Genomic DNA, 55,697 nt, shown 5'->3' on the forward strand with positions numbered 1-55,697 from the left:
GGACGTGACCTGGCAGCCGGTGGTACCTGGATGGGGATCACCCGCCAGGGGCGATTTGCGGCGATCACCAATTACCGCGAGGCGGGGCGGCACGATCCGCATGCCCCGTCGCGGGGCAAGCTCGTGACCGATTTCCTTGCCGCGGATTGCTCTCCCGCCGCCTACTTGCGGCAGCTGTCCAAGCGCGCCGAGCCCTACAATGGGTTCAACCTGCTGGTTGGCGATCTTTTCGCCCGTACGCCCTCCCTGTGGTACCTGTCGCACCGCCGCGGTTACCCCGCCACGCCGCCCGAAGCCTTGACTGCGGGCGTGTATGGGCTTTCGAACGCGATGCTGGACACGCCTTGGCCCAAAGTCGTGCGCACGACGGCGGCGCTGGCTACGCTCAAGGCGGCCGACGCGCGCACGCCTGCCTACCTGCAAATGTTGAGCGATACGACCATCGCGGATGATGCCGAGTTGCCGAGCACCGGCATCAGCATCGAGCGTGAACGGGCGCTGTCGGCAGCCTTCATCGTGACCCCTGATTACGGCACGCGTGCGCAAACCGTGCTGCAGGTGACCCGGGATGGGCGGGTCGAAGCGTCCGAACGCAGTTTCGAGAACGCCGAGCAGGCGCGCCGCCTGGCCCCGGCGGCATGGCGTCAGGTAACGTTCGCCGTCCCGAATACCGAACGAAGGTAATCCGTCGTATCGCGATGGGCGCGGCGCGCCGCGCGCAATGCGCCCCCCATGTTGTAGAAGCCGTGGACGACACCCGCGTAGGTTTTCACTTCGACCGGCACGCGGGCAGCGGCCAATTTACGCGCGTAGGCCAGGCCGTCGTCGACCAGCGGATCACACTCTGCCAATTGGATGAAAGCAGGCGCCGCGCCTGAGAAGTCGGGTGCGGCGAGCGGTGCGAAGCGCCAATCCAGGCGATCGGCGTCATCCCGCAAATACAGGCCGAAGAACCACTGGAGGGTCTTGGCATCGAGCAGATAGCCTTCGGCGTAGGCGCGATGCGAATCGGTGTCTTGCCAGGAGCTGGTGCCAGGGTAAAGCAACACTTGGGCGGCCAGGGGCAAGCCGTCGTCGCGCGCCCGCAGCGCTGCCTGTGCCGTCAGGGTGCCGCCCGCGCTGTCGCCCATGCCCACGACGCGAACCGCATCGACGCCCAGCTCCGCATGCCGGTCGAACGCCCATCGCCAGGCAGCGTAGACATCTTCGGCGGCGGTGGGAAATCGGTGTTCGGGCGCGAGCCGATACGCGAGGGACAGCACTTTGCAGTGCGCGCCATTGGCCAGCATCCGGCAGATGGCGTCGTAGGTTTCCACGCTACCCACCGTGAATCCACCGCCGTGGGAAAAGATGACGAGCGGCGCGGGTTCGCGGGTGTCGTTGCCGGTGTAAAGGCGCGCGCGTATGCTCCCTTCGCCGACGGGTACCGCGAGCTCCCTGGCTTCCGCAACCGGGGCCGGTGCGATGTCGAGGACTTTGCTGGCCTTGTCGTGGAAGGCACGCGCTTCCTCGGGCGAATACTGCCAGTATGGTGGCCGGTTGGCGCGCTTGATGCGCGCCACGAGATCGGCCACCTGGGGGTCGAGCGGACGCGGATGGGGCGCCTCAGCCATCGCCCCCTTGGTCCCCTCGTTTCTTGATGTACTTGAATGTGCCGCTGGCGCGCGCCACGAGCCCGCCCCCGGCATCGCGCACTTCGGCGTCGCAGAACGCCATGGTGCTCGAGCGGTGGTAGCAGTTGCCGTAGGCCACGAGGTTGCCCTCGCCAGGGCGCACGAAACTGGTGGTCATGTCCACCGTGGCGCCGCCGCGCATCTCTGGGTGCAGCGAACGTGCGGCGGTTGCCATGGCGGCGTCCAGCATGGTCATCAAGACCCCACCGTGGCAGACCTGCCAACTGTTGCAGTGATGGGCTTGGACATCCAATCTGACTTCCGAACGCCCGCCTTCGGCCTTGACGAGCTTGGCGCCCAGCCAGGCCAGAAACGGGATGGGTACGTCCGTGACGGTTCGCGGGCTATCCGTGGGCATGCGGCAACCCCGTCGGAGTCGATTCGATATGGCGGATCATGGCAGGTCTGGTCCTCCAGCGAAAATCAGCGGCTCGCCGTGCGATGACCCAGGATGGACGCCAGGATCAGGGCGCCGATCACGGTGATGTGTTCGAACACGAACATCATTTCCAGGAAGGCCTGTTCGCCTTCCATGTTCCAGAAAGCGTGGGCGATGGGAATGGTCATCACCGTGAACACGGCCAATGCACCCGCGCCGAGCCAAGCCGCGCGGTTGAAGATGATCAGCAGTGAGCCGCCGAGCTGGACGATGATGGTCAGGGCGTTGAAGAGCCATGCCGGTTCGAGCCCGAAATGGCTCATTTCGGCTACGCCGTCCTGGAAATTGATGAGCTTTGTCAGGCCACTAAGCCAGAACATGAATGTCAAGGCAATGCGTCCGAGCAGCAACAACGCGCGCGATTCGAGCAGGGAGCGTATGGGTGCAGGTGTCATGGCTTCTCCGTTCACGTTGGGTGGGAAGTGCGGGCACGTGAGCGTGCTTTCCGGGATCCGGCGCGGCAGCTCGGGCGGCCGCCGCCATCTTACTGGAAACGATGCGAAACCAAACGCCCGGAACTCAGAAAATGCTCTTCCCTACCCACCACGCGGCAGCCGCCACGAGGGCCGAGGCTGGGATGGTGAGTATCCATGCCCAGACGATGTTTCCCGCCAGTCCCCAGCGCACCGCATTGAACTTGCGGCTGGAGCCGACGCCGACGATGGCGCCGGTGATGGTGTGAGTGGTGGAGACCGGGATGCCGAGCAGCGCGGCCAGGAACAGCGTCAAGGCGCCGCCGGTTTCCGCGCAGAACCCGCCGACTGGCTTGAGCTTGGTGATGCGCTGTCCCATGGTCTTGACGATGCGCCAGCCGCCGAACATCGTTCCCAGGGCGATCGCCGCATAGCAGCTGATGATGACCCAGACGGGGACATGGTCATGCGCACCCGGCACGTTGGCGGCGATCAGCAGCAACCAGATGATGCCGATGGTTTTCTGCGCGTCGTTGCCGCCGTGCCCGAGGCTGTACATCCCCGCCGACAGCAGCTGCAGCCTGCGGAACCAGCCGTCGACCTTGAGCGGGCGCGCGCGGCGCAGTAGCCACGACACCAATAGCATCAGAAAACCGCCGAGCACGAAGCCCAGCAGCGGCGACACGACGATGAAGGCGACGATGTAGAGGATCTCGCGGAACATCAGCACGGAAGGCCCGGCGCTCGCCAGGCCGGCTCCGACGATGCCGCCGATGAGCGCATGCGAGGACGACGACGGGATGCCGAAATACCAAGTGATGATGTTCCATGCGATGGCTCCGACCAATGCGCCGAACACGACGTAATGGTCCACCACCGTCGGGTCGATGATTCCCTTCCCGACGGTGGCAGCCACCTTGAGATGGAAGACGAAAAGGGCGACGAAATTAAAAAACGCGGCGAAGACGACCGCGTGGTGGGGTTTGAGCACTCCCGTGGAAACCACGGTGGCGATGGAATTGGCCGCATCGTGGAACCCATTCATGAAATCGAAAATGAGTGCCAGGAGGACCAGGACGGAGAGTGTGACTAGGCTGATTTGAAGCGTGTCCATGAAGTATCCCGACTAGGCGTTTTCCAGGACGATGCCTTCGATCAAATTGGCAACGTCTTCGCACTTGTCGGTGATTTCTTCCAGCAATTCGTAGATGGCTTTCATCTTGATCAATTGGCGCGTATCGGCTTCATCGCGGAACAGCCTGCCCATGCCGCGGCGCATGACCCGGTCGGCGTCTGACTCGAGCCGGTCGATCTCTTCGCAGATCTTCATGATGCTGGCCGTGTCATTCAGGTCGCGTAGCAGGCTCACCACCATGTACAGGCGGTCGCAGCACTGCACGCTTATGTCGGCCAAGGCCTTGGCGTCGGGCGTGACTGAACGGATGTCGTACAGGTTGATGCACTGGGCGGCGTCCTCCATCAGGTCGAGGATGTCGTCCATGGTCGTGATGAGCTGGTGGATTTGATCCCGGTCCAGCGGGGTGATGAAGGTCTTGTGCAGCAGGTCGATCGTATCGTGGGTAACCTTGTCGGCCTTTTTCTCCAGCGTCTCGATGCTCTTGACGCGCTCCTCGGCTTGGTCCAGGTCGGCCATCAGTGCGGCCAATTCCCGGCTGCCTTGGCGGGACAAGTCGGCATGCGCCGTGAAGAGATCGAAAAAGCGGCCCTCTTTGGGCATCAAGCGTCCAAACATCACGTCCTCACGATACGTCACATGACAGCTACATGACGTGTTCAAAACCGCGCGCAGTTTAGCACTATATGCGTGCTGCCCTGCCCGCTGGGGAGCCCCTTTTTGGGGCGGCGGAGGCGGGCCGTGGGCGTCGGCCTCGCCCGTTCATGCACGAGACGACGGGCTCTGCGCGGGCCGGTCGCAGTGTGTGCGGGATCAGTATTCAGAATCGACGTAGGCGTTGCCGGAGAAATTCTGGAACTTGGTGTACATGCCCTGCCAGGTCAGCCGGACGGTGCCGATCGGCCCGTTGCGCTGCTTGCCGATGATGACTTCGGCCGTGCCTTTGTCCGGCGTATCCGGATTGTAGACCTCATCGCGGTAGAGGAAGATGATGACGTCTGCGTCTTGCTCGATGGCGCCTGATTCCCGCAGGTCGCTCATTACCGGGCGTTTATTCGGACGTTGCTCCAGGCTACGGTTGAGCTGCGAGAGCGCGATGAGGGGGCAGTTCAATTCCTTGGCGAGGCCTTTCATCGAGCGGCTGATCTCGGACAGTTCCGATGCCCGGTTCTCGCTGCTCGAGCCGCTGTTGCCCGACATCAGCTGCAGGTAATCGATGATGATCAGCCCGAGCTGGCCGCATTGGCGGGCCAGGCGGCGCGCGCGCGAACGCAGCTCCATGGGGCTCAGCGCCGGGGTCTCGTCGATGTAGAGCTGCGTGTCTTGCATTTTCTGGATGGCATGCGTGAGCTTGGGCCAGTCTTCATCGAGCAGCCGGCCCGTGCGTAGGCGCTGCTGGTCCAGTCGCCCCACCGACCCGAGTATCCGCATGGCCAGCTGCGCCGCGCCCATTTCCATGGAGAAGACGGCAACGGGCAGGCCCTCCTCCACGGCCACGTGCTCGCCGATGTTCATCGAGAAAGCGGTCTTACCCATCGAGGGCCGGCCGGCCACGACGATCATGTCGCCCGGCTGCAGGCCCGACGTCATTTTGTCGAGGTCGGTGAAGCCCGTCGGCACGCCGGTGATTTCCGAAGTCGAGTCGCGATGGTAGAGCTCGTCGATGCGCTCGACCACCTGCGTGAGGAGCGGCTGCAGCGACTGGAAGCCGGCGGTCCCGCGCGCGCCCTCCTCGGCGATCTTGAAGATCTTGGACTCGGCCTCGTCCAGCAGTTGGCGCGTGTCCCGGCCCTGGGGGTTGAAGGCCGCGTCCGCGATCTCGTCCGAGATCGTGACGAGCCGGCGTAGTACCGCCCTGTCCCTCACGATCTCCGCGTAGCGCCTGATGTTGGCCGCCGATGGCGTGTTCTGGGCCAGCGAGTTGAGATAGGCGAGCCCGCCTGCATCTTCCGCCTTGCCCGCCGTCTGCAGCGCTTCGTGGGTGGTCACGACATCCGCCGGACGGCCCAGCCCGATGAGCTTGGCGATCTGTTGCCAGATGAGGCGATGATCGTAACGGTAGAAGTCATCCTCCTTGAGGATGTCGGCGATGCGATCCCAGGCTGCATTGTCCAGCAGCAAACCTCCCAGCACGGACTGCTCCGCTTCGACCGAGTGGGGGGGGATGCGCAGGGACTCTAGCTGAGGATCGGCTGGCGAATTCATAGAGCGACAAAAACCTGGAATGGATGCGCGGCCGGCGGTATGCCGGACCACGACAGTTTATAGCGTGGCGGGCGATGGCGGGCGCAGTTGTCGAGGAGGCCCCGCCGCGTGCGTGGTGCACGGTGCCGGCCTTGGGAAAAAAAACCCTCCATTTCGCGGAGAAAATGGAGGGTTTTCATTGCCGGGCCTGCCGCCAGGCAGGCCGGATGGGTGGTGCGGCCGGTTGCCCCCGCGCAGCGGGGTACCAAGGCTCGCTTAGGCAGTTTCGCCGACCACCACGACCGTGATGTTGGCCACCACGTCGGTATGCAGGCCGATTTCGATCGGGAACTCGCCGATGGTCTTGAGCGGGCCGTTGGGCAGGCGGACCATGCCCTTTTCCACCGACTCGAAACCGGCGCTCTTGAGCGCGCTGGCGATGTCGAAGTTGGTGACCGAACCGAACAGGCGGCCGTCGACGCCGGCCTTCTGCGTGATGGATACCGTGTAGCCTTCCAGGCGCTGGGCCATGGCTTGCGCGGCGGCCAGCTTCTCGGCCTGGATTTTCTCGAGCTCGGCGCGGCGCGCTTCGAACTCTTGCAGGGCGGCCTGCGTGGCGCGCTTGGCCTTCTTCTGCGGGATCAGGTAGTTACGCGCGTAACCGTTCTTCACGCGAACGACGTCGCCCAGGTTGCCGAGGTTGACGACTTTTTCGAGCAAGATGATTTGCATGATTAGACTCTCCCGGCAATCAATTGTGGTTGTCGGTGTAGGGCAAGAGCGCCAGGAAGCGGGCGCGCTTGATCGCCGTATCGAGTTGGCGCTGGTAATGCGCCTTGGTGCCGGTCAGGCGAGCGGGGATGATCTTGCCGTTTTCCTGGATGAAGTCGCGCAGGACTTCGATGTCCTTGTAGTCGATCTGTTCGACGCCGGCTGCCGTGAAGCGGCAGAACTTGCGCCGCTTGAACAGCGGGTTCTGTTGACCGAACTTCTTCTTTTCCTTGCGTTTGCCGAATGCGGCCATGATGTACCTCTTGGGTATTCAATCCGTTTCACACCTGAGCGCTGCCCTGCCCGCTTCGTCCATCACCCGCCTGGGCGACGGTGGCCTGCTGGATATGCAGCCTCAGTCTGCTTGAACCTTTCCGGGTCGGTGCCAAAAAACCCTCGATCCGCAGCGATCGGCCCAGCGCTTCGCGCTCGAGCCTGCTGGCGAGATCGCCGATCGCCACCGCGTTGACGAGCATTTCCACCCGGCGGGGCCTACCGCCTTCGAGCAGCTCGGATTCATGGGCAAGCGTCAGTTCCAGCACCGGTATGCCGGCGGGGGTGTACCTGAGCGGCTTGCACTCGACCACCTGGGCGGTCAGAAGAACCTGGTTCAACGCCGTGTCGTCCGGGGCATCGTCAAGCTGCCGCGGGAGCGGCCTGGGATGCGGGCGGTCGGCAACGACCTGTCATGCCAGCCGGGCCGGGGCTCAGCCCTCGGCTTGCGTGGCCTCGGTGGACACCTTGCGGGCCTCCTCGCGCTCGACGATCTTCATCATCGGCGACGGGGCGGTCTCGGCCTTCTTCATCTTGACGACGAGATGGCGCAGCACGGCGTCGTTATAGCGGAAGGCGTGCTCGAGTTCGTCCAGCGTGGCTTGGCTGCACTCGATGTTCATGCACACGTAGTGAGCCTTGACGAGCTTCTGGATCGGATATGCCAATTGGCGGCGACCCCAGTCTTCCAGGCGGTGTACTGCGCCGCCCTGGCTGGTGATCAGCGTCTTGTAACGCTCGACCATGGCCGGAACCTGCTCGCTCTGGTCCGGATGAACGATGAAAACTATTTCGTAGTGACGCATTTACGCTCCTTATGGATGGTCCTGGAGGCGACTCGAAAGGCCGCCCCGAAAGGCGCAAGTCCGCTCAAGCGTCTAGAGTCGGACAAGGGTTCTCAAATCCGGCAGGAGGTCTGCGCATAACACAATGCGCAATGCCTGCCAAAAATTAAGCCAGCTATTATCGCTTGCAAACGCGGAAAAATCAAGGTGCGCCTCGTGGCCGGCCATGATCGCCCCCCGGCCGGGGTACGGCAGCCCGGGAGGGCGAACCGCGGGACGGGCTCCCCACCCCGCCGCGCTCAATGACGGCCGGCGTGGATCGGCCTTGGCATGCTTGGCGCGACCCCGGCAGGGCCGTTGCGGCCTGCCTGCGCTAGTAGGTGTCGAAGGCTGCCTGCACGGCCTCCGGGCCCGAGGCGCCCGCCCCCAGCGCCAGCATCAGCAGGACCCGCGCCTTCCAGGGCGACAGGGTGCCGGCCCCGGGCAGGCTGCAGGCTGCGGTGACGCGTCCGCTCCCCGTGCGGCTGGTTCGCACGACGGCCAGGCCCGCGCCAGCAAGGCGCTCGAGCGCCGCCATGGCTTCGGCGCTCGCCGAGCCGTTGCCGGGGCCCGCCCAGACAAGGCCGCGCGCGCCCGTTGCGGGTACGGCATCGATCAGGGCAGTCGAGGCACCCGCATAGCCAGCCAGGATTTCCACCGGGACGAGCGGCGTTGCAGGGGTGAATGGCGTCGCGCGGGTGTGCGGCCGCTCGGGACGCGCGAGCCAGGTGACCCGCCCGTCTTGGACCAGCCCGAGCGGACCGGCGTTGGGCGCGGCGAAGGCGTCGGGCCGGTTGGCATTGACCTTGCCCACCTCTCGCGCGCCGAAGACCTGGTGGTTCAGTACCACCAGCACGCCGCGCCCCGCCGCGCCGGAGGTGGCGGCCACGGTGGCGGCGTCGAGCAGGTTCAGCGGCCCATCCGCCGACAGCGCCGTCGACGGGCGCATCGCGCCCACCAAGACGACAGGCTTGTCGCTCTTGAGCACCAGATGGAGATAGTAGGCCGTCTCCTCGAGGGTGTCGGTGCCGTGCGTGACGACGGCGCCATCGACTTGCGGATCGTCCAGCGCCTGCTGCAGCCGGCTGGCGAGCGACTGCCAGAAGGCGGGCGTGGCGTCCTTGCTGTCGATGGATGCGAACTGTTCGGCGCTGATGCGGGCGACCTGGTCGAGCCCGGGTGTTTGCGCGCATAGCGCCGCCACGTCGAGCACGCCCGCCGTATAGGCTTCGACGGATTGGGGCTCGACGCCGGCTCCGGCGATGGTGCCACCGGTGGCGAGAAGGCAGAGGTGCGGAAGAGGCATGGGAATCAATGTGCTTGCCGGAGCCCGATGATACCCGCCCCCGCGCATGGTGGCGCGGCCGCGACACCTGGCGATTATGCTTGCGCCGCCCATCGGTACTGTATAAAAATACAGTTACTGGATAAAACCACAGAAGCGTCTGTCGCACCTCCCACCCCGGGCGGCCGCGCAAAACCGGAGCCAGACATGCCCAAGCTGACCGCACGCCAGCAGGAGATCCTCGATCTCATCCGCCGGACCATCGTCGAAACCGGCTTTCCCCCCACGCGCGCCGAAATCGCGCAGGCGCTCGGTTTTCGTTCCCCGAACGCGGCGGAAGAACACCTGAAGGCGCTCGCGCGCAAGGGGGTGTTGGAGTTGTCGGCCGGTACCTCGCGCGGCATACGGCTCAAAGACGCCACTGCCGCCGATTCCCCTTCCCTGCAGCTCACGCATCCGGCGCTGGCGCAGCTCGTGCTACCGCTCGTGGGCCGGGTCGCGGCTGGCAGCCCCATCCTTGCCGCCGAGCACATCGAGAAGGAGGTGGGCGTGGACCAAGCGCTGTTTTCGCAACGTCCCGACTATCTGCTGAAGGTGCGCGGGGAAAGCATGCGGGATGCCGGCATCCTCGACGGCGACCTGCTGGCCGTCAAGAAGGCGGCCCAGGCCCGCGACGGGCAGATCGTCGTGGCACGCCTCGGCGACGAAGTCACCGTCAAGCAACTGCGTTATACCGAAAGCGGCCTGAGCCTCTTGCCCGCCAATCCCGATTTCAAGCCCATCGAGATCAGCCGCAACCGCGACGACTTCGCCCTCGAGGGCATCGCGGTTGGCCTGATCCGGGCCGGACTCCTGCACTGAAAGCATCCGACGGACGATCTCCATGAAACACCATACGCAAGTCCCCAGTCTTTCCAGCGGATATCCCGGGCTCGATGCGGCGCTGCCGCAAGCTGGGTGGCCTGTCGGCGCACTGACGGAAATCCTGGTTTCGCGCGTCGGGCATGGCGAATTGAACCTGCTCGGTCCGCTGCTCGCCCGTCTCACCCGCGCAGGCCGCACGGTGGCGCTGCTGGTGCCGCCGTACTTGTCATATGCGCCGGCGCTGATCCAGCACGGGGTGGCGCTCGAGTGCGTCAAGCTGGTCCGCTCGGCCCGTCCGCTGGACGACGGCCTGGACCAGATCGAGACGGCGGTGCGATCCGGCGAATTTGCCGCGTTGGTCGCGATCCTTCCTCCCGACGAGGCCGCGGTGCGGTCCGAAGGCACGGTAAGGCGCCTGCTGCTGGCGGCAAGGCTCTCGGGGTGCCCCGCCTTCCTGTTCCATACTTGCAGCACGCCTGCCACGACGTCGGTTTCCCAGTTGCGCCTGTTGGCAGACATGAGTCAGGCAGGTGAGCTCCGCCTGCAACGCATCGCCCCGGACGACGAAGCCGGCCGCGGCGCGGTCACATTGGAAATCGGCCAACGCGAGCCCCGGGCAGGATTCCGCCGCGTGGCCGGCCTTGCCCTGGCGGGCACCCGTTTCTGCTCGGCCGCACAATTGAACGAACCGGACGAAACGGCCGCCGTGGCGAATGCCCGGCCGGTCCAGGCGCCCCCAGAACAAGGCGCCCCCCGGGCCAAGCCGGCTTCGCCGGGCCGCAGCCGGTGGCCGTTCAAACAGCGCGGCAGCTCGGGCGGTGCGGGGAGCTCTCCAGCGGGCCTGGCGTTCTGGCTCGCCCGCAGCTGGAACGCCTGACGATGGCCAGCCGCTGTGGCGCTACACCGCGCGTTGCCGCACGGTTTCGTACAAGCACACGGCGGACGCCACGCTCACGTTCAGGCTTTCCACCGAGCCCATCATGGGAATGCGGACCAGTTGGTCGCAGGTTTCGCGGGTCAAACGCCGCATGCCCTCGCCTTCCGCACCCATGACCCACGCGATGGGTTGGCGGGCGTCAACCTGGTGGATGGTTTCGGTGGCCTCGTCATCGGTTCCCACCACCCATATGCCCCGTTCCTTGAGGCTGCGCAGGGTCCGCGCGAGGTTGGTCACCGTGAGATAGGGAACGGTGTCGGCAGCGCCGCAGGCGACGCGCTGTACCGTGGCATTCAAGCCCACGGCTCGGTCGCGCGGTGCGATCACGGCATGCACGCCGGCTCCGTCTGCAGTTCGCAAGCAGGCGCCGAGATTGTGCGGGTCCGTCACCCCGTCCAGCACGAGTAAAAAGGCTGGCCCGGACGCCTCGTCGAGCACTTCGTCTATGTCCATGGCCAGTTGCAGGCTCGTGGCCAATGCCACGACGCCCTGATGGCGCTGGCCCTTGGCGAGTCCGTCCAGGCGTGATTGCGGGACGGGATGCACTTTGCGCCCCGCGGCCTGTGCCTGCTCGATCAGCGTCAACATGCGGCGATCGCGGCGCGCCTCTTCGACGTAGATATCCTTGATCGATTCCGGCGCATGGCGCAACCGCGCCGCGACTGCGTGAAATCCGACCAAAACCTGGCTCGCTGCCATTTTTCACCCCATTGATGCATGCCGCGCACGGCAAAAAACGATACGGCGCTGCTCCTGGCAGCGCCGCAATGCCGTTATTAGACCAGAGATTCAGTGACGCTTGCGCCCGCGCTTGGCAGCTGCCCGCTTGCCGCTTCGGGTGCTGGCCGGTTTCTCCGCCGTGGCGGACTTCTTGGCCGGGATGCCCTTCTTGTCTTTCGGAGGCTTGGCCGTTTCGGTCATGAGCGGGGTCTTGGCCGCGCTTTTTTCCGGTTTGCGGGGCGCTGGCGCGCTTTCGCGTTTGATCGCCTTGCGCAGGCCTTCATAGCTTACGCCTTTGACGAGCTTGAAATCGATCCGCCTGGCCTCGAGGTCCACCCGGGCGACTTGCACCTGTACCTTGTCGGTGAGGCGATAGCGCATGCCCGTGCGCTCTCCGCGCAGTTCGTGCAAGCCATCGTTGAACTGGAAGTATTCTGCGCCCAATTCCGAGACGTGCACCAGGCCTTCGACGTGCAATTCATCGAGCGTGACGAAGATGCCGAACGCCGCGACGCCCGTCACGGTGCCGCTGAAAATGTCGCCCACCCGCTCACGCATGTACCAGCACTTGAGCCATGCCTCGACGTCGCGCGATGCATCGTCGGCCCGGCGTTCGTTGGCCGAGCAGAACAGGCCGAGCTTCTCCCAGAGGGCGTGTTCCTGCTCTTTGGCCGAACCGGGCACCACCGGCGTGTCTTCCGGCGGGTTGGGTACGAAACGCTTGCCCTGCAGCAAAGCCTTGATGACACGGTGCGTCAGCAGATCGGGATAGCGTCGGATGGGCGACGTGAAGTGTGCGTAGGCGGGGTATGCGAGCCCGAAGTGGCCCACGTTGTCCGGGCTGTACATGGCCTGTTGCATCGAGCGCAGCGCCATGGTTTGCAGCAGCGGCGCGTCGGGCCGGTGCTTGGTGCTTTCCAGCAGCGCCGAGTAGTCGGCCGCCGTGGGCTTGTCGCCCCCGCCGAGCGACAAGCCCAGCGTCTTCAGAAAGTCGCGTAGCGCCTGCAGTTTCTCCGGCGTGGGACCTTCGTGTATGCGGTACAGGCCCGGGTGCTTGCTGCGTTGCATGAAGTCGGCGGCACAGGTATTGGCCGCGAGCATGCATTCCTCGATCATCTTGTGCGCGTCGTTGCGCACGTAGGGCACGATGCTCTGGATGCGTCCGAGCTCGTTGCAAATGATCTTGGTCTCTATGGTGTCGAAATCGATGGCGCCCCGCTTCTGCCGCGCTTGCGCAAGAAGCTTGAACAGCTCGTACAAGTCCTGGATCTGGGGCAGGACGTGCGCGTACTTGCGCGCGGCCGGGCCATCGGGCTGCTGGAGTGCTGCCCACACTTCGTTATAGGTGGTGCGCGCATGGGAATGGATGACGGCGTTGTAGAACTGGTACGCCTGCACCGTGCCCGCCTTGGCTCCGGTGGCAGGGATCACCATGTCGCACACCAGCACCAGGCGGTCGACGTTGGGATTCAGCGAGCACAGCCCGTTGGACAGCTTTTCCGGCAGCATGGGGATGACCTTGCGCGGAAAGTAGACGCTGGTGCTGCGTTCCAGCGCATCGGCGTCCAGGGCGTCGCCAGGCCTGACGTAGTGGGCGACGTCGGCGATGGCGACGATCAGGCGCCAGCCCGCGCGCTTGCGGGCTCCTGTGCCCAGCTCCACCCGTTCGCAATACACGGCGTCATCGAAGTCCCGGGCATCCTCGCCGTCGATGGTGATCAGCGGTACGTCGCGCAGGTCGAAGCGTTCGACGAGGTCGCTGTCGCGAACCTCGGACGGAAGGCGTTCGGCCTGCGCCAACGCCTTGGGGGAAAACTCGTGCGGGACGTCGAACTTGCGGACCGCAATTTCGATTTCCATGCCCGGGTCGTCGATTTCGCCCAGGATCTCCACCACGCGGCCCAGCGGCTGCGTGTGGCGGGTCGGCTGTTCGATGATTTCCACGGTGACGACCTGGCCGTGCTGGGCTTCGGCGGTTTCGCCGGGCGGCACCAAGATGTCGTGCTTGATGCGCTGGTCTTCGGGTACGACGAGGAATAATCCGCGTTCGTTCAGGAAGCGTCCGACCAGCTTGTTGGTGCGGCGCTCCAGCACCTCGACGATGGTGGCTTCCGGCTTGCCCCGGTAATCGGTGCCCGTCAGCCGGACGAGCACGCGGTCGCCGTGGAGCACCTTGAGCATTTCCTTCGGCGGCAAGAAGATGTCGGGCTGGCCGTCGTCACGAATGAGGAAGCCGAAGCCGTCGCGGTGCCCCTGCACGCGACCGGCGATGAAATCGAGTTTGGTCGACAACAGAAGCGCGCCCTTGCGGTTCTGCATCAGCTGGCCATCGCGTTCCATGGCCGCGATGCGCCGTTCGAACCCCACGCTGCCCGGGGCGACGCCCAGACGCCTTGCGAGTTCGGCGGGGGCGATGGGCGCGTTGGCCTCTCGCAGCACCCTCAGGATTTGCTCTCGGCTAGGTACGTCGGGGTCGAAATCCGGGGGCGTGGAAGGATGGTTGTTATGGGATCGAGTTGTCAAAGTCTAAGGATCTCTTTATAATGCGCAGCTCTGTTGCTACTGCCTGCATGCAACGGTGACGCAAGCATAACTTGAGTTTACCGCAGCAAATGCACGGTGGTTGCGGCAAATGCCCAGATGGCGGAATTGGTAGACGCACTAGTTTCAGGTACTAGCGCTTAGCGGCGTGGAGGTTCGAGTCCTCTTCTGGGCACCAATCGAAATGGCAGCGTTGGCGGCCATGGTTGGGCAACCCGTTTGAACGGGTGTTGAGGTTTACGCAGTGCCCAGGTGGCGGAATTGGTAGACGCACTAGTTTCAGGTACTAGCGCTTAACGGCGTGGAGGTTCGAGTCCTCTCCTGGGCACCACGGTTAGATACCACGTAATTCAGTTAGATTGGATGCAAGCCCCGTAACGTCAGTTCCGGGGTTTTTTGTTTTGGGGGGGCGCTCCCTGCTTGCCCGATGTCTCGCCACCCACCCTGCCTTGCCGCGCGAGGCGTTCCTGCCCGGCGGCGGGCGGATCCCCCGCCTGGACTTCCTGCGGCAAATCGTCGATGCCGGCGCCTGGGGCGCGGCCCGGCCCGGCTTGCCGGACCGGGGTTTAGTCGCTCTTACCCTTGCGGATCCAGGCTTCGAGCTGGTATGGGCGCAGGCTGTCGTACTCTTCGAAGGGTTGGTGAATCCACGGGTTGGTCGGCAGTTTTTGTACGTAGTAATCGGGCACCACTTTCGAGTGGCCCTTGAACCACAATACGGCCGTGCGCATTTCGGTGATCGAGGAGAATTGGGCGAGCAGGTGCTGGTGCACCTTGTCGAAGGTGACCCCGGTGTCGACCATGTCATCCACCAGCAGCACCTTGCCTTCCAGGGTTCCCCGGGTAATGGTGATGAACTGGGCGATGTCCAGCCGCCCTTGTTGCGTGCCCGCCGCCTCACGGTAGCTGCTGGTCGCGAGGATGCCCAGCGGGACGTCGAAAATGCGGGACAGCACATCGCCCACGCGCATCCCGCCCCGCGCCAGGCACACGATCTGGTCGAACTTCCAGCCGGATTGATGGACTTGCAGGGCCAGTTGCTCGATGAGTTGGTGATAGCGTTCCCAGCTGACCCAGAGGTCTTTGTCGGTGTCTTGCTGCATGGCGTAGGCGTATTGCAAAAAAGCCCCGGGGGACCGGGGCGCTTGATTGGCTCCTGGATCAGGCCTTGAATGGATGACGCAGCACGATGGTTTCGGTGCGGTCAGGGCCGGTCGAGACCAGATCGATGGGCACGCCGCAGACTTCGGACATGCGCTCGAGGTAGCGGCGCGCATTGACCGGAAGTTTATCGTATTCGGTTACGCCCACGGTGGATTCACGCCAGCCGGGCATCTCTTCCAGCACGGGTTCACTGTTGGCCACCGCCGCGGCTCCATAGGGCAGCACGTCGCGGAATTCGCCGTTGACGCGATAGCCCACGCCCAGCTTGATGGTTTCCAGGCCGTCCAACACGTCCAGTTTCGTGATGCACAGGCCGGAAATGCCGTTCAGGCGGATCGAGCGCTTGAGCGCCGCGCCGTCGAACCAGCCACAGCGGCGCGGACGGCCGGTGACCGAGCCGAATTCTTTGCCGACCGAAGCCAGGTGGGCACCGATCTCGTCGTCCAGTTCCGTCGGGAACGGCCCGGATCCGACGCGGGTGGCGTAGGCCTTGGTGATGCCCAGGACGTATTCGAGCTTTTGCGGACCGACCCCGGCGCCGGCAGAGGCGGCGCCCGCTACGCAGTTGCTGCTGGTGACGTAGGGATACGTGCCGTGGTCGACGTCGAGCAGCGCTCCCTGCGCGCCTTCGAACAACAGCTTGTGCCCGGCCGCGGAGGCTTCATAGAGCGCGGAGGCGACGTCTGCGACCATGGGCTTGAGTACCGGCGCCAGTGCCATGGCCTGGTCGCGCACCTGGGCCGGGTCCACGGCCTGCGCGCCCAGGTAGTTGGTCAGCACGAAGTTGTGGTAGTCCAGCGCCTCTTCCAGCTTGGCGTCGAAAGTGGCCGGGTCGTAGAGATCCTGCACCCGGATGGCGCGGCGCGCGACTTTGTCTTCGTACGCCGGGCCGATGCCGCGCCCGGTGGTGCCGATCTTGCCCGCGCCCTTGCGCGCTTCGCGCGCCTGGTCCACCGCCACGTGGTACGGCAGGATCAGCGGGCAGGCTTCCGAGACGCGCAGCCGCGCGCGGACTTCGACGCCGGCGGCCTCGAGCTCCTCGATTTCGCGCAGCAGCGCCTCGGGCGACAGCACCACGCCGTTGCCGATGTAGCAGATCATCCCGGGATGCATGATGCCGGAGGGGATCAGGCGAAGAATGGTCTTCTTGCCGGCGATCCAGAGCGTGTGGCCGGCATTGTGGCCCCCTTGGAAACGCACGACGCCCTGGGCCGACTCGGCCAGCCAGTCCACGATCTTGCCCTTGCCTTCATCACCCCACTGGGTGCCGATAACCACGACGTTGTTAGCCATGTTGCTTCTGCTTCTCTACTAAGTCCGCCCGCGACGGGCGTCAGATTGCGGTGGATGAGGATGCCGGATTGGACGCCGGGGTTCCGGCCAGCGATTCGACCTGCCAGGTGCCGTTGCGCTGTACCAGCTCGCGGTCGAACACGAATTCCTGCTGGTCGTGCTCGTGTCCGGGCAGGATTTGGACGACGATGTGGCCGGCTGCCCGCAGCGCGCGCACGGCTTCCATCAGCGCGGGGTCCAAGCCCCACGGCGCACGTACGGCTGGACTCGGCTTGGCGGGGGCGAGCAGTCCGGCGAGCTCGCGCAGGTCCAGGCTGAAGCCCGTGGCCGGCCGGGCGCGGCCGAACACCCGGCCGATGTCGTCGTAGCGGCCGCCGCGTACGACGGCATTCGGCCAGCCGCCGCAATAGACGGCGAACACCACCCCGGTGTGGTAGTGGAAGCTGCGCACGTCTGCCAGGTCGACGCCGATCTCCACGCCGGGGAGCGCGCCGGCAAGGCCGGCCAGCATGTCGAGCGCCTGCTCGACGCGCGGCAGCGCGGGCAATATCTTGCGCGCCTCGTCGAGCACGTCCAAGTCTCCGTACAAGGTGGGCAGCACTTGCAGCGCCTGGGCCGTTTCCGGCGCGAGCTCGGGCGCCAGCAAGGCGAGCCCGGGCACGTCTTTGTCGCGCAGCAGGCCGAAGATTTCGTCCGCACGCGCCGACGCAGCCGGATCGGTTTCCAGCAGCGCGCGAACCACTCCGAGGTGGCTCAGGTCGATGCGGTAGTCGGCTACGCCGGCCCGCCGCACGCTTTCGAGCGCGAGCTGCACGACTTCGATGTCGGCCTCGGGGCCGGCATGTCCATAGAGTTCGGCGCCGATCTGCAGCGGTTCGCGCGTCGCCCACAGGCCGCGCGGCAAAGTGTGCAGCACGCTGCCGCAATAGCATAGGCGCGCGGTGCCTGCACGGTTGAGCAGGTGCGCATCGATGCGCGTGACCTGCGGCGTCATGTCGGCACGGATGCCCAGGGAGCGGCCCGACATCTGGTCGACCAGCTTGAAGGTGTGCAGGTCCAGGTCTCCCCCGCTCGCCGACAGCAGCGAGTCGAGGTATTCCACCAGCGGCGGCATTACGAGCTCGTAGCCGTAGGTGCGGTACAGGTCCAGCAACAAGCGGCGCAGCTCTTCGATGCGCCGGGCCTCGGCCGGCAGGATGTCTGCCAGGCTTTCGGGCAACAACCATTTGCCCATGCAGGGATCTCGCAATGATTCAGACAAACGATGGACGAAAAAAAAAGCGGCTGCGGGTATGCACACGGTGCAAGCCCTTCAACCGCTTCTTCCAAGCTTGGGCAACCCAGTTCGCACCTCTTTGGTGCGTGCAAAAATTCGGGCGTACCTCTTGGCTTACACGCTATTGTCTACTCGAACGCCCGCAAAATCAAGTCGCCGTCGCATCCCGCCCACGGACAACGCCCCCGTGCCCCTATTGTTCAGCTTCTTCTATCACGTCATACAAATGTTTTGCTTATGCGGGCCGGCATGGTGCATTTAAATATCGCGGCAACCGCGAGAGTTGCGGCCCGGGGCGCCATGTACGGCTGAACCGGGCCGATCATTACCCCTCAGAGGACCAGCCGGAGATACCCTTGGCCGCTTTGCCCGATTTTGACACCTTCCGCCTCAAGTACTTCCTGCAATCCCTGGGCGAGGATGCCCTGCTCCGGCTAAGCGACACCCCGCTCTCGGAAGTAGCGTCCTTGCTCGAGCAAAGTCCCCGCGCCGTGCTGATCGAACGGCCGGGGGGCGGCGACGTTCCGCTCTGCGGCAATGTAGCGGGCAGCCGCACGCGCCTGGCCCAGGCTTTCGGGACGACGGAAACCGAGCTGCTGCCGGAAGTCTTGCGCCGCCTGCGCAACAAGCCCGAATTCGTGGAGGTACCGGCTTCCGAGGCGCCGGTGCGGGAAGTGGTGCTCGAAGGCGATGACTGCGACCTGACCAAGCTGCCCGTGCACCTGCAGCATGGCCTGGACGGCGCGCCCTACATTTCGGCATCCATCGACTTCGTCAAGGATCCCGAGACGGGCTGGACCAACGTCGGCGTGCGACGGCTCATGCTGCGCGGCCGGCGCGTGACGGGCATCGATCTGGTCGCTCCGTCGGACCTGCGGGCCATCTACATGAAACAGTCCGCCAAGGGCGAGCGCGTGCCCGTGGCCTTTGCGGTGGGCTCGCATCCCATCGATCACGTCGCCGCCACCATGCGCATCCCGGGCGACGAGCTCGGACTGCTTTCCAGCCTCCGGGGCGCTCCGCTGCCGGTGGTCAAATGCCTGACCAGCGACCTGATGGTGCCGGCCGATGCGGAGTTCATCATCGAAGGCTATCTGGATGCCGCCGGTCACGTCGAACCCGAGGGGCCGTACGGGGAGTTCCTCGGCTACTACGGCGTGGTCAAGAAGAACCCGCTGTTCCATGTCACGGCCATCACCCACCGGCGGGACGCGATCTTCCAGACCGCGACGATCAGCGGTCCCAACATGGCCTGGACCGATACTGCCCAATTGAACGCCTTGCGCACGGAAGTCATGGTCTGGCGCGCGCTGGAGACGGCGGTGCGCGAGGTCAAGGCGGTCTACGCAGCACCGGCCAACGGCGGCATGTTCAATGTCCGCGTCGCCTTGCAGCAACGCGTCCCAGGCGAAGCCCGCAACGCGATCGCGGCCGTGTTTGGGTCGCTCTCCAACGTCAAGCACGTCTTCGTGGTCGATCCGGACATCGATATTTTCTCGGATGCCCAGATGGACTGGGCGCTCGGCACCCGGTTCCAGGCCGACCGCGACCTGGTGGTGCAAAGCGGCATGCGCGCCATGCCGCTCGACCCATCTCTCCAAGGCAGCCGGCAGGGCGCCAAGGCTGGGTTCGACCTGACGCTGCCCCTGCTCGCCCCGGGCGAATCGCGCCCGCTGGAATACCGCGTGCCCGCGGCGCCGCGTTTCCAGGGCAGGCGCTTCGCGTCGCTGGAGGCAGCCCTGGAGGATGGCCCGAAGTACTTCGAGGAGCTCATGGCGGCGACCGGCAGCAGCGACGGGCGGGAAATCGTCCGCTGGCTCGAAGATACGGCGGCGGCCCGTCCCATCGTGCGGGACGACGAAGGCCGCTACCGCTTCCGTTGATCGTTTCACCCTCACATTTCCCAAAACGATAGGCCGCGGCACGTTCCGCCGGTCCACAGAGGAGACATGGCAATGACCAAGCTATCCACGAAGCAAGCCCACCAGGTGAACGGACGCCGCCGGGCGGCCCTGGCTGCCCTCGCCGCGGGGTTCGTCGCCTGCCAGCCGGCCGTCGCCCAGAACGCCGCGGCGGATTTTCCCAGCAAGCCGATCAAGATCATCTCGCCGCACGCTCCCGGTGGCTTGGGGGATACCTTTGCCCGTTATCTCGCCCAGCAGCTTGCCAGCGCCTTCGGCCAGCCGGTGGTCGTCGAAAACCGGCCGGGCGCGAGCCAAACCATCGCTGCCGACGCGGTCGCCAAGGCGCAGCCGGACGGCTATACCCTGCTCATCGCCACCCAAAGCGCCATGGTGTTCAACGCGGTGTTGCGCAAGAAACTGCCATACGATCCGCTGAAGGATTTCACGCCGATTTCGATGTTGTTCGACACGCCCACCTACTTGGTGGTGACCAAATCCTTGCCCATGCGCACCGTCTCCGACCTCATTGCCGCGGCCAAGGCCAATCCGGGCAAATACACGTATGCGTCACTGGGAGCGGGAAGCTCGCACCACCTGCTGGCGGAGATGTTCAAGAGAAAGGCCGGCATTGACATTCTGCACGTGCCCTACAAAGGCAGCTCCAACGCCAGTACCGACCTGATCGCGGGCCAGGTGGACATGATGTTCGAGGGCGGAGCCTCTTCCCTGCCCCATGTGCGCGCGGGCAAGCTCACCGCGCTTGCGTCGACCGGGGAGAAACGCACCGAGATCATGCCCGACCTGCCCACGGTGAACGAAACCCTGCCCGGCTTCCACGCCAACGTCTGGTTCGGGCTCTCGGGGCCGGCAGGCATGCCTGAAGCCGTCGTGACCAAACTGAACCGGGAAGTGGTCCGCATTCTCAAGCAGCGCGAGACCCACGACAAGTTCTTCGAGCTGGGCGTGGAGCTGCTGCCCACCACCCCACAGGAAATGGCCGATCGCATTCGCACCGAAATTCCCGAATGGCGCGCCGTCGTCGAAGCCGCCGGCATCCAAGCCGAATAAACGGGCGATTCTCGCGTTCCTCGCATCATGAAAAAAGCAGCCTGCGGGCTGCTTTTTTTTTGGAAGGGGGGGCCCTGCTGCGCCTTGGCCTTATTTGCCCTCGGCCGACTTCATGAAGCGGAAGAACTCCGAGCTGGGATCGATCACCAGCATGTCTCCCTTCGAGCCGAACGAGGAACGGTAGGCCTCGAGGCTCTTGTAGAAGCGGTAGAACTCGCGGTCCTGGCCGAAGGCTTGCGCATAGATGGCCGAAGCCTTGGCATCGCCCTCGCCTTTGATCTGCTGCGCCTTGCGATAGGCTTCCGCCAGGATGACTTCGCGCTGGCGGTCGGCGTCGGCCCGGATCTTTTCGCTTTCCGCGGCACCGATGGAGCGCTGCTCGTTGGCGACGCGCTTACGTTCGGCCTCCATGCGCCGATAGACGGACTCCGAAATCTCTGGGACGAAATCCACGCGCTTGAGGCGCACGTCTACGATCTCCACGCCGAGCAGCTTGGCGGCGGCCTCTGTGTTGGCCCGGATCTCCTGCATGATCTTGTCACGTTCCTTGGACGTGACGTCGTTGACGGTGCGGCGGTTGATCGAGGCGTTCAAGGCGTCGCGAATGAGGGCTTGCAGGCGCTCCTGCGCGGCGCGCTCGTTGCCGCCGAACGTGACGAAATACGTGCGCGGGTTCGAAATGCGCCATTTCACGAAAGAGTCGATCAGCAGGTTCTTCTTTTCCGAAGTCTGCACGCGCTCGGCCTCGGCGGTGTCGATCGTCAAGATCCGCTTGTCGAACTGCTGGACGTTCTGGAACGGAGGCGGCAGCTTGAAGTACAGCCCGGGTTCGTCGATGACTTCCTTGATCTCGCCCAAAGCGAAGACGACGGCGTAGTTGCGTTCGTTCACGACGAAGACGCATGACGACATCACGGCCAAACCGACGATCAGTCCGATTACCGCCGGAATCAAACGGTCCATGGTGGTATTCCTTCCTTATAACGGCGCGCAGGCATCAACGGGCGTTGCGGTCGCGCGAACGCAGGGCGTCACGACCGGCATCCGGCAGCACGCCGCCGGTCAACGGCTGGGGCGCGCTGCTCGAGTTGCCCGTCGTCGAGGCGGCCGAACGGGCGGCCGCGGCGGCCTCTTGAGACACCTGCTGCATCAGCTTGTCCAGCGGCAGATAAAGCAGGTTGTTGCCGCTGCGCGTATCCACGAGCACCTTGGTGGTGTTGGCGAAGATTTCCTGCATGGTCTCGAGGTAGAGGCGGTCGCGCATGACCTGCGGCGCCTTCCTGTACTCGGCGAGGATTTGCGAGAAGCGTGCGGCGTCACCTTCGGCGTTCTCGATGACGCGCTGGCGATAGCCCTCGGCTTCCTGCAACAGGCGGGACGCCGCGCCGGCGGCCCGGGGCACCACGTCGTTGGCATAGGCCTGGCCTTCATTGATCTGGCGCTCCCGGTCCTGGCCGGCCTTGACCGCGTCGTCGAACGCGGCCTGCACCTGCTCGGGCGGCTGTGCGTTCTGGATCGCCACCGTGCTGATCAGCACGCCGGTGCCGTACAAATCCATGATCTGCTGCATCAGCGCGGCCACTTCCGACGCAACCTGGGTCCGGCCTTCATACAGCACGAAGTCCATTTTCTTCTTGCCCACGATCTCGCGCATGGCCGTCTCGGCCGCCTGCTTGACTGCTATGTCGGGCTCGCGGTTGTTGAACAGGTAGTCCCTCGCGCCGGTTTCCTTCAGGCGATACTGGACGACGAACTGTATGTCGACGATGTTCTCGTCGTCCGTCAGCATCAGGGCCTCGGGCAGCACTTTGCTGCGCGAAGTGTTGCGAAAGCCTACCTCGATCGTGCGCAGCTGGGAGAGATTGACGATCTCGTGGCTTTGGATGGGATACGGCAGGCGCCATTGGAAACCCGCGCGCGTGGTTTCCTTGTACTTGCCGAACTGCGTGATGACCGCGACCTGCCCTTCTTGCACGATGAAAAAGCCGGAGGCCAGCCACAGGGCGACGACGATGCCGACCACGACGAGCAGGCCCACACCGGTGCCGCGTGGCGAGGGAGAAAAACGCCCGCGGCCGTCGTTGCCGCCCGGCGGGCCTGACGGCCTGCGGCCGAACAAGCCACTGAGCTTGCGGTTGAAGTCCCGCCACAACTCGTCCAGGTCGGGCGGACCGCCGTTATTGTTGTTCCGTCCTTCGTTGGGCGGACGCCGAGGAGGCTCGTTGCCGGAGCCGCCGCCTCCCCGCCCCCAGTTGGAGTCGTTCAGGTTGAATATTCGAGTTATCGAAGGCAGACGCATCTTTATAGTAGGCGAAGCGGACGGGATGGACCCATCGCTTAGGATCGGGCGTCAGCCGCAGGGCTGACGGACGAAGTATGCATACGAAAGCGCGGGTCGCACCTATTATTACCTAGGGCAACCGGATCTGCTCGGCTGGCCTCGACGATTGCACCCCGCAGTGCATCCAGGCCTCGCCGCTCGAGCGCGCTGACGAATACCCGCGAGATCGTACCATGCTCATCGCGCTCGACGCCGGGTTCATGGCTGCTTTGGTCGATCTTGTTGTAGACCAGGATGCGGGGGATGCCGGCTGCCCCGATTTCCTCCAGCACCTTGTCCACCTGCGCGATCTGTTCGTCCCGCTGGGGGCTGGCCGCGTCCACGACGTGGAGCAGCAAGTCGGCGTGGACCGTTTCTTCGAGCGTGGCGCGGAATGCCGCGATCAGCGTATGGGGCAGTTCGCGGATGAAGCCGACGGTGTCGGAGACGACTACCGATCCGGCCCCCTCTATCCAGATGCGGCGCGTGGTCGTGTCCAGCGTGGCGAACAACTGGTCAGCCGCGTAGACCTCGGCACGCGTGAGGGTGTTGAACAGCGTGGATTTCCCCGCGTTGGTGTAGCCGACCAACGACACGGAAAAGGCGCCGCCGCGCGCCCGGGACCGCCTTTGGGTTTGGCGCTGCCGTTCGAGCTTGTCGAGCCGTTCGCGCAGGGTGCGGACCTTTTCGCCTATCATCCGGCGGTCCATTTCCAGCTGCGACTCGCCCGGGCCCCGCATGCCTATGCCGCCGCGTTGTCGTTCCAAGTGGGTCCACATGCGGGTCAGGCGCGTGGACAGGTGCTGGAGCTGAGCGAGCTCGACCTGGAGCTTGCCCTCGTGGCTCTGTGCCCGCAGGGCGAAAATGTCGAGGATGAGCGCCACTCGATCGACCACTCGCAACTTGAGCTCGCGCTCGAGGTTGCGCTGCTGGGCGGGCGAGAGATTGTGGTTGAACAGGATGATCTCGGCCTGGCCGGATGCAGCGGCCAGGCCGATCTCTTCCACCTTGCCCGAGCCGACGAAGAGCGCGGCGTCCGGTTTGGACCGGCGGGCAATGATGGTATCGACGATATAGGCGCCGGCCCCTTTGGCCAGCATGATGAATTCGTCAGTTTGCGCCTGGAACTCGGGCTCGCCGAAGTCTACGCTGACGACCAGCGCGCGCATCAGCGGCCCGCGGTTCCGGTTCGGGGGGGAGTTAGTCTGCAGCGGCTTCAACCTGGAAATTGACCGGGCGCGACGGCACTACGGTCGAGATGGCATGTTTGTAGACCATTTGCGTCACGGTATTGCGCAGCAGGACGACGTATTGGTCGAAGGATTCGATCTGCCCCTGCAGCTTGATGCCGTTGACGAGGTAAATGGAAACGGGAACGTGCTCTTTACGCAGCACATTAAGGAACGGGTCTTGTAGCAATTGCCCTTTATTGCTCATTAGTGGGCTCCTGATATGTTTTTCTTGGCGGATGCCAACGCTGTTACTGTACCGGGTTTTCCCCAGGGAGACTAGCAAATCTCAAAACTGAGAGCTGCCATGACCCCTAATGTGGGGACGCCGCAGCATTCCCACAAGAGAGCACGCACCCGGACGAAGGAAATCGAAAATCACCCCGCCTTGTCGAGATAGGGATTCCTCGAGTTCTTGAACTCGATTCTCAATGGAGTTCCCTGCAGCGAGAAAGTTTCCCGGAAACGCGCTTCGAGGTAGCGGCGATACGAATCCGGGATTTGGTCCAATGCGCTGCCGTGAATCACGATCAAAGGAGGATTCTGGCCCCCTTGGTGAGCATAGCGCAGCTTGGGGCGGAAGATGCCTTTGCGCGGGGGCTGCTGCTGCTCGACCGCGGCCTGCAGCGTGCGCGTCAACTTGGGCGTCGGCAGCTTGGCAAACGCGGCCGCGTGCGCGGCTTCGATGGATTTGAGCAGCGGGCCGATGCCGGCATTGCGCAGCGCCGACACGGTGTGCATCTTGGCGAAGGACAGGAAACGCAGCTTGCGGTCGAATTCGCGCTTGATCTGCTCTCGCTGGTCGCTGTCGGCGCGATCCCATTTATTGATCGCGACCACCAGGGCGCGGCCGGTCTCCAGGACGAAGCCGGCAATATGGGCGTCTTGCTCCGAGATTTCCGTGCTGGCGTCGAGCATCAGCAAGACGACGTTGCTGGCCTCGATGGCTTGCAAGGTCTTGATGACGGAGAATTTCTCGACGGCCTCGAAGACCTTGCCCCGCTTGCGCAGGCCGGCGGTATCGATCAGGGTGTAGCGCCGCCCTCCGCGTTCGAAGTCGATCTCGATGGCGTCGCGGGTCGTGCCGGGCTGGTCGAAGGCGATGACCCGCTCCTCGCCCAGCAGGGTGTTGACGAGCGTGGATTTGCCGACGTTGGGACGGCCGACGATGGCGAGCTTGATCCGGTGGTCGACGGCGTCCACGGCCACGAAGGCCTCTTCTTCCCCGTCTCGCTCGTCTTCCGCTTCAGTCGTAGCTGAAACCAGGTCGGCCAGGGCGGCCTCGATCAGGTCCACCACGCCGTCGCCGTGCGCCGCCGAAATGGCGAACGGCTCGCCCAGCCCCAGTTCGTAGAACTCGGCTGCCGCCGTGGCGCGCGACATGCCCTCGACCTTGTTGACAGCCAGCAATACTTTGCGTCCGGCACGCCGCAGGCGATCGGCGATCTCGCGGTCGTGGCCGGTCAGGCCAACCCGGCCATCGGTCAGGAAGATGACCGCATCGGCCTCATCGACGGCCTGCACCGTCTGCTTGGCCATCTCGGCCATGATGCCTTGCTTGGCGACCGGTTCGAAGCCGCCGGTGTCGACGACGATGAAGGGATGGCCCCCCACCCTCCCCTCGCCGTAATGGCGATCGCGCGTCAGGCCGGGGAAGTCAGCCACGAGCGCGTCGCGCGAGCGGGTCAGCCGGTTGAACAACGTGGATTTGCCCACGTTGGGTCGCCCGACCAGGGCGATCACCGGTTTGAATGTCGAGGGTTTCATCGTCGAAAAAAACCTTGCTGCTTATTGACCGACATTAATCGAGTACAGGTTGCCCTTGGAGGTCTGAACCAGCACTCCGCGACCGGTCGGTACCGGCCTGGCCAGGATGGCGCTGCCGTCGGTGGCGATGCGGGCCAGCAAAGCGCCGTCCTCGCGTTGCAGGAAATGCACGTAGCCTTCGAAGTCGCCCACCGCAATGGCGCGGCCCACCGAGGCCGGTGCGGTCAGGCCGCGGTTCTGCAGCGCGTCCTGTTTCCAGATGTTGGCGCCGCTGTCGAGGGCGAAGCCATGCACCACGCTGCGGTCGTTGGCAGCGTAGGCGAAGCGCACGTCGGCGGCCAGGCCCGTGACGCTGGAGAATTCGCGCGACCAGACCGAATTGCCGGTTCCCACGTCAAAGCAGTTGATGCGGCCCTGGTACGTGACCGCGCACAGTTGTCGCCCTGAAATGACGGGTGCACCGACGACGTCGGCCACGCGCTCGAGTTCGCTGGTTCCGCTCGGGATGGCGACGGTGCCTTCCCAGCGCACGGCGCCGCCGGTGGTGGAGATGGCGATCAGCTTGCCGCCCGGCAGGCCCGTGAAGACGTAGCCTCCCGAGAGCAACATTTCGCCGGGCGCGCGCAGCGCCAGCGCTGGCCCGGGGCGCTGGACGCTCCAGCGCCGGCGTCCGGTTTCGGCGTCATAGGCCTGGACACGGTAGTCGCCGCTGCGCACCACGACCAGGCCATCGCCCACCAGCGGCGGGATGGTGATCTCACTTGTCGCCTGGGCGCGCCATTTGATCGAACCTGTGTCGTCCAGGGCAATGATTTCCCCGCGGGGCGTCGCTACCGCCGTGATGCGCCCGTCGCTCCCTACCCCGGCCGAAAGATCCGTTTTCGTGGACGTGCGCCAGATCTCGGCTCCCGTGTCGAGGGAATACTTGGCGACGGTGCCATTGCTCGCGGCGGCGTAGACGGCATCGCCGACCACCGCCGGCACGAAGCCCACGCCCGATTTGCCGCCGACCGAGACGCTCCAGGCATTGCTGACCGGCAGCGTCGGGGTGAGCGGGGTCAGCGGTGCGGGCGGATAGCGCGGCTTCTCGCTGGAAAAGAGCGAGCATCCTCCGAGCGCCAGCGCGGCCGCGACGGCGGCGGCCTGGCAAAGGCGTCGCCAGCCGCGGCGCTCGCCGGTATGGCGGTTGTGCAACTCCATCAAGCGCCTCCGAGAGCATCGAGTTTGAGTTGGATGGACGATCGCAGATCGGTGGACGGATCGAGCTTGGCGAGCGCTTCTTCGTACGCCTTGCGTGCTTCTTCGCGCTTGCCTTGGGCCGCCAGGACGTCGCCGCGGCGGTCCGCATACAGGGCGGCAAATGCCTCCGGAGGCTGCGTGCCTAGCACCGCGAGCGCCTCGTCATAGTTCTTCTCGTCCAGCAGCAATCCGGCCAGCCGCACGCGAGCCACGGCGGCCAGGGCCGCGTCGCCGCTGCGGTCGATGACCCACTGCAACTGGGCCCGCGCCGACTTGGCGTCCCCCGCCTCCTGGAAGGCACGGGCCGCCAGCAGCGCGGCCCGCGGCGCGTAACCGGTGCCGGAATACTTTTCCAGGATGGAGCCGGCGGCGTCCTTGACGCGTCCCAGATCGCCCGCCTCGACCGCTTTCTCCAGGGCTTCGAACTGCACCATGGCGTTGGCGGCTTGGTTGCGTTGGTACCACTGCCAGCCGTTCCATGCGGCCGCAGCCAGCAGCACGATGGTGGCCACGCCCAGTACGAGGTTGCCGTACTTGGCCCACCATGCCTTCAGTGATTCCAGTTGTTCCTGTTCGTCGATGTCGTAGGCCATGCACGCCCCGGTTGATTGGTTATGGCTGAAAATCTGCCGCGGGCCGCCAGGCAGCCCGCGGAACCTCAAGAGCCGCAAGATTAACTGATACGGAGCAATCCCGTATCCACCCGCCGGGAGAACCGGCTATTCCGCTCCGCCGGCCGTCAGTTCGGTGACGAGAAAGTCGGGCAGCTCCGCGGTCGGGATCTTGCGTTGCGGCACGCCATCGGCGCGCAAGGCCTTGACGCTCGCCACGCCTTCGGCCAGCTCGTCCTCGCCCAGGATGACGGCGTACTCGGCTCCGCTGCCGTCGGCGCGCTTCATCTGGGACTTGAAGCTGCCGCCCCCGCAATGCAGGATCACGTCTAGCCCGGCGTCGCGCAGGGACTCGGCCACGCGCATGGCCGCCCGCGCCGCGGATTCGCCCTGGTGGACGACGTATACGTCGCACTCAGGCTGGGGTTGCGGCGGCTGCACCTGTGTCCACAGGTCGAGCAGCCGCTCGACGCCGATGGCAAACCCCACCGCGGGGGCTGGCTTGCCGCCCAGCAGGGAAATCAGCCCGTCGTAGCGGCCGCCGCCACATACCGTTCCTTGGGCCCCGAGCCGGTCGGTCACCCATTCGAACACGGTCAGGTTGTAATAGTCCAAGCCGCGCACCAGGCGGGGATTCACCCGGTATTCGATGCCCGCGTCTTCGAGCCGCTCGCGCACGCCGTTGAAATGGGCGAGCGATGCCTCGCCCAGGTAGTCGAGCAGGCGCGGCGCATTGTTCGCCATGTCTTGCAGGGCGGGATTCTTGGTGTCGAGCACGCGCAGCGGATTGGTATAGAGGCGCCGCTTGCCGTCTTCGTCGAGCAGGTCTTGGTGCTTTTCGAGGTAGGCGATGAGCGCTTGCCGGTGGGCGAGCCGCTCTTCGGCCGAGCCCAGCGAGTTGATTTCCAGGCGGATGTCAGTCAGGCCCAGGATTTTCCAGAGCCGGGCGAGCATCAGGATCAGCTCCACATCGATGTCGGGCCCGGCAAAGCCCAGCGCTTCGACGTCGATCTGGTGGAACTGGCGGTAGCGCCCCCGCTGTGGACGCTCGTGCCGGAATACGGGACCGATGGCGAACACCCGTTGCGGACGGTCGTACAGCAGGTTGTGCTCGATCGTCGCGCGCACCATGCCCGCCGTGAACTCGGGGCGCATGGTGAGCGAATCGCCGTTGAGCGAGTCGGTGAAGCTGTACATCTCTTTTTCGACGATGTCCGTCACTTCGCCTATCCCCCGCGTGAACAGCCGCGTCTGTTCCAGCACGGGCGTGCGCAGGTTGCGGTAGCCGTAGCTGCGCAGCCACTCGCGCACGAGCGACTCCAGGCGCTCCCACTGGCCCGAATCTGCGGGCAGGATGTCATTCATGCCGCGAATCGCGGTCACTTTCTGGAAAGTTTCGTTCGTCATGGTAGGTCTCCCCTGCGCGCCGGCGCGCCCCGCAATGGGGGCGTCGCTCAGGACGCGGGGGCCGAATGGGTGTTGAATCTTTTTTCTACGTACGCTTCTACCAGCGCCTGGAATTCGCGCGCGATGTGTTCGCCCTTGAGCGTGACCGCGCGCTGGCCGTCGATGTAGACCGGTGCGACCGGCTGTTCGCCGGTGCCGGGCAGGCTGATGCCGATGTCGGCGAACTTGCTTTCGCCCGGGCCGTTGACGACGCAGCCCATGACCGCGACATGGAGGTTCTCGGCGCCGGGGTACTTGAGCCGCCAGACCGGCATCTGCTCGCGCAGATAGCGCTGGATGTCGGATGCGAGCTCCTGGAAAACGGTGCTGCTCGTGCGGCCGCAGCCCGGGCAGGCCACCACCGTGGGCGCGAAGGCGCGCAATCCCAGGCTTTGCAGGATTTCCTGCGCGACCACCACCTCTTTCGTGCGGTCGCCGTTCGGCTCTGGCGTGAGCGAGACGCGGATGGTGTCGCCAATGCCTTCCTGCAGCAGGACGCTGATGGCCGCGGTGGACGCCACGATGCCCTTGCTGCCCATTCCCGCCTCGGTCAGCCCGAGGTGCAGCGGATAATCGCAGCGGCGCGCAAGATCGCGGTAGACCGCGATGAGGTCCTGTGCGTTGCTGACTTTGCAGGACAGGACGATGCGGTCGCCCGGCAACCCCAGCGCTTCGGCGCGCCGGGCATTGTCGACGGCGGAGACCACGAGCGCTTCGCGCATGACGGCCTGCGCATCCCAGGGCTGGGGCTTGCGGTTGTTTTCGTCCATCATGCGCGCCAGCAGGTCCTGGTCCAGGCTGCCCCAATTGACGCCGATGCGCACCGGCTTCCCATAGCGGCAGGCCACTTCGATCATCTGCGCGAAGTTGTCATCCCGCTTCTTGCCGGCACCCATGTTGCCCGGGTTGATCCGGTACTTCGACAGGGCCTGTGCGCATTCTGGGTACTGGGTCAGCAGCTTGTGCCCGTTGTAGTGGAAATCCCCCACCAGCGGCACGCTCACGCCCATGCGGTCGAGCTGCTCGCGTATGGCCGGTACTTCCCGGGCCGCCTCGGCCGTGTTGACGGTGATGCGCACGATCTCCGAGCCGGCCAGCGCCAGCTCCTTGACCTGGATCGCCGTGGCGATGGCATCGGCGGTGTCGGTGTTCGTCATGGACTGGACCACGACAGGCGCGTCGCCGCCGACCGCGACCGAGGCGTCGCCCCAGGCAATGCGCACCTGGCGCGTCGGCCGGCGCGCTGCCGGTCCGGCCGGATATGGCGTGCTGTCGTTAAAGGAGGCGGCGACGGGCTGCGTGGAGTTCATGGCTCGGGTAACGGCTATTGCAGGGTGAGGCGGGCGACGTTGTCGCGGCGGTACGGGGTCAGATCGACCGCAGCGCCCCGCCAGCTCAAGTCTACGCCGTTGACGTTGCCGATGACGACCCGGTAGGGAGCCCCCGCGGGATCGAGCGCGAAGGTCTCGTTGGCAGGAAGAATGCGCGAGACGGCGATTGATCCGTCCGCCCGGCGGATCTCCACCCAGCTCGCCTGCTTGAGTTTCAGCGCCAGTCCGGCTTGCGGGGCGGCTGCGGGTTCCGGATCGGCGGCAGGTGCCGGGGTGGGCTCCGGCTCGTGTGCCGGAGGCAGCGCCGCAGTGGCCGGCGGAACTGGCGTTTCGGTCGTCGTTCCCACTGGCGTTTCTGTCACCGATGCGGCTGGCGGTGCAATAGGCGTTTCCACGTGCACTGCTGTCCTGCCGTCCGAGGTTTCGAGCGTGGACGCCGTTTGCTCGCCGAACGACAGCTTGCCCTGCTGGTTGAGCGCGTAGCCCAATAGCGCAAGTGCGGCCAGGGCCATGATGCCCCCGACCAGCCACGGCGCCAGGCGCTTGCGCGGGCCCGTCGGCCAGCCGCGGCGGGACGTCATCGCGAGCGGGCTGGAAAGCGACGAGGCCTGTGCGAGCGACACCGGGTCCGTCGTCTGCAACTCGGCAGGCAAGGCCTGCAACAGCGGGGCCGGATCCACTTCCAGCAGGCGGGCGTAATTGCGGACGAAGCCCCTCAGCGGCATGCCTTGCGGCAATTCATCCCACTTCTCGTTCTCGAGCGCGCGGACCTGCCGCACGGCGAACTTTAGGCGGTCGGACACATATTCCTGCGACCAGCCGCGCGCCTCGCGCAGGCGCGCCAGCTCCCGACCCACGGACGACGAAGACGGCGCGGCGCCGGAGGGCGCATGGCCGCCCTGCTGCTCCTGCTGACCGGTTTCGTTGTGTTCAGACATCGACGACTCCTTGTCAGGCCCAACCGCAGGAAAGGTCGGGCCGGCAACGCGACAGCCTCACTCGCGCACCTCGATGATGCGGCCGAAGCGGGTTTCGCCGGCCAGCCGCTCTTTGAGGCGCGTGCGGTCCTTGACCTCTCCGGCCAGCTGGCCGCAGGCGGCGTCGATGTCGTCCCCGCGCGTCTTGCGCACGGTCGTGACGATGCCTGCGTCCATGAGGCGTTGCGCGAACAGCCGGACCCGCGCCGCCGGCGAGCGTTTGAGCCCCGACTGCGGGAAGGGGTTGAAAGGAATGAGGTTGAACTTGCACGACACCTGTCGCGCAATGTCTATGAGCTGCCGGGCATGTTCATCACCGTCGTTGACGCCGTCGAGCATGACGTACTCGAAGGTGATGAAGTCGCGCGGCGCGAATTCCAAGTAGCGCTGGCAAGCAGCGATCAGCTCGCGCAGTGGGTATTTGCGGTTCAGGGGAACGAGGTCGTTGCGCAGCGCGTCGTTGGGGGCGTGCAGCGATACCGCGAGCGCCACCGGGCAGTCCCGCGAAAGCCGGTCCATCATGGGCACGACCCCCGAGGTGGAGACCGTTACGCGGCGGCGCGACAAACCGTAGGCGTTGTCGTCCAGCATCAACCGCAGCGCCGCGACGGTGTTGTCGTAATTGAGCAGGGGCTCGCCCATGCCCATCATGACCACGTTGCTGATTACCCGGTCATCGGTCGCGGCCAAGGGCGCCGGCGCCCCGTTGGCCAGGCGCGCACCTTCCCGGTCGGCTTCGATGGTGCGGCGGGCCAGCCACAACTGACCGACGATCTCGTCCACGCCCAGGTTGCGATTGAACCCTTGGTGCCCAGTGGAGCAGAAACGGCATGCCACCGTGCAACCGGCCTGCGTGGAAATGCATAGCGTGCCGCGGTCGTCCTCGGGGATGAAGACGGTCTCGATGGCGTTGCCATTGCCGACGTCGAGCAGCCACTTGCGCGTGCCATCGGCAGATTTGTGCACCGTCAGGACGCCAGGGGCGCGCACCTCGCAATGGCGGGCCAGTTTTTCACGAAACGACTTCGCGAGGTCCGTCATCTGCCCGAAGTCGTCCACCCCGCGCTGATGCAGCCAGCGCTGCAACTGCTTGGCCCGGAACGGCTTGTCGCCCCAGCTTTCCACCAGGGAGGCGAGCCCGGCCGCGTCCAGCCCCAGCAGGTTGATGCGCGGGGATCCGGAACGGGGTTCGACCTTGTCGGCCAGGGCTGTCGGCGAGATGGAGCTCATGCCGGCCTCCTTGGGGAGAAAAACATCCCGGCTCAGCGGCTGTAGATGTTTTGTTCGGGGAAGAAGAACGCGATCTCGGCCTTGGCGGTTTCCGGGGCGTCGGAGCCGTGCACGGCGTTGGCATCGATGCTTTCGGCGAAATCGGCGCGGATGGTGCCTTTCTCAGCCTTCTTGGGATCGGTGGCGCCCATCAGGTCGCGGTTCTTCTGGATGGCGTTCTCGCCTTCGAGCACTTGCACGAACACCGGGCCCGAGACCATGAAGTCGACGAGGTCCTTGAAGAAGGGGCGCTCGGCGTGCACGGCATAGAAACGCTCTGCGTCGGCGCGCGAGAGCTGCACCATGCGCGCGGCGACGACTTTGAGGCCAGCGGCCTCGAAACGGGAAACGATCTGGCCGATGACGTTCTTGGAAACCGCATCCGGCTTGATGATCGAAAGGGTGCGCTCGATGGCCATCAAAAACTCCAATAAAAACAAATACTTTGGGGGGAACTTAAACGTTAAATTGTATCACGCCTACCTGACGGCACGCCTGTCTGCCGGCGTTGTGGCGGGGTGGCGCCCGCCCCACTGGATGTCGGCGGAACCCTGCGGCATACTCAGACTCTCAATCTCATGCCCGCTCGCGGGGCGAAACGAGCCAAAACACGAATAGGAGTCGCTCAACCATGAATGATCTACGCACCTCGCCACTAGCCCGGGCCGGCGCCGCGCCCGGGGAAGTCACGCGCAACCGCGTGCTGCGCAATACCTATTGGCTGCTCGCGCTGTCCTTGATCCCAACCGTGCTAGGGGCGGCGATCGGCGTCGGCACGGGCCTGGCCCAAGTGATGGGCGGCAGTCCGGGGCTGACCACCATCGTGTTCTTGGTGGGCGCCTTTGGCCTGATGTTCGCCATCGAGAAGAACAAGCACAGCAGCTTGGGCGTCGTCTTGCTGCTGGCCTTTACTTTCTTCATGGGCCTGATGCTGTCGCGCATGATCGGCTTCGTGCTGGGCATGGCCAACGGCGCCACGCTGATCATGACCGCATTCGGCGGAACGGCGGCGGTGTTCGGGACGATGGCGGTTCTCTCCACCACCATCAAGCGCGACCTGTCCGGCCTGGGCAAATGGCTGTTCGTCGGCGCCGTGGTCATCCTGCTCGCCGCGCTTGCCAACATCTTCCTGCAGTTGCCCGCGCTGATGCTGACCATTTCCGTGCTGGCGGTCGCAATCTTCTCGGCCTTCATGCTGGTGGACCTGCAGCGGGTGGTCAACGGAGGCGAGACCAACTACATTTCGGCGACGCTGGCGATCTACCTCGACATCTACAACGTCTTCGTCAATCTCCTGATGCTGCTCGGGATCTTCGGCGGAGAGCGCGACTAAACGTCAAGGTGGCGCTTGCGGGGCGGCCGGGCCGCTGGTGGCGCCCGCCGCACGCCCTGAGGGCGCCGGTGCCGAAGTCCAGGATTCACCCCGGCACCGCTTTCCTTCCCCTTCTCCGGGTGCGCCGTGCGCGCCCCCTTCCCTCCCTCAACTCGATCCGGGCCCGCCTGGCTCGAATACGGCGATCGACTCGACGTGGCCCGTGTGCGGGAACATATTGACCACGCCGGCGGCACGCAGGACGAAGCCTCCCTCATGGATGAGAATGGCCGCATCGCGCGCCAGGGTCGAGGGGTTACAGGACACATACACGATGCGTTGCGGCCTATCCGCGCCCAGCTTGGATAACGCCTTGGCCACGGCTAGCGCGCCTTCGCGCGGGGGGTCGATCAGCATGCGGTCGAAACGGCCTAGGCCTCGCAGCCATTGTTCGTCGACCTCGAACAAGTTCAAGGTCGAAAACGACGTATGCCCGGCCAACCCCTGCCGGCGCGCCGCGTCCAGCGCGCGGTCGGTCAGCGCCGGGCTGCCCTCGACGCCGACCACCTCGCGACAGCGCGTGGCCAGAGCGAGCGTAAAGTTGCCCAGGCCGCAGAACAGGTCTGCCACACGATCGGTGGGCTGGGGGTCGAGCAAGGCGATGGCCCGCGAGACCAGTACCCGGTTGATCGCATGGTTGACTTGGGTGAAGTCGGTGGGCTTGAATGGCATGCGCAGGCCGAATTCGGGAAGCGCATAGGCTAGGCCGTCGGCGTCCGCGGGTTCGAGCGGATGCACGCTGTCCGGGCCCTTGGGCTGCAGCCACCAGTGGATGTCGTGCCGTGCAGCGAAGGCCTTGAGGACGGCCACGTCTTCGTCCACCAGTGGAACCAGGTGGCGCAGTACCAGCACCACCTGCTTGTCACCCACGGCGACTTCGATTTGCGGGATGCGGTCGCGCGCCGGCATGGCGGCCACCATTTCCCGTAGCGGCACGAGCAGCGATGCCACGTGCGGGTGCAGGACGTGACACTCGCGCATATCGGCCACGTAGCTGCTCTTGCGTTCGCGAAAGCCCACCAGCACGCCGCCCTTCTTGACCACCACCCGCACAGACAGGCGGGCGCGATAGCGATAGCCCCATGACGGCCCGTAAACGGGCGGCAATACGCGCTGCGGAACCAGCTTGCCGATGTGCCATAGCGTGTCTTCCAGCACGCGCTGCTTGATGGCGACCTGCGCGGAAGGCTCCACATGCTGCATGGCGCATCCTCCACAGACGCCGAAATGCGGGCAGCGTGGTTCGACGCGCATGGGGGAGGCGCGCAGGATGTCAGCCACCTCGGCAAGCTCGTAGGACGGTTTGCGCTTGAGTATCTTGAGCGTCACCCGCTCGCCAGGCAACGCGCCTTCGACGAATACCACCTTGCCCTGGCGACGCGCGATGCCCCGCCCCTCCAGGTCGACCGATTCGATGCGTACGGAACCGTCGTCGAACTCGGCGGCAACGGTTTGCCCTTCCAGCCCTTGCTGGAACGTGTGATCAGTTTCTTGAGCCATGTTCCGATTTCAGTGGGCGACGCTGCGTCAAGCGGCGCCCGCGGCGTTTACCACGCTGCGAGGTATTCTTTCCAGTGAGGCTGGTCCAGCGCTTCGAGCGTACTGCGGACCAAGTCCAGTTCCGCCTCGTATTGGGCTCGCGACAGCATGCCGCGCACCAGCCTGAAGCGGCAGTAGACCAGCCAGGTATTGACGACGTCGGTTTCGCAATAGGCGCGCACTTCTTCCCGCCGGCCCGAGTTCCACGCCTCCCATACCAGGCTGCCGTCCATGCCCAGTTTGCCGGGGAAGCCGCAGAGCTTGGCCAGCTCGTCCAATGGCGCATTGGCGCGTCCATTGTATTTGGCCAGCAAGTCCATCAGGTCGCAATGCCGGTTGTGGTAGCGGCTGATGTAATTGCTGTAGCGGAAGTCGCGATCGTCTTCGCCCATGTCCCAATATCGCGCGGCCTGGACGCCGTGTATCAGGCCGCGGTAATGCAGTACGGGCAGGTCGAATCCCGATCCGTTCCAGCTGATGAGCTGGGGCGTATAGCGGTCGATGGTCTTGAAGAAGCCCGAGATCAGCGTGGCTTCGGGATCGTCGGCCTTGCCTATGCATTTGACCCGGAATCCCTCGTCGTCGCGAAAGACGCAGCCGATCACCGCCACCTTGTGCAGGTGGAGCGGGAGGAAATCGTGTCCCACCGCTTCGCGTCGGGCAGCAGTCGCCCGCGCGACGACCTCGGCGTCCGGTACCTCGTCTCCCCAACCGTTGAGCTTGCGCAAGCCCTCCACGTCGGGGATGGTTTCCAGGTCGAAGACCAGCATGGGCGTCATGGTGGGCCTCAGCGCGGGGGCAAGTAATCCATGGGGTTGACTGGCCGGCCTTGCCTGCGGATTTCGAAGTGCAGGCGCGGCGATTCGGCGTCCGTGCTTCCCAGCTCGGCGATCTTCTGCCCGCGCCTCACCGCCTGCCCTTCCTTCACCAGCATGGCGCGGTTGTGGGCATAGGCCGACAGGAAGGTGTTGTTGTGCTTGATGATGATTAGTTGCCCGTAGCCGCGCAGCCCGCTGCCGCTATAGACCACTTTTCCGTCGGCTGCCGCCAGCACGGGGTCGCCGGGGGTGCCGGCGATGTCCAGCCCCTTGTTGCGGGTTTCGTGGAAGTTCTCGATGATCTTGCCGCTTGCCGGCCAGCTCCATTCGATGCGATCGCCCGCGGGCTCGGTGCGTGATGGCGGCGGAGCCGGCTTTGCAGGAGGCGTGCTGGGCGCTTGCGCGGGCGGTTCCGGCGTCGGGGAGGAAGGCGCCGGTGCCGGCGTCTCCAGCGGACGCGTCGTCGATTGCGACGGGCTCGGCACGGGCGTGACTTGGGCCACGGTCGTGTCTGCCGGTTTGGCCTCGGTCGTGCTCGGGCGGGTCACGCGCAGCACTTGGCCCGGGCGGATCTGATTAGGGTCCTGCAGATTGTTCCACTGCGCGATGTCGCGCCAATCCTGCCCGTGGTCGAGTGCAATCCGGATCAGCGTATCGCCGCGCTTGACGACGTACGTGTCGGCATCGACCAGGCGAGACGGTTCTCTTCCCGCCGTGGCGGGAGGCTCGGCGGACTTGGACGGCGGCGTGGTGCGATCCACGACGGGAACCGTCCTGGGCGCCGACCCGCAGGCCGCCAGCAGCAATGCGCAACCCGTCCAGGCCAGCGCGTAAATGGCGGCCCGTGCGAGGCTGTCCGTCCCGTTACGCCGGGGCGGAGCGGTTTTCTTGCTGCTCGGCTTGCGCCAGTTCTGCATCCCAGATCTCCTCTTCATTACGACAACACACCTGATTGCAGGGGCACGAAGCGCACGGGTTCGAGTTCGGTGCGCACCCAGCTGTGCGCGCCCGTGCGCTCGATGACGACCAATTTTTGCGTAGCGCCGCCTTCCGGCGCCACCAGCCGTCCGCCCAGTGCCAACTGGGCGGCCAGCGCATCAGGAATCTTCAATCCCGCGGCCGCGACCACGATGGCGTCGAAAGGCGCGGCGCTCGGCAGCCCCTGCATGCCGTCGCCGAAAACGAGCCGCACGTGCGAAAAGCGGAACGGGCGCAGGCGGCTGCGTGCCAACTCGTGCAAGGCCTTGATGCGCTCGATCGAATACACCTCGCGCGCGACGCCTGCCAACACCGCAGCCTGGTAGCCGCACCCCGTGCCGACTTCCAGCACCTTTCCGAGCTCGCGGCCGTGGCACGCGGCGGCGATCATGCGCGCGACGATCCAGGGCTGCGAGATGGTCTGCCCGTGTCCGATGGGCAGTGCCGCGTCCTCGTACGCGCGGCTCGCCAGCGCTTCGTCGACGAAGCGATGGCGGGGAATGGCCTGCATCGCCGCGAGCACGCGTTCGTCGGCGATGCCCTGGGAACGCAGGCGGGCCACCATCGCACTGCGCATCCGTTCCGAGTTCAGTCCGTGGTTCGGTTCTCCGGCCGCAGGCGCGGGGGGCGCCGCGGAAGGCGTGACGATCCGCGCGGGCACCACCCTGGCATTGCTGTTGAGGGGCTTGGCTTCCTCCCGGCGAGGCAATGGGGTAGCCGCGTTCCTGACCACAGGGGGGCGGCCGGTGCTGACCCGCGTGTTGCTGTTGGCAGGCGTGACGGGGAGCGCCGAGGGCGTGAGCCGCCTCGTCGCGGTTGGCGTGTTCCCACTGGCGCGTGGCGCCGCGGGAGCGGGGGTCAGCGGTTTGCGCCTGTCCATTCCGTCGGGATCCATGCACGTAGCGGCTCGATCTGCGCAGTGTGCGTCAGGTCGAACCGCAGCGGAGTGATAGACACTGCGCCGTCGGCGCAGGCGTGGAAGTCCGTTCCGGGCGTCGCATCGGCCGCCTTCCCCGCCGGTCCGATCCAATAGACCGGCTCGCCGTAAGGCGTGGAGGAACGCACCACGGGTTCCGATGGATGACGCCGCCCCAGCCGCGTGATGCGGGGAGGCTTGAGTTCGGTGAGCGGTAGGTTGGGAATATTGACGTTCAGCAATGTGGGGGCCTCGAGCGGCCGCTCGATGAAGTGCTCGACGATGCGGCGCGCAGTGGCGGCCGCAGCATCCAGATGCGTCCATCCCTTCGACACTTGGGAGAACGCAATCGAGGGAATGCCGAACAGGTAGCCCTCGGTCGCGGCGGCGACGGTGCCGGAGTAAAGCGTGTCTTCGCCCATGTTCTGGCCGTCGTTGATGCCCGACACGACAAGGTCCGGCCGCCGATCGAGCAGCCCGGTCAGGGCAATGTGCACGCAATCGGACGGCGTCCCGTTGACATAGAAAAATCCGTTCGCGGCCGTGCGCACCGACAAGGGGCGGTCCAGGGTGAGCGAGTTGGACGATCCGCTGCGATTGGTCTCGGGCGCGACCACGATCAGTTCGGCAAGCGGGCGCAACACTTCGACGAGAGCGGCCAAGCCGGGGGCGAAGTAGCCGTCGTCGTTGGAAACCAGAATCAACATCTATCGCCCCGCTCTATTACGCAATGACATCTCCAGTCAGCATCAAACACGCTTGCTGCCGGCACGGGCCGCGAACGAAAAAGCCCGCACGGCGACCCTGCGGGCTTGTGTCGTCCGGAACGAGCCGGCCAGCCTCCTGGTTGCTTGGCGATTCCGGATAACGCATCTGCTGCCGGCCCACCGAATGCTCTGGGATTGTACATGACCCCCTCCGGCAAGTAGCGCTAGCCGGCACGGACGTTGCGCGCATGCCCTAGCAAGGCACGGGCCTTTGTTTCTGGAACGCCTCGACCAATGCGTCGAGAAAACCCCGAACCGCCGGCACGAGCCCGCGCCGCGACGGAAATACCGCCTGTACGATGCCCTCAGGCAGCGTGTATTTCGACAGCGTCACCTGCAGCCGCCCTGCCTCGACGTCCGCAGCCACCATGAACCAGGGCAGGCAAGCCAGCCCGAGGCCTTGCAGGGCCGCGGTCTGCAGGGTGTTCAGGTCGTCCACGGACAAGCGCGGGACGTGGGCGACCGCGGCTTCCTTGCCGTCGGGGCCCTTGAACCGCCAGACGTGCTTCTCCCCTGTTTGCACCATGCTGAGCGTGGGCAGGCGGGCGATGTCCTCTACGTGTTCCGGATGTCCGTGGCGTTCGAAAAAATCGGGCGTGGCGACGACCACGGCGCGTGTGGTGGCAAGCGGACGCACCACCAGCTCGGAATCCTCGAAGGGGGGCTGGCGCACGCGCAGGGCGAGGTCGAGCCCTTCTTCCACGACGTCCACCCGGCGCGACGTGGCCTCGATTTGCACCCGCACCAGGGGATTGCGCGCCAGGTAGTCCGAGACGATGCGGGCCACGTCGCTTTGCAGCAGGCCCACGGGGCAGCTGAAGCGTATCAATCCTTGCGGCTGGGACGTAGTGCGGTCCACCGCCTCCTGCGCCGCCGCGGCCTCGGCTACCAGCGCGGCGCAGTGCTGGTAGTAAGTATGGCCGATCTCAGTGACCGATATCTTGCGGGTCGTGCGGTGGAGCAATCGCACGCCAAGCGCTTCTTCCAAGGCCGCGATCCGCCGGCTAATCCGGGACACGGGTATCCCCAGCGCCCGCGATGCGGCGGTATAGCCACCGTAGTCCACGACCTTGGCGAACAAGTACATGTCGTTGAGGTCCTGCATGGTTCCCCCTTTTTATTGAATTATTCCATGCATGAAAAAGTCCATCTCGTTGCGGCCAATTTAAAATTTATTGTTGAAGATATATCGTGAAGCCTCTTTGGAATTCATCCGCATTAACCCTAGTCTGCCATTGGGAGTTTCACGTGAACGTCTTGCAAATCGATTCCAGCGCGTCCGGCAGTGCCTCTGTTTCCCGTCAATTGACGGCTGCCATCGTCCAGGCGCTTTGCCGGAACCGCCCCGGAGCGCAGGTTCGCCACCGCGACCTGGTCGCCCAGCCCCCTGCTCACCTGGACGGCGCCCTGCTGCAGTCGTTGCGCCCCCAACCCGGCGCGGAATTGCCTTCGGACGCCAGTTTCCGCGAGCAGGCCGCATATACCGATGAGCTGCTCGAAGAGTTCCTGGGCGCGGACGTGGTCGTCGTGGGAGCCCCCATGTACAACTTTTCCATCCCGTCTCAGCTGAAGGCGTGGATAGATCGGGTGGCCCAGGCTGGCAAGACGTTTCGCTATACGGCCGAGGGGCCACAGGGCCTGGCGGGTGGGAAGAAGGTGGTGATCGTTTCGTCCCGTGGAGGCAAGTATGCCGGCACGCCCATGGAGCCGATGATGGATCACCAGGAGGCTTACCTGCGCGCGATATTCGGGTTCTTCGGCGTCAACGACGTCCACGTGGTGCGGGCCGAGGGCGTGTCGCTCGGCACGCAGGTGCGTGCCGAAGCGCTCGAGTCGGCGTTGCACCGCGCCGGACTGTTGGCCGAGGAACTCGCCGCGGCGGCGTAACACCGGTGCATGCGGGCGCGCGGCCCGCTCAGCGGGGCGCGCCGTAGAGCAGCAGCACCAGCCCGGCCACCACCAGCGCCATGCCATAGCGTTCTTTGCGGCTCGTATGCTGGGCGAAGATGCGTCGGGACGCGACCTGAGCGAAGAGGACCTCTACCAAGCCCAGGGTGCGGACATTGGCCGCGGAGGTCAATGCAAAGCCGATGTACCAGCACTGCGACGCGAACGCGCCCATGAAGCCGGCTGGCAGCGACGAACGCCACGCTGCCAGCACGTGCCGCAGCACGTCGCGTTGGAATAGCGCCTGCCAGATCACCAGCGCCGCAGTCTGCATTAGCAGCCCCACCACGAGCGTCATGCTGGCACGCAGCGCGAACGAGCCGCCCTCGAGCGACAGGATGGCTCCCCGGAAAACGACGGAGGACAAGGCGAAGCATGCGCCGGAGGTGATGCCGAGCAAAGCCGGGCGCCAATTGCTGCCCGCTCCCGCCCCGGGTTTCCACGACATGGTCACGACCCCGGTCGTTGCAATCAGGACGGCGCAAGCGGCCAGGACAGTGAGCGGATCGCCCAGTACCGCGACGGCGAAAATCGCCACCAGCACGGGCTCGGTCTTGACATAGACCGTGCTCAACGCGAAGTTGCGCAGCTGCATGGTCGCCAACATCAGCACCGTGGCGAGAATCTGTACGGCGGCGGCGCCGGCGCAAAGCAGCAGGAACCTGCCATGCGCAGGTGGCAACGTTTCTCCGCCGGCCAGGAGCAGGATGGCGAGAAAAACCAGCGCGAACGGCAGGCCATAGAGAAAGCGCACTTGTGCGGCGCCTAGTGTTCCCAATTCGCTCGTCAACTTGTGCTGCATCGTGTTGCGCGCGGTCTGCGCGGCAGCGGCGATCAGGGTGGCGGGAATCCAGAGCAGTGAAATATCCAAGGTCGCGGCGGAAGCGGTCGTGAGCCAGCGATCATACCGTGTCTTGCGCGCCGGCCGGTCCCGACTGCCCCGCAGCGGCCCAGGCCGGAGCATGCCAGGCCGATGCCGCATAACAGCTTTGATGCCACCGCCATAGGCGCCACCGGTGCGAGCGCCTACAGTAGGCGCGCGCACCGTCTTTATCAACGTCTCTCGGTTGTGGGCGGCGGCGAGAACAACAATGGAGGAGCACTCAATGTCTGCGTTTCGTCTTCGCGTGCGCTCGGCATTCCATTGGGCGGCGGTCTGCGCGCTTGGCGTGACCGTCGGCGCGCATGCCGCAAGTCCCTATCCCGAACGGCCCCTGCGCATGATCGTCCCGTTTCCGGCCGGCGGGGCCGCCGACATCATGGCGCGGGGACTGGCGCAGCAGCTCTCCGAGCAACTCGGCCAACAGGTCGTCATCGAGAACCGTGGGGGAGCGGGTGGTACGCCGGCGGCCGAGGCCGTCGTCAATTCGCCACCAGACGGCTATACCCTGCTCTTTGCCACCATGGGTACGCTGGCCATCAATCCCTCCCTGTATCCCAAGCTGCGCTACGACCCGGTGAAGGATTTCGAGTATGTCAGCCTGACGCATACCACGCCGCGCGTGTTGGTCGTTCACCCCTCGGTTCAGGCGCGGACGGTCCAGGAACTCATCGCGCTCGCCAAGGCGCAGCCGGGGCGCCTGTCCTACGGGTCCGCGGGCAACGGCAGCTCCAGCCATTTGTCCGGCGCCCTGTTTGCCTCGATGGCCGACGTGCAGTTGCTGCATGTACCGTACAAGGGCAGCGCGCCGCTGCTCAACGACCTGCTGGCCGGGCGGCTCAGCATGACCTTCGACTCCTACGCGGTGTATGCAGAGCACATCCGCGCAGGCAAGGTCCGCGCGCTGGGGGTAACGTCGCTCAAGCGCATCAGCGCGCTGCCGGAGGTCCCTGCGATCTCAGAAGCCGGGCTCGACGGGTATGACGTTTCCAACTGGCTCGGCGTCGTGGTGCCCAAGGGGACGCCGCAGTCCGTCGTGCAACGCCTCAATGAGGCCATCGCCAAAGGCATGGCGGATGAAAATCTCAAGCGGCAACTCGGTGCCATGGGCATCGAAGCGACCTCCAGCACGCCTGAGGAGTTTGCTGCGACGGTGAAAAGGGAAATTCCCAAGTGGGCGCAAATCGTCAAGAAATCGGGTGCCACCGTAGACTAACCGGAAGAATCGATTTGCGCTGGGCAGGGCCGCCTCAGCCCCAGTCCGAGGCCCGGATGGTCATGCCCATTCGTTCGGTGGCGCCGGGCGCAACGTGCAGTATGTCGTCCCATGCGCGGGCCGTCTCGATGCACAGCATGCCGCGCCAAGCATCTGGGCGGAATTGGGACAAGCGGCGGGATTTCTCTATCCACGGATTCCACACTACGGCCGATCGCGACCCGAAAGGCTGAATGTGGACGTTCCGGCGCCAGCCTGCGTCGCGAATCGCTAGCGCGCCGTCGATGCCTGTATAAATGCGGTCGGTCTCTGCTTCGATGCGAAGTGCCCCGCCTTGCGCGTGGCTGGTCCAGTCCCGCAGCGTATCGACGTATCGAACCCCATCCAGCCCGTGGACCTCGACGTGGTCGATGTCGCTGACAGCGAAATAAGTGTGTAGCGCCTGGCTGACGGCCAGGGGCGCAAGCCCGGCGTTGCGCGTGGCGAGCGTAAGCGTCAAGGCATCGTCCAGCTGGATTTCCAAGACCAGCTCGGCCGCGTGCCGCCACTCCCCCCAGCCTGAAGGCAGGTCCAGGCGCAGCACCAGGCGCGCCGCTTCTGGCGTGGCGCCCGCCTCGAGTGCCTCCCAGTCCAGCGTCCGGGCGAACCCGTGGGACGGAGCGTCCACGCCCTTCGGCAGCATCATCTGCACCTCGACAGGATTGCGGTCGAACTGGCCGAACCACGGCCAGCAAACGGGTATGCCGCCACGCACCGGCCGCCCGGTCTCGAAGGCGGCGGCGTCGCTCAGCCACACGACGGGACGCTGCCCCCGGGGCGTATAGCTGAGCAGCTGCGCTCCCTGTCGCGCGACCAGCGCCTGGCCGTGGGGAGATTGCAATCGCCAGCACGGCAGCGCGCCGACGGTGCATGGCTCGACGGCAGCAGATGCGTTTTCATCCATGGTTATCCTCGTGGGTCTTGTCAGATGGTGCGGCCTCGCATTCCCATAGCCCGCTGCTTGGTGCATCCCTCTCGGCCACGTGCCGGTGTCGCCCAGGCGGCCTTCTCGGTTGGGCAATTATGCCCCGCGGCGGGATTGGATGCTTATCCACCACTTCTGTGGACAAGTTTGGGGATAGCAGGAAATGGCGGCCGCAAGACCCGCGCCAGCACGCGATTTGAAACGATTTGCACGTCGCTTGGGCAGCTCGAGGGTTCGACCTCTCATCCTAGAACTTCCGGCCGAGGGCGCCGCGGTGGCGCCACACTGGCAGAGGTCGGCTTACGGGGGCCAAATCCGTCTTGCCCCTAGGAAGACGGCACCAATCGGATGCGTCCGGACCCCAAAACGGTGCTCAGCCTTAAGGTTGATGGCGCGAGTCGAATCATGGCGGCCAGGGTCGACGACGCGGATGAGCTGGTGCGCAAAGACGGACCGGCATTTGTAACAGGCAGTTGTCCCCTCGAATTGTGGATAAATCAGGGGATAGGCTTGGGATAGAGGCCGCCAAGGCCCGTCATATCGCCGTTTGCCTTGGCTCGGTCAAAAAATCGGCAACGTGTGGGTGGGTCAGTCCGAGATGCTCGGCGCCCAGAATACCTGGGCGATGGCAGGGTTGCCGGCAAGTTTGGCGGTGATGGCGTCGAGCTCGGTGCCCTGGATGGAGGTAGCCATCAAAGTGGCGCGGATTTCGATCTCTTCATCGCCAAACGGCACCACTTCGAGCTCCGCGAGCGGATAGTTCGCCCGTTCCAGCTCGGCTTCGAGCGCCGCCATGGCTGCCGTTCGGTGGGCAGTTCCAGTAATGACGTGGATGATGCTCGTCACCTCAGACGAGAGGACGTCCACCGGCTTGCGGTTGAAGGTGTTCACGACGGGGCGCAGCAGGGTGTTGGCGGCAAGGACGAAAACGGTGGCCAGGATCGCCTCGGCGATCAGGTCTGCTCCCGCGCAGGCTCCGATGGCCGCCGATCCCCAGAGCGTCGCCGCGGTGTTCAGGCCGCGCACATTGCCCTCTTCCCGCATGATGACGCCCGCCCCCAGGAATCCTACGCCGGACACAACGTAGGAGGCGACACGGGCGGCGCCGTCCGTGCCCGCGATGCGCATCGCCATGTCGACGAAAATTGCCGCGCCAAGCGCCACGAGTACATTGGTGCGCAGACCCGCGGTACGCTGGCGGTACTGCCGCTCGAGCCCGATGAGCGCGCCGAGTATGAAGGCGGTCGCCAGGCTGACGAGCGTGTCGAGCAATTCAAGGGTGTGGAAATTCGCGAAGGCCTGCACGCGACCTCCCTTCTTTTTGGTTTCTAGGTCGTCGAAAAACAAAACGAGCTGCCGGACCGCTGGCCCGGCAGCTCGACGCATCAGGCTTTAGCCGGCGTTATTGCAATTGTTCGTAGCTGACGCGCTGGATGTCGGGATGGCGCCCTAGGCCCAGCGCGACCGCGTTCAGCTCGCGGCGCAGGTGCGGCGGGCACTGCAGGGTGACCGACATGCGGTAGAACGCGTCCGGCGCCGCGGCGCTGGCTATCCGCATTTGGGAAAAGCGCAGGTCGCGTGATGAGAGCTCGGCGTGCACATGTTGACGCAAGCGGTCCAGGCGCGAATTGGCACTGAACACGGTCAGGCGGAAGCGCAAATCCCGCTTGCCCGGTCCGAGCACGCTCCTGCGGCGCCACGCGCCCAAGATCTTGGCGAAACGCATCATTGAGCCTCCTGGCAGACAGGAAGACGGACTATGCCGTTCGGCAAACGCGGAGCCTGCCCGTGGCAGGCGGGTAAAGCGGGAAACCTTGGGGAAGGAGGATCCGCATCCTGGCCTAGCAGGACGCGGCAGACAAATCTGCAGACCTGCTAGGCGGCGTTGGCCGAAACGGCTCGACTACTGCCGTCGTTATCCACGACTTGCCTCAAAAAATGTTGGAAGGCCACCATTCTATCCCGCCCCTTCCTCCGGGACAACCCTAGTCGACGCATCGTGGCGGCGGCGCACGCTTCGAACAGAACCGGCTGCGTGTCGCGGCGACCCAACATTCGTTTCGAAACGACTGCCAGAGTGCCGCGCGCCGCCTAGACTATGCGGACCCTCGCGGCTGTTCCGGCCGGTTTGCCGTCCGCGTGGCGGCACCGGCGCTCGACAGTCGTAACACCTGCGGAACTCCAACCTTGAAACTCTTGCTATTGGTCCGCGCAGCCTGGGCTCTCGGGCTCTGCGCGGCGGCACACGGCGCATCGGCGAACCCTTCGCTGCCGCCCATTGTCGTGCTCAACTCGCTCGACGCCAGCGTGAGCATTCTCGATGCCGCGACCTATTCTGAGAAGCGGCGGATCTCCACCGGCAAGGAACCCCACCATCTTTATCTGACGCCGGACGAAAAATCCCTGCTGGTGGCCAATGCGGCGGGAGACTCGCTCACGTTCCTGGATCCGGCCACCGGAACCGTCCAACGTACGCTGACCGGAATCGTCGACCCTTATCACCTGCGGTTCTCGCCCGACATGAAGTGGTTCGTGACGGCGGCAAACCGCTTGGACCACATCGACATTTACCAATGGGAGGGATCCGTCGCCACGACCGAGCCCCGGCTGGTCAAGCGCATTCCGGCGGGCCGCACGCCCAGCCACATTGCCATAGACAGCAAGAGCCGGAATCTGTACGTGACGCTGCAGGATAGCGACCAAGTGATCGCCATCGATCTCCCTACCCAGACCCCCTTGTGGACCATGCCGGTCGGCAAGACGCCGGCCGATGTCTTCATCACGGGTGACGACCGCTATCTGCTGGTAGCAACGACCGGTGATCGCTACGTGGAGGTCTACGACCTGGCGGCGTCGCCTCCCCAGTTGGTGAAAAAGCTGGAAACGGGTGCAGGCGCGCACGCGTTCCGCGCCCAAGGGGACGGACGCCATCTTTTCGTCAGCAATCGGGTCGCCAACACCATCAGCCGCATCGACTTGCAGGCCATGGCCGTGGTCGACGTCTATCCGGCCCCCGGCGGGCCGGATTGCATGGAGGTCTTGGCGGACGGCAAGACGCTGCTTGTGACTTCGCGGTGGGCGAAGAAACTCACAGTCATCGACACCGTCAAGAAGGCGGTGGTGCACCAGGTGAAAGTCGGACGATCCCCCCATGGCGTCTGGACGCTGGCCCATGCCCCGAGGCAGTAGGTTCGCGCGCGTCGCGGCCTTCGCGCCGCTGCTCTTGGCCGCAGCGGCCCAGGCCGCCGATTGTTCGCGCCCGGTGTACCTGACATTCGACACCGGGCATATGGGCGTCGCGCCGCTGGTGGCCGAAGTATTGGAACGGCAGCAGGTGCAAGCCACTTTCTTCCTGGCCAACGAAACGACGCTGGACGGCGGCACGAGCCTGGACGACCGCTGGGCGCCCTGGTGGAGGCAGCTGGCCGCGCGAGGCCATGTTTTCGGTTCGCACACCTACGACCACGTGTATTGGCAGGCGGACCTGCCTGAAGGGTTTCGCATGAAACCGGCCTTTGGCCCCCGGGCTGGCCGTACCCAGACCGTGACGGCGGACGGATATTGCGCCGAGCTGGATCGCAGCGCCCGGCGCTTCAAAGAAATGACTGGCCGCTCCATGTCGCCCCTGTTCCGTGCGCCGGGCGGCAAGACCTCGTCCAAGCTGCTTGAGGCCGCGGAGCGTCGTTGCGGCTATCGGCACGTGGGCTGGACGCCGGCCGGCTTCTTGGGAGACGAGCTTCCCAGCGACAAATATCCCAACCGGCTATTGCTAGAGCGCGCCTTGCGCAATATACGAAGCGGCGATATCTTGTTGGCCCATTTGGGCATCTGGTCGCGACAGGACCCCTGGGCCCCGGCGGTCCTGGAGCCGCTGATCGAAGGCCTGAAGCAGAAAGGCTTATGCTTTGCCACGTTGGCCGAACATCCGCGTTACCGGGACTGGTTGAGCACGCATCACGTCAATGAGCATCCTTAGCGATCTTTTTTCGGGCGCGCAGCAATGGCTGTTCGAGGCCCTCGTGCAGCCCTCGCTTTTTCACCTAGGATTGGCCAACCTCCTCGAAGACGCCTACGCTGCCACGATGTGGCTGCTCCTCGGCCTGGGGCAACTGGCGATCATGCTCGCGGTGTTCGCCCCCCTGCAGCGCTGGCGCCCGGTAGAGAAAGTCGTGGACCGGACGGCGGTCCGGCTTGACGTCTTGTATACCTTGATCCACTCGCTCGGCCTATTCAGGCTCGCGCTCTTTTTCACGATTTGGCCACTGCTGGACGGGCTCTTCGGCACCCTGCACGTCCTGGGTTTTGCACCCTACCACCTGGATGAACTTTGGCCGGGCGTGACCGACCGGCCCTGGATCAGCCTGATCCTTTACCTGCTGATCTTCGACTTCGTCGACTATGCATTCCACCGGGCCGAGCACAGGTTCAGCTGGCTATGGGCACTGCATGCCGTGCACCACAGCCAGCGGCAGATGACGATGTGGTCCGACCAGAGGAATCATTTGTTGAGCGACCTGCTGCGGGACTTGGTCATCGTCCTGGTGTCCCACCTGATCGGCGTGCCGCCCGGGCAGTTCGTGGCGGTCGTGTTGATCACGCGGCTGGTCGAAAGCCTCTCGCATGCGAACGTACGCATGAGTTTCGGCCGCTTGGGGCAGTACCTGCTGGTCGGTCCGCGCTTCCACCGTCACCACCATGCGATCGCGCCCGTCGCGGTCGCCGGGGCACCAGAAGCTAACTACAACTTCAGTGTGTTGTTTCCCGTCTGGGACATCTTGTTCGGGACGGCTCGCTTTGACGGCGACTATGGCCCCACGGGAATCAGCGACCAGTTGCCGGAGCGAGGTGGCCGGGACTACGGACGCGGTTTTTTCTCCCAGCAATGGCTGGGGATCAAGCGGCTATTCGGACGTGCGTAGCGAATCAGGGGCGTCGTGCCGGGGGCCGTCGGATCCACGCCAGCACCAGCCCCCTGCCCGGCACCCGGGCGCATCGGGTCAGAAGGCGTCGGTCGAGGTGAATAGGCCGACGCGTAGGCCTTCGGCTGTGTAGATCTCGCGGCCGTCCACGCTCATGCGGCCATCGGCGATGCCCAGCACGAGCGAGCGGTTGATCGTCCGCTTGATGTCGATGTGGTAGGTGACCTTCTTGGCGGTCGGCAGGACTTGGCCGACGAATTTCACTTCGCCCGCGCCCAACGCCCGGCCGCGCCCAGGATTGCCCTGCCAGCCCAGGAAGAAGCCGACCAGCTGCCACATTGCGTCCAGGCCCAGGCAGCCGGGCATGACCGGGTCGCCTTCGAAATGGCACTTGAAGAACCAGAGGTCAGGATGAATGTCCAGCTCGGCGATGACCTCGCCCTTGCCGTATTTGCCGCCTTGGTCGGAGATATGGGTAATGCGGTCCAACATCAGCATGTTGGGGGCCGGCAACTGGGCATTGCCCTTCCCGAATAACTCGCCCCGCGCGCAGCGCAGCAGGTCCTCGCGGGAGAAGGCATTCTGTTCAAGCATGTAAGATCCTCGGAAGAAGGCCGCCATTATAGCTGCGCGGGCGCGCGAGGTCGCCTTCCGGGACGGGCCGGTCCCCGGCATGGCTGGGCGTGGCATTGAGCGGCCACCAGCCATGGTCCAAGGAGGCAACGCCCCTCCCGCAGCGAGGCGCGGATCCGCCCGGCCGCCTATCCTCAGGGCGCCCGTTCGCGGAAGGTCTTGACGTTGCCTTGGGCGTCGACCTCTTCGAGCCTGACCTTGAAGCCCCACAACCGGGCGAGGTGCTTCAATACCTGGTCCGCATCTTCCGAGTGCAGGGGCCTGCCCCGCGTGGTCACGTGCCGCAGCACGAGCGAGCGGTCCGAGTCGCGGTTGTAGCGGACCACCTGGATGTCGGGCACTTGCATGTCCCGGTTGTATTGGTCTGCCAGCAGGCGCCTGACGCGGCGGTATCCGTCGTCGTCGTGTATGGCCTCGACTTCCAGGTAGGGGTTGTCTTCGTGATCGGCGATGGCGAAGAAGCGGAACTCGCGTATCAGCCGCGGCGACAGGAACTGCGCGATGAAGGACTCGTCCTTGAAGTTGCGCATGGCGAAGTCCAGGGTCTTGCGCCAATCGCTGCCCGCGATGTCCGGGAACCACGCGCGGTCTTCCGGGGTCGGGTTCTCGCAAATGCGGCGGATGTCCTGCATCATCGCAAAGCCAAGGGCGTAGGGGTTGATGCCACCGTAGCCCCGCTGGTCGAAGCCGCGCTGCGCGACGACGTTGGTGTGGCTTTGCAGGAACTCGATCATGAAGCCGTCGGTGACCAGCCCCTTCTCGTGCAGCCGGTTCAGCAAGGTGTAATGCCAGAACGTGGCCCACCCCTCATTCATGATCTTGGTCTGGGTCTGCGGGTAGAAGTACTGGGCGAGCTTGCGCACGATGCGCACCAGTTCCTTCTGCCAGGGCTCCAAGGTCGGCGAGTACTTTTCAATGAAGTACAGGATGTTTTCTTCCGGCTCGGGCGGAAAGACGTTTTGCTTTTCCTCGCGCTTGACGCGGTCGCGCGCCGGAAGGGTACGCCATAAATCGTTGTATTGCTGGCGCGCATACTCTTCCCGCTCGGCCTGGCGCTGCATCTCTTCCTTGTATGAGATCGGGTGTGGCCGTCGATAACGGTCGACGCCATGGGTCATCAGCGCATGGCAGGAGTCGAGGGTGGCCTCGACCGGGCCGATGCCGTACTTCTCCTCGCACGACATGACATAGTTTCGCGCGAAGACGAGGTAGTCCAGCATTCCCTCCGCGTCAGTCCATTGCCGGAAGAGGTAGTTCCCCTTGAAGAACGAGTTGTGCCCGTAGCACGCGTGCGCAATCACCAAGGCCTGCATCGCCATGGAATTCTCTTCCATGAGGTAGGCGATGCAGGGGTTGGAGTTGATGACGATTTCGTACGCCAATCCTTGCACGCCGCGCCGGTAGGCTTGCTCGTTGCGAATGAATTCCTTGCCGTACGACCAGTGCGGGTAGCCGATGGGCAGTCCCACCGAGGCATAGGCATCCAGCATCTGCTCGGAGGTGATGATCTCGATCTGGCTCGGGTAAGTATCGAGCCCGAACTCCCGCGCCGTCTCGCCTATGGCCTCGTCATACCGCTGGATCAGTTCGAAGGTCCATTCGGAGGTAGTCGACAGAGGCTGGACGGCCCCCGGCGGCGCTTCGCGCTCCAAGGCTACGCTCATGCGGTCTCCTTCTTGAAGAGGTCGTGCAGCACCCCGAATATTTCGCGTCGTTCCCTTATGCGGCGCATGGCGAAATGCGGTGCCGTCTCGCGCTCATACTCGGCCCACAGGCTGCTCTTGCGCATTTCGTCCACGTCCGGGATCTCGATGTAGGCGTAATAGCGAGTCAGGGGCAGCAGGTGCTCCGACAGGAATCGGGCGCTCTTGGCGGCGTCGGCACCGAAGGAATCGCCGTCGGTGGCCTGGGCCGCATAGATGTTCCAGGTGGTGGGCGGATAGCGCTCTTGCACGATCTTGTACATGAGCTCGAGGGCCGAGAGCACGACCGTGCCCCCGCTCTTGGGGTCGTGGAAGAACGTGTCTTCGTCCACTTCTTCGGCGTTGTCGGTGTGGCGCACGAAGACGAGGTCCACCCGCTCGTACTTGCGGGAGAGGAACAAATAGAGCAGCGTAAAGAAACGCTTGGCCAGGTCCTTCTTGTTTTCATCCATGGAGCCCGACACGTCCATGAGGCAAAACATCACCGCCCTGGCCACGGGCGAGGGTTCGACGATCCGGTGCCGGTAGCGCAAGTCGAGCGAGTCCAGGAATGGAATCCGCGCGAGCCGGCTACGGAGCGTCTCGACCTCTTCCCGCAGCGCCTCGACCTCGGTCGCGGGCGCCCCCCGCGCTTGGGCCTCCTCGAGCTTGCGTTGCGCTTCTTCGAGCGCCAGGCGTTCGCTGCCGCCCAACGCGATGCGGCGCGACAGCGATGTCTTGAGCGTGCGCAATACACTCAGCGTGCTGGGCGAGCCCGTCGTGGTGTACCCGGCGCGGCGCCATTTCTGCTGGCTGATTTCCCCAAGCTGGGTGCGAACCAGGTGGGGAAGCTCCATGTCCTCGAAAAATAGGTTGAGAAACTCGTCCCGCGACAAGCTGAACGTAAACTGGTCGACAGAGTCGCCCTCCCCGGGTTCGGAGGGATCCCCGTCGTCCGCGCCGCGCGGCCGTTCGATCTTGTCGCCTTTGGCGAACTCGCGGTTGCCGGGGTGGACGATCTCGCGGTCCCCTCCCCGGCCGTAGCGAAAAACGGGCTCGGAGATGTCTTTGGCGGGGAGGTTGATTTCCCCGCCTTGATCCATCTCCTCGATGGACCGCTCCTGGACCAGCTCGCGGACTGCCTTGCGGATCTGTTCCTTGTATCGCCTGATGAAGCGCTCCCGGTTGACAGCGCTCTTATTCCGGCCGTTGAGCCGCCTATCGATGAGTGAATTCATATTCACCTAGCTCACGAAGACTTCCTCACCCGCAAGTACCACTCGCAAAGCAAGCGAACCTGCTTTTCGGTATAGCCTTTTGCGACCATCCGTTCCACAAAGCTCTCGTGCTTGCGCTTGTCTTCGGCCGACGCCTTGGCGTTGAACGAAATGACCGGGAGCAGGTCCTCGGTGTTGGAGAACATTTTCTTCTCGATCACCTCGCGCAGCTTTTCGTAGCTGGTCCACGAAGGATTGCGTCCGCCGTTGTTCGCCCGGGCGCGCAACACGAAGTTCACGATCTCGTTGCGGAAATCCTTGGGGTTGGCGATGCCCGCGGGTTTTTCGATTTTCTCCAGCTCGGCGTTGAGTGCTGCCCGGTCGAAGCTTTCGCCCGTTTCCGGATCGCGGAACTCTTCGTCTTGGATCCAGCAGTCCGCAAAGGTGACGTAGCGATCGAAGATGTTCTGCCCGTACTCCGAATACGATTCCAGGTACGCCGTCTGGATTTCCTTGCCGATGAATTCGGCATAGCGCGGGGCAAGATAGCCCTTGATGTGCTCGAGGTAGCGTCGCCGGACGTCTTCGGGGAAGTCCTCGCGGGTGATCCGCTGTTCTAGCACGTACATCAGGTGCACGGGGTTGGCCGCCACTTCCGTGTGGTCGTAGTTGAAGACGCTGGAAAGAATCTTGTAGGCGAAGCGGGTCGATACCCCGGTCATCCCCTCGTCGGTACCGGCGTAATCCTTGTATTCCTGCAGTACCTTCGCCTTGGGATCCACGTCCTTGAGGCTTTCGCCGTCGTACACGCGCAGCTTGGAATATATGCTCGAGTTTTCGGGCTCCTTCAGCCGGGTCAGCACGGAGAACTGGGCCATCATCTCGAGCGTGCCCGGCGCGCAAGGTGCATTCGCGAGCGAGCTGTTCTGCAGCAGCTTGCGGTAGATCTTGACCTCTTCGGAAACCTGCAGGCAGTACGGAACCTTGACGATGTAGATACGGTCAAGGAACGCTTCGTTGTGCTTGTTGTTGCGAAAGGTCTGCCACTCGGACTCGTTGGAATGCGCAAGAATGATTCCGTTGAAGGGTATGGCCGAGAAACCCTCCGTGCCCTTGAAGTTGCCCTCCTGGGTTGCTGTCAACAGGGGGTGCAACATCTTGATGGGCGCCTTGAACATTTCAACGAATTCGAGCAACCCCTGGTTGGCCAGGCACAGGCCCCCCGAATAGCTGTAGGCGTCGGGATCGTCCTGCGAATAGCGGTCGAGCTTGCGGATGTCCACCTTGCCAACCAGCGAAGAGATGTCTTGGTTGTTCTCGTCGCCCGGCTCGGTCTTGGCGATGGCGATCTGCCGCAACACCGAAGGCTGCAGGCGGACCACCCGGAATTGTGAGATATCGCCGTCGAATTCCTTCAGGCGCTTGATCGCCCAAGGCGACATGATGCCGTTCAGGTAGCGGCGTGGGATGCCGTACTCTTGCTCGAGGCGGTCGCCAAAGCGGTCTGGGTGGAATAGCCCCAAGGGCGATTCGTTCACAGGCGATCCCTTGAGCGCATAAATGGGATGCACCTCCATCAGCGCCTTGAGGCGTTCGGCAATCGAAGACTTGCCTCCGCCGACCGGGCCGAGCAGGTAGAGGATCTGCTTACGCTCTTCCAGCCCTTGGGCGGCATGCTTGAAGAAGGAAACGATCTGGTCGATCACCTCCTCCATGCCAAAGAATTCCTTGAACGCGGGGTAACGGCGGATGAGGCGGTTGGAGAACAGCCGCGACAACCGTGGGTCGTTGCGCGTATCGATCAATTCCGGCTCGCCGATCGCTGCGAGCATGCGTTCGGCGGCGGTCGCGTAAGTCATGGGATCCCGGCGGGCGAGGTCCAGATACTCCTCGAGAGAAAGTTCGGTTTCCTGCGTCTTGGCGTATTGAGCCTTGAAGCCTTCGACGATATTCAGCACGGACAACCTCCAACAGCGAGTGAATGAAACCTGCTACACAACTGGGTTGTTGTTAGCGCCGGCCAAGCCGGCCTCCGGTTCTTCCTGCCGGATGCATTTCCCGCATGTCCGGGGCTGAGAATCAGCAACTACCGATCCCGCCTCGTCACGTTTATGTCTGCTCCAGAGTCTCCTTGGGTAACCTCATTGCAAACATCATACGGCGCAACGACGCGATGGGCCTGCTTTGTGTTGCGCACGCGATAATTTTTTTGGCGCAGGCCGCTAGGGGTATACACTCGTAAGGCTCGATTCTGCTGACCGGAGTTCCGCGCGCTAGCGCAATTCAGGGTGTTTTCTAATGCTGCGGCTGGTCATCGTTCCACGCAAAATCGGGCGTGAGCAGGCTTTTCCACCTCGAAAAAAATCTGCTATAATTTTTGTCTTTCGGGGCGTAGCGCAGCCTGGTAGCGCACTTGCATGGGGTGCAAGGGGTCGCGAGTTCGAATCCCGCCGCCCCGACCATACATCAGTTCCTGATTCGTATAGTCGGAACCCAAAGCCCGGTAGCCACAAGCTGCCGGGCTTTTTTCATTGGCTTTGCAGCCTTGCCTTTTACGGCAACGGGTTAACCCCGCATTTTGTTCTTGAATGTTTCAATCGCAATGCACCGATGAATGCCGGCGGCGGCATGGCAGGATGGCACTTTACGCGGGAGGCCGATTGCACACGGGCAAATCAAAACAATGAGGAACGTTGCCCCACGGATCCCGCGCTTTCGTCTTTGCGATGATCTTTTTGGTGAAGGAATGCGCGGCCCTACGCCCAGCAGCCTGCCGCGCAGGAAAAAACCGTTCGCGTTGCGGGCGAACGGTCATGCACAGAAACTATCAGTTTCGAGCTATCTATTGAGCTTGATCTAGGCAGCCTCGCCGCCCTAGCCCGCCTTGGGCTCAGCC

The 55,697-nt window shown here is 64.5% G+C and carries 54 protein-coding genes and 3 tRNA genes (2 of these 57 running past the window's edge); 14 read left to right on the forward strand and 43 right to left on the reverse strand.

Annotated features, from left to right (window positions below; all coding sequences use genetic code 11):
• Positions 1-684: the 3' portion of an NRDE family protein gene (locus tag Q0319_RS08910; RefSeq protein ID WP_296469952.1), read on the forward strand. Its footprint begins 132 nt before the window's first position; the window shows 684 of its 816 coding nt (coding positions 133-816); the start codon falls outside the window, past its left edge; its stop codon occupies positions 682-684.
• Here the strand turns inward: Q0319_RS08910 and Q0319_RS08915 are convergent.
• From Q0319_RS08915 to Q0319_RS08965, 11 genes are all read right to left on the reverse strand, one after another.
• On the reverse strand, positions 645-1,613 hold the full coding sequence (locus Q0319_RS08915) for an alpha/beta hydrolase (protein ID WP_299451854.1): 969 nt from the start codon (positions 1,611-1,613) through the stop codon (positions 645-647). The genes Q0319_RS08910 and Q0319_RS08915 overlap by 40 nt on opposite strands.
• On the reverse strand, positions 1,606-2,031 hold the full coding sequence (locus tag Q0319_RS08920) for a PaaI family thioesterase (RefSeq protein WP_299451857.1): 426 nt from the start codon (positions 2,029-2,031) through the stop codon (positions 1,606-1,608). The genes Q0319_RS08915 and Q0319_RS08920 overlap by 8 nt, the downstream gene beginning before the upstream one ends.
• A gap of 65 nt (positions 2,032-2,096) precedes the next feature.
• Positions 2,097-2,507 (reverse strand): DoxX family protein, encoded by a 411-nt coding sequence (locus tag Q0319_RS08925; RefSeq protein WP_296471016.1) that lies wholly within the window; start codon positions 2,505-2,507, stop codon positions 2,097-2,099.
• 124 nt (positions 2,508-2,631) lie between these two features.
• Positions 2,632-3,639 (reverse strand): inorganic phosphate transporter, encoded by a 1,008-nt coding sequence (locus tag Q0319_RS08930; RefSeq protein WP_299451860.1) that lies wholly within the window; start codon positions 3,637-3,639, stop codon positions 2,632-2,634.
• A gap of 12 nt (positions 3,640-3,651) precedes the next feature.
• Complete coding sequence (locus tag Q0319_RS08935; protein WP_299452117.1) at positions 3,652-4,278, reverse strand: DUF47 family protein; 627 nt, start codon at positions 4,276-4,278, stop codon at positions 3,652-3,654.
• 195 nt (positions 4,279-4,473) lie between these two features.
• Positions 4,474-5,865, reverse strand: coding sequence for a replicative DNA helicase (locus Q0319_RS08940; RefSeq protein ID WP_299451862.1), 1,392 nt, complete (start codon positions 5,863-5,865; stop codon positions 4,474-4,476).
• Positions 5,866-6,120: 255 nt separating this feature from the next.
• A complete protein-coding gene (gene rplI / locus Q0319_RS08945; protein ID WP_296467609.1) occupies positions 6,121-6,576 on the reverse strand; it encodes a 50S ribosomal protein L9 in 456 nt (151 codons plus the stop codon).
• A 19-nt stretch (positions 6,577-6,595) separates the two neighbouring features.
• A complete protein-coding gene (gene rpsR, locus Q0319_RS08950; RefSeq protein WP_296467612.1) occupies positions 6,596-6,868 on the reverse strand; it encodes a 30S ribosomal protein S18 in 273 nt (90 codons plus the stop codon).
• Positions 6,869-6,896: 28 nt separating this feature from the next.
• Positions 6,897-7,229: a primosomal replication protein N gene (priB, locus tag Q0319_RS08955; protein ID WP_296467615.1), complete on the reverse strand. Its 333-nt coding sequence runs from the start codon at positions 7,227-7,229 to the stop codon at positions 6,897-6,899.
• 93 nt (positions 7,230-7,322) lie between these two features.
• The gene (gene rpsF / locus Q0319_RS08960; protein WP_296467618.1) at positions 7,323-7,694 is read right to left on the reverse strand and encodes a 30S ribosomal protein S6; all 372 of its coding nucleotides are present in this window, start codon (positions 7,692-7,694) and stop codon (positions 7,323-7,325) included.
• 352 nt (positions 7,695-8,046) lie between these two features.
• Entirely contained in the window at positions 8,047-9,018 is a 972-nt protein-coding gene (locus tag Q0319_RS08965; protein ID WP_296467622.1) for an asparaginase, read from the reverse strand.
• A gap of 186 nt (positions 9,019-9,204) precedes the next feature.
• Here Q0319_RS08965 and lexA point away from each other — a divergent pair, with 186 nt between their 5' ends.
• Positions 9,205-9,858 carry a transcriptional repressor LexA gene (gene lexA / locus Q0319_RS08970; RefSeq protein WP_296467625.1) on the forward strand — a complete coding sequence of 218 codons (654 nt, stop codon included), beginning with the start codon at positions 9,205-9,207 and terminating at the stop codon, positions 9,856-9,858.
• A 22-nt stretch (positions 9,859-9,880) separates the two neighbouring features.
• On the forward strand, positions 9,881-10,738 hold the full coding sequence (locus Q0319_RS08975; RefSeq protein ID WP_296467628.1) for a hypothetical protein: 858 nt from the start codon (positions 9,881-9,883) through the stop codon (positions 10,736-10,738).
• 21 nt (positions 10,739-10,759) lie between these two features.
• On the opposite strand, the gene rlmB is transcribed toward Q0319_RS08975, so the two are convergent.
• Entirely contained in the window at positions 10,760-11,497 is a 738-nt protein-coding gene (rlmB, locus tag Q0319_RS08980) for a 23S rRNA (guanosine(2251)-2'-O)-methyltransferase RlmB (RefSeq protein WP_296467633.1), read from the reverse strand.
• A 90-nt stretch (positions 11,498-11,587) separates the two neighbouring features.
• Positions 11,588-14,041 carry a ribonuclease R gene (gene rnr, locus Q0319_RS08985; protein ID WP_299451867.1) on the reverse strand — a complete coding sequence of 818 codons (2,454 nt, stop codon included), beginning with the start codon at positions 14,039-14,041 and terminating at the stop codon, positions 11,588-11,590.
• 111 nt (positions 14,042-14,152) lie between these two features.
• Here rnr and Q0319_RS08990 point away from each other — a divergent pair.
• Together Q0319_RS08990 and Q0319_RS08995 are read left to right on the forward strand one after the other, a co-directional pair.
• Positions 14,153-14,237 (forward strand) — tRNA-Leu (locus tag Q0319_RS08990).
• 68 nt (positions 14,238-14,305) lie between these two features.
• Positions 14,306-14,390: transfer RNA gene (locus tag Q0319_RS08995), tRNA-Leu, on the forward strand.
• A 235-nt stretch (positions 14,391-14,625) separates the two neighbouring features.
• Here the strand turns inward: Q0319_RS08995 and Q0319_RS09000 are convergent.
• From Q0319_RS09000 to Q0319_RS09010, 3 genes are read right to left on the reverse strand one after another with little or no spacing between them, the layout of a single operon-like run.
• Positions 14,626-15,162: a phosphoribosyltransferase gene (locus tag Q0319_RS09000; RefSeq protein WP_296467639.1), complete on the reverse strand. Its 537-nt coding sequence runs from the start codon at positions 15,160-15,162 to the stop codon at positions 14,626-14,628.
• A gap of 58 nt (positions 15,163-15,220) precedes the next feature.
• Positions 15,221-16,516 (reverse strand): adenylosuccinate synthase, encoded by a 1,296-nt coding sequence (locus Q0319_RS09005; protein WP_299451870.1) that lies wholly within the window; start codon positions 16,514-16,516, stop codon positions 15,221-15,223.
• Positions 16,517-16,556: 40 nt separating this feature from the next.
• Positions 16,557-17,750 carry an ATP phosphoribosyltransferase regulatory subunit gene (locus Q0319_RS09010; protein ID WP_299451872.1) on the reverse strand — a complete coding sequence of 398 codons (1,194 nt, stop codon included), beginning with the start codon at positions 17,748-17,750 and terminating at the stop codon, positions 16,557-16,559.
• Positions 17,751-18,148: 398 nt separating this feature from the next.
• On the opposite strand from Q0319_RS09010, the gene Q0319_RS09015 reads away from it, so the two are divergent.
• Positions 18,149-19,675, forward strand: a complete 1,527-nt coding sequence (locus tag Q0319_RS09015; protein ID WP_296471326.1) for a UbiD family decarboxylase — start codon at positions 18,149-18,151, stop codon at positions 19,673-19,675.
• A 72-nt stretch (positions 19,676-19,747) separates the two neighbouring features.
• Positions 19,748-20,764, forward strand: a complete 1,017-nt coding sequence (locus Q0319_RS09020; RefSeq protein WP_299451874.1) for a tripartite tricarboxylate transporter substrate binding protein — start codon at positions 19,748-19,750, stop codon at positions 20,762-20,764.
• Between the two features lie 90 nt (positions 20,765-20,854).
• Here the strand turns inward: Q0319_RS09020 and hflC are convergent, their stop codons facing one another.
• The 12 genes from hflC to ndk all read right to left on the reverse strand — a co-directional run bounded on the left by hflC (position 20,855) and on the right by ndk (position 33,372).
• Complete coding sequence (gene hflC / locus Q0319_RS09025) at positions 20,855-21,727, reverse strand: protease modulator HflC (protein ID WP_296470987.1); 873 nt, start codon at positions 21,725-21,727, stop codon at positions 20,855-20,857.
• 34 nt (positions 21,728-21,761) lie between these two features.
• Complete coding sequence (gene hflK, locus Q0319_RS09030) at positions 21,762-23,057, reverse strand: FtsH protease activity modulator HflK (protein WP_299452120.1); 1,296 nt, start codon at positions 23,055-23,057, stop codon at positions 21,762-21,764.
• A 44-nt stretch (positions 23,058-23,101) separates the two neighbouring features.
• Entirely contained in the window at positions 23,102-24,253 is a 1,152-nt protein-coding gene (gene hflX, locus Q0319_RS09035) for a GTPase HflX (RefSeq protein ID WP_299451876.1), read from the reverse strand.
• Positions 24,254-24,284: 31 nt separating this feature from the next.
• Positions 24,285-24,521, reverse strand: a complete 237-nt coding sequence (gene hfq / locus Q0319_RS09040; RefSeq protein ID WP_087780232.1) for an RNA chaperone Hfq — start codon at positions 24,519-24,521, stop codon at positions 24,285-24,287.
• Positions 24,522-24,691: 170 nt separating this feature from the next.
• Positions 24,692-26,080 carry a ribosome biogenesis GTPase Der gene (gene der / locus Q0319_RS09045; protein ID WP_299451879.1) on the reverse strand — a complete coding sequence of 463 codons (1,389 nt, stop codon included), beginning with the start codon at positions 26,078-26,080 and terminating at the stop codon, positions 24,692-24,694.
• A gap of 21 nt (positions 26,081-26,101) precedes the next feature.
• Positions 26,102-27,280 carry an outer membrane protein assembly factor BamB gene (gene bamB, locus Q0319_RS09050; RefSeq protein WP_299451881.1) on the reverse strand — a complete coding sequence of 393 codons (1,179 nt, stop codon included), beginning with the start codon at positions 27,278-27,280 and terminating at the stop codon, positions 26,102-26,104.
• Positions 27,280-27,912 carry a tetratricopeptide repeat protein gene (locus tag Q0319_RS09055; protein ID WP_296467104.1) on the reverse strand — a complete coding sequence of 211 codons (633 nt, stop codon included), beginning with the start codon at positions 27,910-27,912 and terminating at the stop codon, positions 27,280-27,282. The genes bamB and Q0319_RS09055 overlap by 1 nt, the downstream gene beginning before the upstream one ends.
• Positions 27,913-28,038: 126 nt before the next feature.
• A complete protein-coding gene (gene hisS, locus Q0319_RS09060) occupies positions 28,039-29,337 on the reverse strand; it encodes a histidine--tRNA ligase (RefSeq protein ID WP_296467105.1) in 1,299 nt (432 codons plus the stop codon).
• A gap of 47 nt (positions 29,338-29,384) precedes the next feature.
• Positions 29,385-30,686, reverse strand: coding sequence for a flavodoxin-dependent (E)-4-hydroxy-3-methylbut-2-enyl-diphosphate synthase (gene ispG, locus Q0319_RS09065; RefSeq protein ID WP_296467109.1), 1,302 nt, complete (start codon positions 30,684-30,686; stop codon positions 29,385-29,387).
• Positions 30,687-30,700: 14 nt separating this feature from the next.
• Positions 30,701-31,645 (reverse strand): helix-turn-helix domain-containing protein, encoded by a 945-nt coding sequence (locus tag Q0319_RS09070; protein WP_299451884.1) that lies wholly within the window; start codon positions 31,643-31,645, stop codon positions 30,701-30,703.
• Between the two features lie 57 nt (positions 31,646-31,702).
• Positions 31,703-32,914 carry a 23S rRNA (adenine(2503)-C(2))-methyltransferase RlmN gene (gene rlmN, locus Q0319_RS09075; protein WP_299451885.1) on the reverse strand — a complete coding sequence of 404 codons (1,212 nt, stop codon included), beginning with the start codon at positions 32,912-32,914 and terminating at the stop codon, positions 31,703-31,705.
• A gap of 32 nt (positions 32,915-32,946) precedes the next feature.
• Positions 32,947-33,372, reverse strand: coding sequence for a nucleoside-diphosphate kinase (gene ndk / locus Q0319_RS09080; protein WP_296467118.1), 426 nt, complete (start codon positions 33,370-33,372; stop codon positions 32,947-32,949).
• A gap of 212 nt (positions 33,373-33,584) precedes the next feature.
• Here ndk and Q0319_RS09085 point away from each other — a divergent pair, with 212 nt between their 5' ends.
• Positions 33,585-34,286 (forward strand): Bax inhibitor-1/YccA family protein, encoded by a 702-nt coding sequence (locus Q0319_RS09085; protein ID WP_296467121.1) that lies wholly within the window; start codon positions 33,585-33,587, stop codon positions 34,284-34,286.
• Positions 34,287-34,433: 147 nt separating this feature from the next.
• Here the strand turns inward: Q0319_RS09085 and rlmD are convergent, their stop codons facing one another.
• The 6 genes from rlmD to Q0319_RS09115 form a co-directional block, all read right to left on the reverse strand.
• Positions 34,434-35,825 (reverse strand): 23S rRNA (uracil(1939)-C(5))-methyltransferase RlmD, encoded by a 1,392-nt coding sequence (gene rlmD, locus Q0319_RS09090; RefSeq protein WP_296467124.1) that lies wholly within the window; start codon positions 35,823-35,825, stop codon positions 34,434-34,436.
• Between the two features lie 47 nt (positions 35,826-35,872).
• Entirely contained in the window at positions 35,873-36,643 is a 771-nt protein-coding gene (locus tag Q0319_RS09095) for a 3'-5' exonuclease (RefSeq protein ID WP_299451888.1), read from the reverse strand.
• An 8-nt stretch (positions 36,644-36,651) separates the two neighbouring features.
• The gene (locus tag Q0319_RS09100; RefSeq protein WP_296467130.1) at positions 36,652-37,599 is read right to left on the reverse strand and encodes a peptidoglycan DD-metalloendopeptidase family protein; all 948 of its coding nucleotides are present in this window, start codon (positions 37,597-37,599) and stop codon (positions 36,652-36,654) included.
• A 17-nt stretch (positions 37,600-37,616) separates the two neighbouring features.
• Positions 37,617-38,540: a protein-L-isoaspartate(D-aspartate) O-methyltransferase gene (locus Q0319_RS09105; RefSeq protein ID WP_296467133.1), complete on the reverse strand. Its 924-nt coding sequence runs from the start codon at positions 38,538-38,540 to the stop codon at positions 37,617-37,619.
• The gene (gene surE, locus Q0319_RS09110) at positions 38,519-39,283 is read right to left on the reverse strand and encodes a 5'/3'-nucleotidase SurE (protein ID WP_296467136.1); all 765 of its coding nucleotides are present in this window, start codon (positions 39,281-39,283) and stop codon (positions 38,519-38,521) included. Before surE ends, Q0319_RS09105 begins: the two co-directional genes overlap by 22 nt.
• Positions 39,284-39,536: 253 nt before the next feature.
• Positions 39,537-40,448 (reverse strand): LysR substrate-binding domain-containing protein, encoded by a 912-nt coding sequence (locus Q0319_RS09115; RefSeq protein ID WP_296467139.1) that lies wholly within the window; start codon positions 40,446-40,448, stop codon positions 39,537-39,539.
• 143 nt (positions 40,449-40,591) lie between these two features.
• On the opposite strand from Q0319_RS09115, the gene Q0319_RS09120 reads away from it, so the two are divergent.
• Positions 40,592-41,230 carry an FMN-dependent NADH-azoreductase gene (locus Q0319_RS09120; protein WP_299451891.1) on the forward strand — a complete coding sequence of 213 codons (639 nt, stop codon included), beginning with the start codon at positions 40,592-40,594 and terminating at the stop codon, positions 41,228-41,230.
• Between the two features lie 28 nt (positions 41,231-41,258).
• On the opposite strand, the gene Q0319_RS09125 is transcribed toward Q0319_RS09120, so the two are convergent.
• Complete coding sequence (locus Q0319_RS09125; RefSeq protein WP_299451892.1) at positions 41,259-42,161, reverse strand: DMT family transporter; 903 nt, start codon at positions 42,159-42,161, stop codon at positions 41,259-41,261.
• Positions 42,162-42,396: 235 nt separating this feature from the next.
• Between Q0319_RS09125 and Q0319_RS09130 the strand changes: the two genes are divergently transcribed.
• Complete coding sequence (locus Q0319_RS09130) at positions 42,397-43,386, forward strand: tripartite tricarboxylate transporter substrate binding protein (RefSeq protein ID WP_296467730.1); 990 nt, start codon at positions 42,397-42,399, stop codon at positions 43,384-43,386.
• Between the two features lie 34 nt (positions 43,387-43,420).
• Here the strand turns inward: Q0319_RS09130 and Q0319_RS09135 are convergent, their stop codons facing one another.
• The 3 genes from Q0319_RS09135 to Q0319_RS09145 form a co-directional block, all read right to left on the reverse strand.
• The gene (locus Q0319_RS09135) at positions 43,421-44,329 is read right to left on the reverse strand and encodes a D-hexose-6-phosphate mutarotase (protein WP_299451894.1); all 909 of its coding nucleotides are present in this window, start codon (positions 44,327-44,329) and stop codon (positions 43,421-43,423) included.
• A 609-nt stretch (positions 44,330-44,938) separates the two neighbouring features.
• Positions 44,939-45,655, reverse strand: coding sequence for an MgtC/SapB family protein (locus Q0319_RS09140; protein WP_296467726.1), 717 nt, complete (start codon positions 45,653-45,655; stop codon positions 44,939-44,941).
• Positions 45,656-45,752: 97 nt separating this feature from the next.
• Positions 45,753-46,079 (reverse strand): hypothetical protein, encoded by a 327-nt coding sequence (locus tag Q0319_RS09145; RefSeq protein WP_296467724.1) that lies wholly within the window; start codon positions 46,077-46,079, stop codon positions 45,753-45,755.
• Between the two features lie 539 nt (positions 46,080-46,618).
• Here Q0319_RS09145 and Q0319_RS09150 point away from each other — a divergent pair.
• From Q0319_RS09150 to Q0319_RS09160, 3 genes are read left to right on the forward strand one after another with little or no spacing between them, the layout of a single operon-like run.
• Positions 46,619-47,539 carry a beta-propeller fold lactonase family protein gene (locus Q0319_RS09150; RefSeq protein WP_296467739.1) on the forward strand — a complete coding sequence of 307 codons (921 nt, stop codon included), beginning with the start codon at positions 46,619-46,621 and terminating at the stop codon, positions 47,537-47,539.
• A complete protein-coding gene (locus tag Q0319_RS09155; RefSeq protein ID WP_296467721.1) occupies positions 47,523-48,326 on the forward strand; it encodes a polysaccharide deacetylase family protein in 804 nt (267 codons plus the stop codon). The genes Q0319_RS09150 and Q0319_RS09155 overlap by 17 nt, the downstream gene beginning before the upstream one ends.
• On the forward strand, positions 48,313-49,269 hold the full coding sequence (locus tag Q0319_RS09160) for a sterol desaturase family protein (protein ID WP_296467719.1): 957 nt from the start codon (positions 48,313-48,315) through the stop codon (positions 49,267-49,269). The genes Q0319_RS09155 and Q0319_RS09160 overlap by 14 nt, the downstream gene beginning before the upstream one ends.
• Positions 49,270-49,347: 78 nt before the next feature.
• Here Q0319_RS09160 and fabA read toward each other — a convergent pair whose 3' ends face one another.
• The 4 genes from fabA to Q0319_RS09180 all read right to left on the reverse strand — a co-directional run bounded on the left by fabA (position 49,348) and on the right by Q0319_RS09180 (position 54,756).
• The gene (gene fabA / locus Q0319_RS09165) at positions 49,348-49,863 is read right to left on the reverse strand and encodes a 3-hydroxyacyl-[acyl-carrier-protein] dehydratase FabA (RefSeq protein ID WP_296467717.1); all 516 of its coding nucleotides are present in this window, start codon (positions 49,861-49,863) and stop codon (positions 49,348-49,350) included.
• 173 nt (positions 49,864-50,036) lie between these two features.
• Positions 50,037-51,566 (reverse strand): SpoVR family protein, encoded by a 1,530-nt coding sequence (locus Q0319_RS09170; RefSeq protein WP_296467715.1) that lies wholly within the window; start codon positions 51,564-51,566, stop codon positions 50,037-50,039.
• A complete protein-coding gene (locus tag Q0319_RS09175) occupies positions 51,563-52,822 on the reverse strand; it encodes a YeaH/YhbH family protein (protein WP_296467713.1) in 1,260 nt (419 codons plus the stop codon). The genes Q0319_RS09170 and Q0319_RS09175 overlap by 4 nt, the downstream gene beginning before the upstream one ends.
• An 11-nt stretch (positions 52,823-52,833) precedes the next feature.
• Positions 52,834-54,756, reverse strand: a complete 1,923-nt coding sequence (locus Q0319_RS09180; protein WP_296467737.1) for a PrkA family serine protein kinase — start codon at positions 54,754-54,756, stop codon at positions 52,834-52,836.
• Positions 54,757-55,186: 430 nt separating this feature from the next.
• On the opposite strand from Q0319_RS09180, the gene Q0319_RS09185 reads away from it, so the two are divergent.
• A tRNA-Pro gene (locus Q0319_RS09185) sits at positions 55,187-55,263 on the forward strand.
• A gap of 428 nt (positions 55,264-55,691) precedes the next feature.
• On the opposite strand, the gene Q0319_RS09190 is transcribed toward Q0319_RS09185, so the two are convergent.
• A protein-coding gene (locus tag Q0319_RS09190) for a MerR family transcriptional regulator (RefSeq protein WP_296466577.1) crosses the window boundary here: on the reverse strand, positions 55,692-55,697 show its 3' portion. Its footprint extends 402 nt past the window's final position; only the last 6 of its 408 coding nucleotides appear in the window; its start codon lies beyond the right edge, outside the window; its stop codon occupies positions 55,692-55,694.

It is taken from the genome of uncultured Pigmentiphaga sp., from assembly GCF_937950555.1.
In the GTDB taxonomy this organism is placed as follows: Bacteria; Pseudomonadota; Gammaproteobacteria; order Burkholderiales; family Burkholderiaceae_B; genus Pigmentiphaga.

Bases quoted from the DNA above. Each gene is read 5' to 3' on its own strand.
- Q0319_RS08915 (WP_299451854.1), bottom strand. From the start codon at position 1,613: ATGGCTGAGGCGCCCCATCCGCGTCCGCTCGACCCCCAGGTGGCCGAT.
- Q0319_RS08920 (WP_299451857.1), bottom strand. From the start codon at position 2,031: ATGCCCACGGATAGCCCGCGAACCGTCACGGACGTACCCATCCCGTTT.
- Q0319_RS08925 (WP_296471016.1), bottom strand. From the start codon at position 2,507: ATGACACCTGCACCCATACGCTCCCTGCTCGAATCGCGCGCGTTGTTG.
- Q0319_RS08930 (WP_299451860.1), bottom strand. From the start codon at position 3,639: ATGGACACGCTTCAAATCAGCCTAGTCACACTCTCCGTCCTGGTCCTC.
- Q0319_RS08935 (WP_299452117.1), bottom strand. From the start codon at position 4,278: ATGTTTGGACGCTTGATGCCCAAAGAGGGCCGCTTTTTCGATCTCTTC.
- Q0319_RS08940 (WP_299451862.1), bottom strand. From the start codon at position 5,865: ATGAATTCGCCAGCCGATCCTCAGCTAGAGTCCCTGCGCATCCCCCCC.
- rplI (WP_296467609.1), bottom strand. From the start codon at position 6,576: ATGCAAATCATCTTGCTCGAAAAAGTCGTCAACCTCGGCAACCTGGGC.
- rpsR (WP_296467612.1), bottom strand. From the start codon at position 6,868: ATGGCCGCATTCGGCAAACGCAAGGAAAAGAAGAAGTTCGGTCAACAG.
- rpsF (WP_296467618.1), bottom strand. From the start codon at position 7,694: ATGCGTCACTACGAAATAGTTTTCATCGTTCATCCGGACCAGAGCGAG.
- Q0319_RS08965 (WP_296467622.1), bottom strand. From the start codon at position 9,018: ATGCCTCTTCCGCACCTCTGCCTTCTCGCCACCGGTGGCACCATCGCC.
- lexA (WP_296467625.1), top strand. From the start codon at position 9,205: ATGCCCAAGCTGACCGCACGCCAGCAGGAGATCCTCGATCTCATCCGC.
- Q0319_RS08975 (WP_296467628.1), top strand. From the start codon at position 9,881: ATGAAACACCATACGCAAGTCCCCAGTCTTTCCAGCGGATATCCCGGG.
- rlmB (WP_296467633.1), bottom strand. From the start codon at position 11,497: ATGGCAGCGAGCCAGGTTTTGGTCGGATTTCACGCAGTCGCGGCGCGG.
- Q0319_RS09000 (WP_296467639.1), bottom strand. From the start codon at position 15,162: ATGCAGCAAGACACCGACAAAGACCTCTGGGTCAGCTGGGAACGCTAT.
- Q0319_RS09005 (WP_299451870.1), bottom strand. From the start codon at position 16,516: ATGGCTAACAACGTCGTGGTTATCGGCACCCAGTGGGGTGATGAAGGC.
- Q0319_RS09010 (WP_299451872.1), bottom strand. From the start codon at position 17,750: ATGGGCAAATGGTTGTTGCCCGAAAGCCTGGCAGACATCCTGCCGGCC.
- Q0319_RS09020 (WP_299451874.1), top strand. From the start codon at position 19,748: ATGACCAAGCTATCCACGAAGCAAGCCCACCAGGTGAACGGACGCCGC.
- hflC (WP_296470987.1), bottom strand. From the start codon at position 21,727: ATGGACCGTTTGATTCCGGCGGTAATCGGACTGATCGTCGGTTTGGCC.
- hflX (WP_299451876.1), bottom strand. From the start codon at position 24,253: ATGCGCGCGCTGGTCGTCAGCGTAGACTTCGGCGAGCCCGAGTTCCAG.
- hfq (WP_087780232.1), bottom strand. From the start codon at position 24,521: ATGAGCAATAAAGGGCAATTGCTACAAGACCCGTTCCTTAATGTGCTG.
- der (WP_299451879.1), bottom strand. From the start codon at position 26,080: ATGAAACCCTCGACATTCAAACCGGTGATCGCCCTGGTCGGGCGACCC.
- bamB (WP_299451881.1), bottom strand. From the start codon at position 27,280: ATGGAGTTGCACAACCGCCATACCGGCGAGCGCCGCGGCTGGCGACGC.
- Q0319_RS09055 (WP_296467104.1), bottom strand. From the start codon at position 27,912: ATGGCCTACGACATCGACGAACAGGAACAACTGGAATCACTGAAGGCA.
- hisS (WP_296467105.1), bottom strand. From the start codon at position 29,337: ATGACGAACGAAACTTTCCAGAAAGTGACCGCGATTCGCGGCATGAAT.
- ispG (WP_296467109.1), bottom strand. From the start codon at position 30,686: ATGAACTCCACGCAGCCCGTCGCCGCCTCCTTTAACGACAGCACGCCA.
- Q0319_RS09070 (WP_299451884.1), bottom strand. From the start codon at position 31,645: ATGTCTGAACACAACGAAACCGGTCAGCAGGAGCAGCAGGGCGGCCAT.
- rlmN (WP_299451885.1), bottom strand. From the start codon at position 32,914: ATGAGCTCCATCTCGCCGACAGCCCTGGCCGACAAGGTCGAACCCCGT.
- ndk (WP_296467118.1), bottom strand. From the start codon at position 33,372: ATGGCCATCGAGCGCACCCTTTCGATCATCAAGCCGGATGCGGTTTCC.
- Q0319_RS09085 (WP_296467121.1), top strand. From the start codon at position 33,585: ATGAATGATCTACGCACCTCGCCACTAGCCCGGGCCGGCGCCGCGCCC.
- rlmD (WP_296467124.1), bottom strand. From the start codon at position 35,825: ATGGCTCAAGAAACTGATCACACGTTCCAGCAAGGGCTGGAAGGGCAA.
- Q0319_RS09095 (WP_299451888.1), bottom strand. From the start codon at position 36,643: ATGACGCCCATGCTGGTCTTCGACCTGGAAACCATCCCCGACGTGGAG.
- Q0319_RS09100 (WP_296467130.1), bottom strand. From the start codon at position 37,599: ATGCAGAACTGGCGCAAGCCGAGCAGCAAGAAAACCGCTCCGCCCCGG.
- Q0319_RS09105 (WP_296467133.1), bottom strand. From the start codon at position 38,540: ATGGACAGGCGCAAACCGCTGACCCCCGCTCCCGCGGCGCCACGCGCC.
- surE (WP_296467136.1), bottom strand. From the start codon at position 39,283: ATGTTGATTCTGGTTTCCAACGACGACGGCTACTTCGCCCCCGGCTTG.
- Q0319_RS09115 (WP_296467139.1), bottom strand. From the start codon at position 40,448: ATGCAGGACCTCAACGACATGTACTTGTTCGCCAAGGTCGTGGACTAC.
- Q0319_RS09130 (WP_296467730.1), top strand. From the start codon at position 42,397: ATGTCTGCGTTTCGTCTTCGCGTGCGCTCGGCATTCCATTGGGCGGCG.
- Q0319_RS09135 (WP_299451894.1), bottom strand. From the start codon at position 44,329: ATGGATGAAAACGCATCTGCTGCCGTCGAGCCATGCACCGTCGGCGCG.
- Q0319_RS09145 (WP_296467724.1), bottom strand. From the start codon at position 46,079: ATGATGCGTTTCGCCAAGATCTTGGGCGCGTGGCGCCGCAGGAGCGTG.
- Q0319_RS09155 (WP_296467721.1), top strand. From the start codon at position 47,523: ATGCCCCGAGGCAGTAGGTTCGCGCGCGTCGCGGCCTTCGCGCCGCTG.
- Q0319_RS09160 (WP_296467719.1), top strand. From the start codon at position 48,313: ATGAGCATCCTTAGCGATCTTTTTTCGGGCGCGCAGCAATGGCTGTTC.
- fabA (WP_296467717.1), bottom strand. From the start codon at position 49,863: ATGCTTGAACAGAATGCCTTCTCCCGCGAGGACCTGCTGCGCTGCGCG.
- Q0319_RS09170 (WP_296467715.1), bottom strand. From the start codon at position 51,566: ATGAGCGTAGCCTTGGAGCGCGAAGCGCCGCCGGGGGCCGTCCAGCCT.
- Q0319_RS09175 (WP_296467713.1), bottom strand. From the start codon at position 52,822: ATGAATTCACTCATCGATAGGCGGCTCAACGGCCGGAATAAGAGCGCT.